The sequence below is a fragment of the Buttiauxella cochleicola genome (assembly GCF_021282405.1).
GTDB classification, from domain to species: Bacteria; Pseudomonadota; Gammaproteobacteria; order Enterobacterales; family Enterobacteriaceae; genus Buttiauxella; species Buttiauxella massiliensis.
Window position 1 is genome coordinate 398956 of sequence record NZ_JAJSOU010000002.1, and the last position, 51496, is coordinate 450451.

Here is a 51496-nt window from a genome sequence, read left to right on the forward strand (position 1 = left end):
AACAACGATGTGGCAGCGATTGGTTATAAATCTTCGCCGCAACTGGTTCAGCCAGGTCAGACCGCTAAACTGGGTAGCACCCTGTGGGTCGGCCCGGAAATTCAGGACAAAATGGCAGCCGTTGCGCCGCATCTTGACCTGACAGTGGATTATGGTTGGTTGTGGTTTATTTCTCAGCCGCTGTTCAAGCTGTTGAAATTCCTGCACAGCTTCATCGGTAACTGGGGCTTCTCCATTATCGTTATCACCTTTATCGTTCGTGGCATCATGTACCCGCTGACTAAAGCGCAGTACACCTCCATGGCGAAAATGCGTATGTTGCAGCCAAAACTGGCGGCCATGCGTGAGCGTATTGGTGACGATAAGCAGCGCCAGAGCCAGGAAATGATGGCGTTGTATAAAGCTGAGAAGGTTAACCCGTTGGGTGGTTGTCTCCCGCTGGTTATCCAGATGCCAATCTTCCTGGCGTTGTACTACATGCTGATGGGTTCTGTGGAACTGCGCCATGCGCCGTTCGCACTGTGGATTCATGACCTGTCTGCACAAGACCCGTACTACATCCTGCCGATCCTGATGGGCTTGACGATGTTCTTCATTCAGAAGATGTCGCCGACCACTGTGACCGACCCGATGCAGCAGAAGATCATGACCTTTATGCCGGTCATCTTCACGGTGTTCTTCCTGTGGTTCCCGTCAGGCCTGGTACTGTACTATATCGTCAGTAACACAGTGACCATCATCCAGCAGCAGCTGATTTATCGCGGTCTTGAGAAACGTGGCTTACACAGCCGCGATAAGAAAAAGACCTGATAAAAATTAGCGAGTAGCTTACGAAAGGCGGTCAATTGACCGCCTTTTTTATTTCGTAGGGTGGATAAGCGAAGCGCTATCCACCTTCAATCTCGAAAGGGAAAATCATGAGCCATAACGAGACAATCGTTGCCCAGGCGACACCGCCGGGACGTGGTGGGGTCGGTATTCTGCGCGTCTCCGGCCTTCAGGCGCGTGAAGTCGCGCAAGCGATTCTGGGTAAACTCCCCAAGCCACGCTATGCCGATTACTTGCCATTCCGTGATGCGGACGGCAGCGTGCTCGATCAAGGCATCGCGCTGTGGTTCCCTGGGCCAAATTCCTTCACAGGTGAAGACGTGTTGGAATTTCAGGGGCACGGTGGTCCGGTTATCCTCGATTTGCTGTTAAAACGCATTCTGGCGCTCCCAGGGCTGCGTATCGCAAGGCCAGGTGAGTTCTCCGAGCGTGCATTCCTGAATGACAAGCTGGATTTGGCTCAAGCTGAAGCGATTGCTGACCTGATTGATGCCAGCTCAGAACAAGCTGCTCGCTCAGCCTTAAACTCTTTGCAGGGCGCATTCTCGGCTCGCGTAAACCATCTGGTTGAAGCGTTGACCCATCTGCGAATTTACGTAGAAGCGGCGATTGATTTCCCGGATGAAGAAATTGATTTTCTCTCTGACGGCAAAATTGAAGCGCAGCTAAACCAGGTGATCGGCGATCTGGACGCGGTTCGCGCCGAAGCCCGTCAGGGAAGTCTGCTGCGCGAAGGGATGAAGGTGGTAATTGCCGGTCGTCCAAACGCCGGGAAATCGAGCCTGCTGAACGCCCTTGCTGGCCGCGAAGCAGCGATTGTGACGGATATTGCCGGCACCACGCGCGACGTATTACGCGAACATATCCACATCGACGGTATGCCGCTGCATATCATCGATACCGCAGGTCTTCGCGAAGCAAGTGACGAAGTTGAGCGTATCGGCATCGAACGTGCATGGAATGAGATCGAACAGGCCGACCGCGTGCTGTTTATGGTTGACGGCACAACGACCGACGCCACCGATCCGGCAGACATTTGGCCTGATTTTATTGCCCGCTTACCGGCACGTTTGCCGATTACCGTGGTGCGAAACAAAGCTGATGTCACAGGCGAAACGCTGGGTTTGAGCGATGTGAATGGTCACTCACTTGTACGCCTGTCTGCGCGTACCGGTGAAGGTGTAGATGTGCTGCGCGATCATCTAAAACAGAGCATGGGCTTTGAAACCAATATGGAAGGCGGCTTCCTGGCGCGTCGTCGCCACTTGCAGGCGCTCGAACAGGCGGCAACGCACCTGGAGCAAGGCAAAGCGCAGCTTCTGGGCGCATGGGCCGGGGAATTGCTCGCTGAAGAGCTGCGTCTTTCTCAGCAGAGCCTGAGCGAAATCACCGGGGAATTTACTTCGGATGATTTGCTCGGACGTATCTTCTCGAGCTTCTGTATCGGCAAATAAGTGAAAAAGTAAGCAGGTGCTCACTTTTCATTCATCCCGCAATATATCCAGTATTGCGGGATTTTTTTGCCCTTTTGTCTGGTGCATTAAAAGCTAAATATTCATAGAGTTGATCTATTGACGATTTTTTACACACACCTGTCCGTGCGTTTCCGCTTTAAAAAACCTACAATCGATCGCTAAGTACAGTGCCCATTATCAAGGAGAGACAAATGGCAACGCACTTCGCAAGATGGACGATCAACCAGAAATACCCCTTTTCGAGCCGACTGAATAAAGAGTGCCAGGCTGAAGCTCTGCAAATGCCCGAGCATCGCCGAACACGGTATTTAGCCTCTCGTAGCCTGCTAGCTGAATTGCTACATATGCTTTATGGCATTCAACAACTACCGAGAATAATCGCCACGGCAGCTGGACGCCCGCACTTTGCCGATCCTTCATTGATGGACTTCAGCATTGCCTATGCCGGAAACAATGTCGCCGTTTTGATAACAACAGAAGGCCGGTGTGGATTAGATATTGAGATTAATCAGTCTTTTGGCCATCTCCCCTCTGTCGCTTCAGGCTCCACTTTTCGCAGCAATGAATCCATCTGGATAAACAATCAAAAAAACCCAGCTGAAGCCCGCGCACAGCTACGCACATTGCATCAAAGCACTTTTAAACTGACAGGCCGCGAAGAAAGTTTGCAACTTCTGCCAGGCGCTGGGCGAATACGCGCTAACGACCAATCAGAAATTGAAGCGATCAGCGATGTGGAAGGACTATTGATCTGGGGATGCGTGGTGTCACCAGCCATTGAAAAGCTCAGTTTGTGGGAATTTGAAGCTCCGCAGAACTGGCATAGTCTGGGGGATGTAAAATCTCGCTATCGGGATCCCAATGGCAGCATTATTCGCTTAACCAGCATGCCATCAGAAAAAGTGTTATATCAAAACTGATCGTTTCCGAACGTACTGACACCAAGGAGTACTCATGTCCGACACGTTAAAGATTGTGACGCTATTAGGTAGCCTGCGTCATGGCTCATTCAATGCCATGGTTGCTCGTACTTTGCCCGGAATCGCTCCTGCGGGAATGAGCATCGATGCGTTGCCGTCGATTAAAGACATTCCATTGTATGACGCGGATATGCAACAAGAAGAGGGTTTCCCGGCGACAGTTGAAGCCATTGCCGAGCAAATTCGCGCCGCTGACGGCGTGGTGATTGTCACCCCGGAATATAACTACTCGGTACCGGGCGGGCTGAAGAATGCCATCGACTGGCTATCTCGTTTGCCTGAGCAGCCTCTGGCGGGTAAGCCTGTGCTGATTCAAACCAGTTCAATGGGTGCCATTGGCGGCGCACGTTGTCAGTACCATCTACGCCAGATTCTGGTGTTCCTCGACGCGATGGTCATGAACAAGCCAGAATTTATGGGCGGCGTGATTCAGAATAAAGTCGATACGCAAACAGGTGAAGTGGTCGATCAAAGCACGCTCGACCATCTGGCTGGGCAGCTCACCGCATTTGGCGACTATATTCAGCGCGTTAAACGCTAGTTAGCCAAAGCGCGCCACATCGTTTCAAAACCAAGCGCTTTAAAATCGCCAGCTCGTTCCGGTTCGCGGCTGGCGAACTCCATCGTCGTTTCTGCCAGTGAAGAAAAAATAGCATCGCTAAACGCGCGATACGGCCCGCTGCTGAAGGCTTTTAAGATCGATTGCGAGCAAATTTCGTGTAATTCCGGGAACAACTCAGCCACTTTCTGCTTAGTTTCTTCATCAATTTTATCGCTCACTGCGAGCTGGCGAATCGCGCGATGCGCCTGCGGATTGGCAATCGCCCAGTCGATATAGCTGTTCCAGATATAGCGGGTGTATTCCTTGGGTTCCTTCAACGTGCGGTCGAGATTCGCCTGCATCGCAAGCAGCAAACCCTGCTTCAAATGGAGATAAAGCTCGTTGAGCAAATCATCCTTAGTGGCGAAATAGCGAAACAGCGTGCCTTCTGCAACCCCTGCGGCACGGGCAATCTGCGCCGTGGACGCAACGATACCCGACTGACCAATAGCGATGGTCGCCGCTTCCAGTAACGCTAGTTTTTTATCTTCACTCTTCGGACGAGCCACAACGTTTAACCCTCTAAATTTACGAAACCGAATTGAATCACGCGAGCTACGCCACTGCAACGCTGAATGTCAGCGTTTGAAAAGCATCTTGACGCAAGTCACTTGCCACCTATAATGAGTGCTTACTCACTCATTATCAAGTTTTGTTCGCAACGTTCCAAAGGATGGGGCGTACATGCAGGCCAGGATATGAAACGTCTCTCCTTATGCGCGGTTATTATTATGTTGATTGCTACAGCAGCCAGTTTGCCTTTTGTCCTGAATGCCGGATTTGGTCAGGCTCCGCAGGGAGAAGGTTTAAGTTTAGTAGAACGTTCAGCCCATTATGTTGACGGCCAATTCCGCAACCAGGTGCCAACCCAAAGTTATACCGGGAAGAAAAGTATCCTCGCGGCATCGTGGGAATTTTTAACCACGCGCACTGAAAACGCGCGCCCGCAGCAGCCGTTGCCGTTAGTGAAAACCGATCTGGCCAGCTTGCCGCTGGAACAAGACACCATGGTTTGGCTCGGCCACTCTTCATGGTATCTGCAACTGGCGGGAAAACGCATTCTTATCGATCCAGTGTTCAGTCATTACGCCGCGCCCTTTCCGTTTCTGAATAAAGCCTTCCCAGGGGATTACCCGTGGACGGCGGAGTCGATGCCTGAAATCGACCTGCTGATTATTTCCCACGACCATTACGATCATCTGGATTACGCCACCATCAAAGCGCTGAAACCTAAAATCCGCCAGGTGATCACGCCGCTCGGTGTCGGTTCGCACCTGCGTTACTGGGGAATAAATAGCGACATCATTCATGAAAAAGACTGGAATCAGGCCGTAAAACTCTCGAACGCACTGACCGTTCACGTTTTGCCTGCGCGTCATTTTTCAGGCCGTGGCCTGAAAAGAAACCAGACGCTTTGGGCGAGTTTTATGTTCGTGACTAATGATCACAAAATCTATTACAGCGGCGATACCGGCTACGGGCCGCATTTCAAAGCTATCGGCGAGCAATTTGGATCAGTGGATTTGGCGATTATGGAAAACGGCCAGTACGACGATGACTGGAACAATATTCATATGATGCCGAAAGAAACCGCGCAGGCTGCCGTAGATTTGAACGCGCGCGCTATTTTGCCGGGCCATGCAGGCCGTTTTGTGCTGGCAAAACATACCTGGGATGCACCCTATAAAAGCCTGACCGAAGCAAGTTCCGGCGAACCATTCCGCCTGTTAACACCAAAGCAGGGCGAACCCGTACTGGTGAATGACAACGCACAACAATTTAGCGCCTGGTGGGAATCTGCCAGTGCCATGTAAGCGAACCGCGCAGGGGGACGTATGACGATTTCCGCTCAAGTTATCGACACCATCGTTGAATGGATTGACGACAATTTGCACCAGCCATTACGCATTGACGATATCGCCGGTCATGCGGGTTATTCGAAGTGGCACTTGCAGCGTTTGTTTATGCAGTACAAAGGCGAGAGTCTTGGGAAGTACATTCGCGACCGCAAATTGCTGCTGGCGGCACGTGATTTACGCGATACCGATAACAAGGTTTACGATATTAGTTTGAAGTATGGTTTTGATTCGCAGCAGACGTTTACGCGGATATTTACCCGCACATTCCACCAGCCGCCGGGCAGGTATCGCAGAGAGAATCATAGCCAGTCGCAATAACTGGCTATTTTATAGTACATCCAATACCCAAAATAATTCGAGCTGCAGGAAGGCGGCCAGGCCGTAAGTCCCCAGGAACATAGATAACTATGTGACTGGGGCGCGCGGCCGCAGCCAACGCACCTGCAACTTGAAGTATGACGGGTATTAGTGTGCGTCGATAAACACGATCTTCAGAACAAACATCAGCGCCACAACAATCACGCATGGGCTGATTTCACGCCAGCGACCGGTGCCGAGCTTCATCACGCAGTAAGAGATAAAGCCGAGCGCGATGCCTTCGGTGATTGAGAAGCTAAATGGCATCATTACCGCAGTAATAAACGCCGGAACCGCTTCTGTCAGGTCATCCCATTTCACGCGCGACAGGCTGGATGTCATCAACACGCCAACGTAAATCAGAGCGCCTGCTGCTGCATACGCAGGAACCATACCCGCTAATGGTGACAGGAAGATTACCAGCAGGAACAGCAGACCAACGATCACCGCCGTCAGACCAGTACGCCCGCCAACCGACACGCCAGAAGAACTTTCGATATACGCGGTAACGGAAGATGTCCCGATAAACGCACCCGCAACAGATGAAACGCTATCAACGTACAGCGCCTGCTTCATGCGTGGGAATTTCCCTTTTTCGTCGGCAAGCCCTGCTTTATCTGTCACGCCAATCAGCGTGCCGGATGAGTCAAACAGGTTAACCAGCATAAAGGAGAAGATAACGCCCGCCAGACCGATGTTCAGCGAACCGGCTAAATCAACCTGACCAACAACCGAAAGCACGCTTGGTGGTGCAGAAACAATGCCGTTATATTGAACATCGCCCAACATCCAACCCAGCAGAGTAGTCACAACGATTGAGACCAGCACAGCTGCATGAATGTTACGTGATGCCAGAATAGCGATGATAAAGAAGCCCAGCGCGCCCAGCAGTACGCTGTGCGAAGTCAGGTTACCAATGGTCACCAGGGTGTCTTTGTTCGCCACGATAATACCGGCGTTTTTCAGGCCCATCATCCCGATGAATAGCCCAATACCGCTGGTGATACCAACGCGCAGGCTCATTGGGATATTGGCAATCATCCAGTAGCGCACGCGGAAAATGGTCAGCAACAGCAGGCCTACAGCACCCCAGAAAATGGCGCCCATCCCAATTTGCCAGGAGATCCCCATCGCGCCAACCACCACGAAGGCGAAGAACGCGTTCAGGCCCATTGCCGGAGCCAGTGCCACTGGCAGGTTGGCGAAAATACCCATCAGGATGCTACCTAATGCGGCAATCAAACAGGTGGTGACAAAAACGGCCTGGGTATCCATACCAGCGGCGCCAAGGATCTGCGGGTTGACGAAAACGATATACACCATCGTCAGGAAGGTCGTAAGACCGGCGATCACTTCAGTGCGTGCCGTGGTGCCGTGTTCGCGCAGTTTAAACACGCGCTCGAGCAGCCCCGGATTTGCGGCCGGAGTAGATTGTGGTTGGCTCATTAGTCTTAATTCCGAACATTGAGAGGGAAAATCCGTCGCTATCCTATACCAAAAATGACAAAACATGATGTCCAACGCAGATTTTTTTCATTGAATTTTCTTATACGGCAACGATTGCGTGCCGCAAAAATTGCGCAAATTGGGTAAGATGGCCCTTCACTTTAATAAAAGGAAGAAGTATGTCCCGGATAGATGCGGTGTTCTTCGACTGCGATGGCACGCTAGTTGATAGTGAAGTGATTTGCTCCCAGGCCTACGTGCATATGTTTGCGCAATACGGCATCGAACTTGCGCTCGAAGAGGTTCATAAAACCTTTAAGGGTATCAAGCTCTACGAGATCATCGACACGATCAATGCCCGATATGGAGTGAACCTGGCGAAAGAGGAACTTGAGCCGATTTATCGCGCCGAAGTTTCACGCTTGTTTGACAGCGAACTGGTGGAGATTGAAGGAGCAACCGAGCTGATTGCGCAAATCAACGTGCCGATGTGTATTGTTTCCAACGGCCCGGTCAGCAAAATGCAGCACTCGCTGGGCAAAACCGGCATGCTCCATCACTTCCCGGACAAACTGTTTAGCGGCTACGATATCCAGTTGTGGAAACCGGACCCGGCGCTGATGTTCCACGCAGCCGATGCCATGCGTGTTGATGTGAAAAACTGCGTGCTGGTGGATGATTCGATGGCTGGTGCACATTCAGGCATTGCTGCAGGTATGGAAGTTTTCTATTTCTGTGCCGACCCGCATAACAAGCCGATTAACCACCCGAAAGTGACAACCTTTACCGATTTAGCGCAGTTGCCGGAGTTATGGCGCGCGCGAGGCTGGAATATTATGGGTTAGCGAAGATGGCGGATAGCGATTACGCTTATCCGCCCAATGACTCAGGTACTTTGGCGTAATTCAATCTGATAACTGAATAGTTCAACGCGCGCTTCATCTAACTCGTCGTCATCATCGTTATTGAGCAACTCAATCAGCATCTTACCCGCCTCTTTGCCCATTTTTTTATAATCTATACGTATGGAAGTCAGCGTAGGGTGCGTTTGATCGCAACTGTCTGAGCCATCGAGACAAGCGACAGCAATGTTACCTGGAATTTTTAGCAAGCGGCGCTGGCACTCAAACATAATCCCAAGGGCAATGTCTTCATGGCTGCAAATAACAGCATCGAGTTCCGGCTGGCGTTGCAGTATTTCGGTCAACGCATAACGCCCGAACTGTAGGCTTGCGGCTTCCGGAGTGGTAATCACCTGATCAGAGTTCTGGTAGCGGCTGAGCATCGCTTTATGCCAGCCATTCAGCTGCTGGCGTTGCAGGCGATTGTCCATGTGCGCACCAATAAAACCGATATTTTTGTAACCCTGATCCAGCAGGTGTTCGGTCAGCTTATGCGCCGCCTCAAAAAATGCCGTTTCGAGGGAAATCTTCGCCTGGCTAAACGGGGAACCCACAACGTTTATCGTCGGAATGTTTGTTCTTTCGAGAATCTGATAGGTTTTTTCCGCCAGCTGCGAGCCAAAAATCACCAACGCGGCCGGGTTGCTTTGCAGCAATGTCATTAGTATTTCAGCTTCTTTATGCTGATTATGTTCGTGGCAACCTAGCAGGAGCTGGAATTCATTTTTATTTAGCACCTGCTGTAGCGACTGCATAAAGCGCGAACTGGCTTTGTCGGTTAAAGAAGGAATCAGAACGGCGACCGTATCGCTATGGCCGGAAGCCAGTGCTCCCGCAGCCCGATTGGGGATATAACCCAACTCCTCCACTGCCTGCTCAATCTTCTCTCGCAGTTTGTCAGAGACCTGCTCCGGGGTTCTTAACGCGCGGGAAACGGTCATGGTTCCGACACCCGCATAATTGGCAACTTCTTGCAGTGTGACTCGCCCGGTACCTCGGCGCTTACGCGGCTTTTCCATTCTGGCTCCCCGAGCTAATACAACCAACTGTTTTCATTATTCTTATTTCACCGTCTGTTCTTCAGACCATTGATCACGTTAGCAAAAACTCTCACGCATTGTATATGCAGGAACTCGATATAGCCAAAGTCGGACCCACGAGAAATGATAGCGCTATCACAATCCTTGATAGCGCTATCAGGTAGCGCTATCAAATGGGATATTCATCACATTAATGTCTGCGCAAAAAATCTACCCTCCTGTTAATTATCATCGGGAGTTATCAGTCGCATGTTAAAGAATCTACTAACCACAGAGGTCATTCAGGTCGTCACGCAGGCTAAAGACTGGCGCGATGCCGTGGCTATTTCATGTTGTCCGCTGATTGAAAATGGTTCAATCGAGCCTCGTTATGTCGATGCTATATACCGCTCGCATGAAGCCATCGGCCCGTACTATGTAGTCGGCCCCGGCATTGCGATGCCACACGCACGACCAGAAGAAGGTGCAAATAAACTGGCACTGGCGCTAACGCTGATTACTTCTGGTGTGAATTTTGATGCCGATGAAAATGATCCGGTGAAGTTATTGATCGTGTTGGCCGCACCCGACAGCACCAGCCACATTGAAGCGATTTCTCAACTCGCCCAATTATTCGATAACGAACAAGACATTCAGGCCATTTTGACGGCCAAAACAACGCAGGACATTTTGTCCGTCATTGCGCGCTATTAGAGCCTGGCCCAGTAGGCGTAATTGTTGCAGACCGTTTGGGATCGGACTGCGCGGAAAAACCGTAGCGTACACGTAGTACGTGAGGATTTTGAGCACAGCCCAAGACCAAACGAACAAATAAAATAGCCTAATGGGATAGGCTCTTAATCCAGGGGAAAATTATGAAAATCACAGTGGTTTGCGGTAACGGTTTAGGCACCAGCCTGATGATGGAAATGAGCATTAAAACCATCGTGAAAGATCTGGGTGTCAGTGCGGATGTTGACCATGTTGATCTTGGTTCAGCCAAAGGTACGCCGAGCGATATTTTTGTAGGTACCAAAGACATCGCTGAGCAGTTAGTCGCCCAGTCCGTCGGTGGAAAAATCGTCGCACTGGATAACATGATCGATAAGAAAGCCATGAAAGAACGTTTGTCCGTGGCATTAACCGAGTTAGGCGCACTGTAAGCAGGGGTCGATATGGATTTCTTTCGTTTTTTGATGAGCGATGTGCTTTCCGAACCAGCGGTGCTGGTCGGTTTAATCGCTTTGATTGGCTTGATTGCACAGAAAAAACCAGTCACCGAATGTATTAAAGGCACCGTCAAAACCATTATGGGTTTTGTGATTTTAGGTGCGGGTGCAGGTCTGGTAGTGTCATCGTTAGGTGACTTTGCGAACATCTTCCAGCACGCCTTTGGTATTCAGGGCGTGGTGCCGAACAACGAAGCGATTGTTTCCGTGGCGCAGAAGAGCTTCGGTAAAGAAATGGCGATGATCATGTTCTTCGCGATGGTTATCAACATTCTGATTGCCCGTTTTACGCCGTGGAAATTCATCTTCCTGACCGGTCATCACACGTTATTTATGTCGATGATGGTAGCGGTGATTCTGGCAACAGCTGGTATGAGCGGTGTTACATTAATCGCTGTAGGCTCTCTGGTTGTAGGTGTGGCGATGGTGTTCTTCCCGGCCATTGCGCACCCTTACATGAAAAAAGTTACCGGTTCTGACGACGTGGCAATCGGCCACTTCTCAACATTGTCTTACGTGCTGGCCGGGTTTATCGGCAGCAAATTTGGTAATAAAGAACACTCGACTGAAGACATGAATGTGCCGAAAAGTCTGCTGTTCTTGCGCGATACGCCGGTAGCCATCTCCTTTACCATGAGCATTATCTTCCTGGTGACGTGCCTGTTTGCGGGCGCAGATGTGGTGAAAGAACTGAGCGGTGGTAAGAACTGGTTCATGTTCTCCATCATGCAATCCATTACCTTTGCGGCGGGTGTGTACATCATTCTGCAAGGTGTGCGCATGGTGATCGCGGAGATCGTTCCAGCGTTCAAAGGTATTTCCGACAAGCTGGTGCCGAACGCGAAGCCTGCACTCGATTGCCCGGTCGTCTTCCCTTATGCGCCTAACGCCGTACTGGTTGGTTTCCTGAGCAGCTTTGCCGCAGGGTTAATCGGTATGTTCGCGCTCTACCTGCTGAACATGACCGTGATTATCCCAGGCGTGGTGCCACACTTCTTCGTAGGTGCAGCCGCTGGCGTATTCGGTAATGCAACGGGTGGACGTCGTGGAGCAATTCTGGGTGCTTTTGCGCAGGGCTTGCTGATTACCTTCCTGCCAGTGTTCCTGCTGCCAGTACTGGGCGATATAGGCTTTGCTAACACCACGTTTAGTGATGCTGACTTTGGTGCGCTGGGTATTCTGTTAGGCATTATCGTTCGCTAATCGTTGAACGATGCACCAATAAAAACGCCAGCGATTCGCTGGCGTTTTATTGACGTTTTTTTGATCACTCTTTCGGATCTTTACCCGCCAGCAGCTTATCCAGCTCATCGCCGCCGACATGACGGAAGTCCTGCCCTTTAACGAAGTAGAAGATGAACTCGCAGATATTCTGGCAACGGTCACCGATACGCTCGATAGAACGCGCACAGAAGAGTGCGGTCAGCACGCTTGGAATGGTGCGTGAGTCTTCCATCATATAAGTCATCAGTTGGCGCACGATGCCTTCATATTCCTGGTCAACTTTCTTATCTTCGCGATAGATACGCACCGCTTCGTCGAGATCCATACGCGCAAATGCATCCAGAACGTCATGCAGCATTTGCACGGTGTGGCGGCCCAATGATTCCAGGCTAACCAGTAACGGCTGGTGTTGCTGAGAGAATTTCTCCAGCGCCGTGCGGCAGATTTTGTCTGCGACGTCGCCGATACGTTCCAGCTCAGATATCGTTTTGATGATGGCCATCACCAGGCGTAAGTCACTGGCTGTTGGCTGGCGCTTAGCGATGATGCGCACACAGGCTTCATCGATTGCCACTTCCATCATATTAACTTTCTGGTCGCCTTCGATAACGCGCTTTGCCAGCTCGCCATCTTGATTGTGCATGGCGGTGATCGCATCAGAAAGCTGTTGCTCCACCAGCCCACCCATGGTCATCACCTGAGTGCGGATATATTCCAGCTCGGCGTTAAACTGGCCGGAAATGTGTTTGTTGAGGTTGAGGCTATCCATTTTGTTCTCCCGGATCAGCCGTAGCGGCCAGTAATGTAATCTTCGGTTTGCTTTTTAGCTGGTGTGGTAAACAGCGTGTCGGTTTCGCTAAATTCAATCAGCTCACCCAGATACATAAACGCGGTGTGGTCGGAACAACGCGCCGCTTGCTGCATGTTGTGGGTCACGATTACCACGGTGTAATCTTCTTTCAGCTCAGTGATCAGCTCTTCGATGCGACCAGTAGAAATTGGGTCAAGCGCTGAACACGGCTCATCAAGCAGCAACACTTCCGGGCGAATCGCAATACCACGCGCAATGCACAGACGCTGCTGTTGGCCACCGGAGAGACTGTATCCGCTCTGATGTAATTTATCTTTGGTTTCATTCCACAATGCGGCTTTGGTCAAAGCCCACTGCACACGCTCGTCCATGTCGCTGCGTGACAGCTTTTCAAACAGACGCACGCCGAACGCGATGTTGTCATAAATCGACATCGGGAATGGCGTCGGCTTCTGGAACACCATGCCGACTTTGGCACGCAGCAGGGCGATATCCTGGCTCTGGGTGAGGATATTTTCCCCATCCAGCAGAATCTCACCTTCGGCACGCTGCTCTGGATAGAGCGAGTACATTTTGTTGAATGTACGCAGCAGGGTGGATTTCCCACAGCCTGACGGGCCAATGAATGCGGTAACCTGGTTCTTAGCGATATCCAGATTGATGTTTTTCAGGGCATGGAACTTACCGTAATAGAAGTTCAAATCACGAACCTGAATTTTGTCTGGGGTAGTATCGACCATACTCATCTGTTTCTTAATCTCCATCCGACGCCGCCTTTGCCGCGTCGCAAAATTTAACCGTGTTTACTCTTTGAGAAAATCACGCGCGCCAGAATATTTAGCAGCAGCACACAAAGGGTAATAATCAGAACACCAGCCCAGGCTAACTGTTGCCATTCGGCAAACGGGCTCATCGCAAATTTGAATATCGTCACTGGCAAGTTGGCAATCGGCTGCATCATGTCAGTGCTCCAGAACTGGTTGGAGAGCGACGTGAACAGCAGCGGGGCCGTTTCACCCGCGATACGAGCAATCGCCAGCAACACCCCGGTAATAATCCCGGAAACAGACGCTTTGAGCGTAATCGCAGAAATCATTTTCCATTTTGGCGTGCCCAGTGCGTAAGCCGCTTCGCGCAGGCTGTCTGGCACCAGTTTCAGCATGTTTTCAGTGGTACGAATAACGATTGGCACCTGCAACAGCGCCAGCGCAATCACCCCAGCCCAGCCGGAAAAGTGCTGCATTTTCGCAACCACAATGGTGTAAACAAACAGGCCGACAACAATGGATGGCGCAGAAAGCAGGATGTCGTTGATAAAACGAATCACCTCAGCCAGCGCTGATTTGCGGCCATACTCCGCCAGGTAGATACCCGCCATGATGCCCAGCGGCGTACCAAACACGGTCGCCCACAGGATTAACAGGCCGCTACCTGCAAGGGCGTTGGCTAAACCACCACCTTCGGTGTTTGGCGGTGGCGTCATTTCGGTAAACAGCGCAATCGACATACCGTCGATACCGCGAGTCACCGTAGAGAATAGGATCCACACCAACCAGAACAGGCCAAACGCCATGGTTCCCATTGAAAGTGTCAGAGCAATGCGGTTTTTAAACCGACGACGAGCCTGCATTTTGCGGCGAGATTCTGCGAGCGCCGCGCGGCTTTGCATTTCCATTGTCGTCATGAACGCGCTCCTTCATTCTTCGCCAGACGCATAACCATGAACTTAGAGATAGCCAGTACGATAAAGGTGATCACAAACAGAATCAGTCCAAGCTCCATCAGCGCTGCGGTGTGTAGGCCAGATTCCGCTTCAGCAAATTCGTTCGCCAGTGCAGAAGTAATACTGTTGCCCGGCATATACAGCGAGGCGTTATCGAGCTGGTAGGTGTTACCGATAATAAAGGTTACCGCCATGGTTTCACCCAGAGCACGGCCCAGACCCAACATCACACCACCAATCACACCGTTTTTGGTAAACGGCAAAACGATACGCCAGATAACTTCCCATGTGGTGCAGCCAATGCCATAGGCTGACTCTTTCATCATCACTGGGGTTTGTTCGAATACATCACGCATAACAGCGGCAATGTACGGAATGATCATGATGGCCAGTATTACGCCTGCGGCGAGAATACCGATACCGAACGCCGGGCCTGAGAACAGCTCACCAACAATCGGCACCGAAGAGAGCACGTTACCGACAGGTTCCTGGAAGTATTTCGCAAACAGCGGAGCAAAGATAAACAGGCCCCACATGCCGTATACGATACTTGGGATCGCAGCCAATAGTTCGATGGCGATACCCAGCGGGCGGCGCAGCCAGTTTGGCGCCAGCTCCGTAAGGAACAGAGCAATACCAAAACTCACAGGCACAGCAATCAACAGGGCAATAAACGAAGTCACCAGCGTGCCGTAAATCGGAACCAGTGCACCGTAAATATCGTTAGGAGCATCCCACTCTTTGGTCCATAAGAACGAGAAGCCAAACTTCTGAATACTCGGCCAGGAGGAGATGATCAGGGAGATGATGATGCCGCCTAGCAGAAATAGCACAATCAGCGCAGCCAGTTTTACCAGCGCACTGAAAATGACATCACCTTGTTTACCAGGGGACTTGAACGTCGGCTTACTTACCGCCATAGCTTACTCTTTAAGTTAAATATATTTCTTACAACATGTCGGATGTCGCTAACACTAATCCGACCTATGAAATCAGTTGTAGGGCGGATAAGCATAAGTGCCATCCGCCTTTTTCGTTAATTAATAAAGCGCCTTACCGGAGCTGTCTTTCACGTTGGTCTTCCATGCCGCACGAACCTGCTCAACCACAGCGTCTGGCAGGGCGGCGTAATCCAGGTCACTCGCCTGTTTTGCACCGTCTTTATAAGCCCAGTCGAAGAACTTCAGTACTTCAGCACCTTGCTCTGGGTTTTTCTGCTCTTTGTGAACCAGGATGAAGGTTGTGGACGTGATTGGCCACGCAGCGTCACCTTTCTGGTTAGTCAGATCCTGAGCAAATGATTTGCTCCAGTCTGCACCCTTCGCCGCATTGGCAAAGTTCTCTTCAGAAGGCGCTACTGGTTTACCATCAGCAGATACCAGTTTGGTATAAGCGAGGTTGTTTTGCTTAGCGTAAGCGTATTCAACATAGCCAATTGAACCAGGCAGACGTTGAACGAAGGCTGCGATACCGTCGTTACCTTTACCGCCCAGACCCGTTGGCCAGTTTACCGTTGAGCCCGCACCGATTTTGGTTTTCCACTCTTCGTTTACTTTCGCCAGGTAGCTGGTGAAGACGAAGGAAGTACCGGAACCATCAGCACGACGCACAACTGCGATATTCTGCTGTGGCAGTTTCATGCCTGGGTTGAGTTTAGCAATTGCTTCGTCATCCCATTTTTTGATTTTGCCCAGGTAGATGTCACCCAGAGTTTTACCATCGAGCACCAGCTCACCAGATTTCACGCCCGGCAGGTTAACTGCCAGAACGACACCGCCGATAACAGTTGGGAACTGAAACAGCCCTTCTTGTTGCAGTTTATCGTCAGACAGCGGAGCATCAGATGCGCCGAAATCTACAGTGTTAGCAATGATTTGTTTAACGCCACCGGAGGAGCCGATACCCTGGTAATTTACTTTGTTACCAGTTGATTTATTGTAGGTATCTGCCCATTTGGCATACACCGGCGCAGGGAATGTTGCACCGGCACCAGTCAGGCTTGCAGCGGCGTTTGCGCCAAAAGCAGTCAGGGATAAGGTCGCGGCGACAACAGTTGCGACAGTGGTACGCATAGCTTTCATAGTGTCTCCTGCAGAGGTGATATACCCCTCATACTTCAAATTGCAGATGCGTTGGCTGCACTCTCTCACCCGAATCACTTAGTTCACTAAGCTCATCGGGATTCGTTCTTTTGCCGCCTTCCTGCAACTCGAATTATTTGGGTATTAACGTAATTCATTGTTTAGTGGATGCAGGATAGAAAATAGGACAGTTTGGTGACAGTTAAATGTACGAATTATGACAGTTTTATGACAGGCGATTTTGCAACCAAGTTACGCCTGTCACATTGCAGATTCTGAGCCCTCAATCCGTCTCAATAATTCGCGTTTTTCCTCGCAGCTCAAATGGCGTGATTCCCCTAATGCCAGGCCTTGCAGGTGGATATTCATGATGCGGACACGTTCAAGCCGGGTCACTTCATAACCGAAATATTTACACATCCGGCGGATCTGGCGGTTCAGCCCTTGCACCAAAATAACACGAAATATCAGCTCAGATTCTTTCGTCACATTACAGTGTTTGGTTACCGTGCCAAGTATCGGAACGCCCGCGCCCATTCCAATAATAAACTCGTCAGTTATCGGCTTATCGACGGTGACCACATACTCTTTTTCATGATTGTTACCGGCACGCAGAATTTTATTAACTACATCACCGTGGTTGGTCAGTAAAATGAGCCCCTGCGAATCTTTATCCAGACGCCCGATAGGGGAAACGCGTTTGTCGCTATGAATGAGACCGCTGATGTTATCGCGCACACTCTTTTCCATTGTAGTGATGATGCCCACAGGCTTATTCAAAACCATCAGCACGAGATCGTTGTCATCACGCGGCACAATAAGCTGACCGTTTACCTTCACCACATCACCGGAAAATACCTGAGCGCCAAAACTAGCCAGGCTGTCGTTAATAAACACTTCGCCCTGCTCAACGTAACGATCGGCCTCACGGCGGGAGCAGATACCGCAATCGCTAATGTATTTATTAATTCGTATGGGTGAATCAGTGGGCATTTTGCGATGCGTTTTATTCAAATTTTGCATAATTACCATTAACCCATCACTTAAAAAAATGTGACACACGTCACATACGCTACCCGTTAGGGGTAGATTACCCACAAAAAATTGAGATTAATCACAAATAAAAGTGAAACACAGGTTCATTATCAACACATAGTGTGATCTGCATAACAAAAACAAGTCCAGGATGGGCCAAACCAGAATCCTCGACGTCTTCTGAAGCGCCGCTGATTTTTATCTCCTCTGAATTATTTATTTGCCTGCTGCCTTGCAGCGGTCAGGCCACTTATTGCTTGAAAAACGGGGATTCATTATGCGCAAAACAGGCCACAAGCGCTGGTTTATGCTGTCACTGGTGACATTAGGCACCATTCTTTGCTATTTAACCCGAAATACTATTTCTGCCGCAGCGCCAACATTACAGAGCGATCTGCACATTACCACCCAGCAATATTCTTACATTATTGCGACATTCTCAGCGTGCTACACCATTGCACAACCTATTGCCGGTTATCTGCTTGATACATTGGGTACAAAAGTGGGTTACACCATTTTCGGCCTGATGTGGGGCGTGTTCTGCATTGGTGCGTCATTCGCGACTGGCTGGAAAGGCCTGGCAATGTTCCGCGGCCTCGGCGGTTTCGCCGAAAGTGCGATGATACCTGCTGGTTTGAAATCAGTAACTGAATGGTTCCCGGATACTGAACGTTCAGTCGCCGTCGGCTATTTCAACGTTGGTTCCTCTATTGGCGCGGTGATTGCCCCTCCACTGGTCGCATGGGCAATCTATATCAGGGACTGGAGACTGGCGTTTATTATCGTCGGTGTTTTCAGCGTGCTGTGGGCCGCTGGCTGGTATTTCACTTATAACCGCCCGTCAAAAACCAAATCACTATCGAAAGAAGAATATCTGTATATCACTGGCGGCCAACCTGAAAAACCAAAGGTTGAAAAGGTTCGCATTGGCCACCTGCTGAAACAGCGCAAGTTTTGGGGTATCGCTCTGCCGCGTTTCCTGGCTGAACCTGCATGGGGGACGTTTAACGCGTGGATCCCACTGTTTATGGTGCACACCTACGGCTTTAACCTCAAAGATATCGCTATGTTTGCCTGGATCCCGATGCTGTTCGCCGATTTTGGCTGCATTATTGGTGGTTATTTGCCTGGTATGTTCCAGAAAGTCTTCGGCGTGAATATTGTGGTTTCCCGCAAACTAGTGGTCACAATGGGTGCCGCGCTGATGATTCTGCCAGGCATGGTCGGTTTGTTTGGCAGCCCAATGGTGGCAATTGCATTGCTATGCGTTGGTGGCTTCGCTCACCAGTCACTGTCTGGTGCGTTGATTACACTGTCTTCCGACATGTTTGATTCAAACGAAGTTGCCACCGCCAACGGTTTTACCGGCATGGCAGCCTGGACCGCCAGCACCATGTTTGCACTGGTTGTGGGGGCTCTGGCCGACACGGTTGGCTTCAGCCCGCTGTTCGCTGTGCTTTCGGTGTTTGATGTAATCGGGGCGATTGTCTTGTGGGTTCTGCTGAAATCCCCTGAAGAACCAAAACTGGTGACGCAGGAAGAGAATTGATTTAGCAGTAAAAAGGCCGGTTGTGCTTAGCGCAACCGGCCTTTTTTATTTTGTATTACCGATCAGAGCAATTACTCAACCGTAACTGATTTTGCCAGGTTACGTGGCTGGTCAACGTCGGTGCCTTTAATTAGCGCAACGTGATAAGACAGCAACTGCAACGGTACGGTGTAGAAGATAGGTGCGATAACTTCTTCTACATGCGGCATCTCAATGATGTGCATGTTATCGCTGCTGGCAAAACCTGCATCTTTATCTGCAAATACATACAGATGGCCGCCACGCGCGCGCACTTCTTCGATATTCGATTTCAGCTTTTCAAGCAGTTCGTTGTTTGGAGCCACAACGATAACCGGCATATCTGCATCAATCAGCGCCAGCGGGCCGTGTTTCAGCTCGCCTGCCGCATACGCTTCAGCGTGAATGTAAGAGATTTCTTTAAGCTTCAGCGCGCCTTCCATTGCGATTGGGTATTGATCGCCACGGCCTAAGAACAGCGCATGATGCTTGTCTGAGAAATCTTCAGCCAGCGCTTCAATGCGTTTGTCCTGAGACAGCATCTGCTCAATACGGCTTGGCAGCGCCTGCAGGCCATGAACGATGTCTTGCTCAATCGCAGCATCCCCGCCTTTCAGGCGGCTCAGTTTCGCCACCAGCATCAGCAGAACGGTAAGCTGAGTGGTAAACGCTTTGGTGGATGCCACGCCGATTTCAGTGCCCGCGTTGGTCATCAGCGCGAGGTCGGATTCACGCACCAGGGAAGAACCCGGAACATTACAAATCGCCAGCGAACCCAGATAGCCCAACTCTTTAGACAAACGCAGCGCCGCAAGTGTATCTGCCGTTTCGCCAGACTGGGAAAGGGTGATCATCAGGCTGTTACGACGCACCGCTGATTTACGGTAGCGGAACTCAGAAGCGATTTCGACATCGCACGGCACGCCTGCCAGTGATTCAAACCAATAGCGCGACACCATGCCTGAATTATAGGAAGTGCCACACGCGACAATTTGAATGTGCTCAACCTGAGACAGCATTTCGTTGGCTTGCGGGCCAAGCTCAGAAAGATCGATAGCGCCATGACTGATGCGGCCAGTCAGGGTATTTTTAATCGCGTTCGGCTGTTCGTAGATCTCTTTCTGCATATAGTGGCGATAAATGCCTTTGTCGCCCGCGTCATATTGCAGACTGGATTCGATATCCGGGCGTTTAACCTGCTCACCTTTGGTATCGAATACGGTTACGGAGCGACGAGTCACTTCCGCGATATCGCCTTCTTCAAGGAAGATGAAACGACGCGTTACCGGCAGCAATGCCAGTTGGTCGGATGCGATAAAGTTTTCACCCATGCCAAGGCCGATAACCATCGGGCTACCTGAACGAGCTGCCAGCAGCACGTCTGGGTTACGGGTGTCCATGATAACGGTGCCGTAAGCGCCACGCAGTTGTGGGATGGTACGCAGCACAGCTTCACGCAGACTACCGCCTTGCTCCAGTTCCCAGTGAACCAGGTGAGCAATAACTTCGGTATCGGTTTGTGAAACGAAGATGTAACCGCGACCCTGTAGGGCTTCGCGCAGCGGTTCATAGTTTTCGATAATGCCGTTATGAACCACCACAATATGTTCGGAAACATGTGGGTGAGCGTTAACTTCTGATGGTTCGCCGTGAGTCGCCCAGCGAGTGTGTGCAATACCGGTACCGCCATGCAGCGCAGTTTCTGCGGCAGCTTCGGCCAGTTTGTTCACTTTACCCAGACGGCGCAGACGGGTCATTTGACCTTTTTCGTCTACTACAGCCAGGCCCGCAGAGTCATAACCACGGTATTCCAGACGACGTAGTCCTTCGAGAAGGATTTCAGCGATATCACGTTGCGCGACCGCGCCAACAATTCCACACATAAGATTAGATTCCTGATAATGGCATTACGCCATGTGTTGTCGCTGACCTGTTTTACCCGTTGTCTTTCGCACTGCAGATGCGTTGGCTGCACTTGCTCAACCAAGTCACTTACTGATGTAAGCTCCCTGGGTTTCTCAAGTTTGCCACCTTTCTGCCGCACGAAATTCTTTGGGTAAATATCCCGTATTCCGGGGCCCCGAGCCTTGTAGAGAGTGGGGTTATAGTTTTAGTACTGCTACGGAGCGGGTTATTTTCGAGAACAACCTTCACTCCAACCCTCTCCCTTGGGAGAGGGTTAAAAATTATTTTTTCTTAACCGGACGCTGCCAACCCTGGATATGAGTCTGCTTTACGCGACTAATAACCAGTTCATCTTCACCAACATTACGTGTGACCGTCGTGCCTGCGCCAATCGTCGCACCGCGTGCAACGGTGACCGGTGCCACCAGTTGGCTATCAGAACCGACAAAAACATCATCGCCGATGATAGTTTTGAATTTGTTCGCGCCGTCGTAATTACAGGTGATGGTGCCAGCGCCAATATTCACGTTGTCGCCAATTTCAGCATCACCCAGGTAACTCAGATGCCCAGCTTTTGAGCCTTTGCCCAGGCGCGCTTTCTTCATTTCCACGAAGTTGCCAACGTGTGCGCCTTCCGCCAGTTCCGCACCAGGGCGCAAACGAGTGAATGGCCCAATGGTGCAAGCTGCCGCAAGGGTCGAATCATCTACAACGGTGTATGGACTGATTTCACAATCATCGCCAATCACGCTGTTTTTGATAACGCAGCCGGTGCCAATTTTGACGCGATGACCCAGGGTCACCGAACCTTCAATAATGACATTAGTATCAATTTCTACATCACGCCCGTGCGTCAGTTCACCCCGCAGGTCGAAACGCGCCGGATCGCGCAGCATCACACCTGCCAGCAGTAGTTTCTCAGCTTGCTCACTTTGGTAGACGCGCTCAAGACGTGACAGTTGCAGACGGTTGTTCACGCCTTCCACTTCACTTAAACGGTCCGGGTGAACGGCGGTGATTTCATGACCTTCGTGGTGAGCCAGCGCGATAATGTCAGTGATATAGAACTCACCCTGAGCATTGTTGTTATCGAGCTTCGCTAGCCAGCGTTTCAGATCCGCGCCATTCGCCACCAGAATCCCGGTGTTGATTTCGTCAATTTTGCGTTGTTCTTCAGTCGCGTCTTTATGCTCAACAATACCAACGACCTTGCCATTCTCACGAGCGATACGGCCATAACCGGTTGGATCGTCGAGTTTTACCGTCAGCAAACCAATGCCGCCCTGTGGTTTGGCATCACGCAGGCGCTGTAGAGATTCGACGGAAATAAGCGGCACATCGCCGTAAAGCATCAGAATGTCTTCGTCGTCAGCAAAGAAAGGTGCGGCCTGCTGCATGGCGTGGCCGGTACCAAGCTGTTCAGCCTGCAATACCCAATTAAGAGAGCTATCACTGAGTGTATTTTTGAGTAGATCGCCGCCATGGCCGTAAACCAGATGTACACGCTGCGCGCCTAAATTATTAGCCGCATCAATAACATGTTGAACCATCGGTTTCCCAGCAAGAGTATGTAATACCTTCGGGAGGTCTGAATACATGCGGGTTCCTTTGCCTGCGGCTAGGATAACCACGCTCATCGCATTGTTTGACATACGCGTCCTGACTTTAATTTGAGAGGGAAGTAAAACGATTTCACGTTGAAAATTCTACATATTTTGCAACAAAAAACGCGATGCCTAAAAAACAGGCTCTTGATGCGCTTTTGAGTTGCTCATGTGCTCAATTGTAGGTGGATAAGCTCGTAAAAAGTACTTCTGAAATAACAAAAGCCATAGATCTCTGTGGATTAAGACTTCTTTTCGGCCGGAAACAAAGCTACTCCACATATTTGAAATGTTAGTGTTTTAAAAATCACCCTTTGTGACAAGCATAAAAGAAACAACGTTTCATTTTTATAGATAATGGCTTGGACATTTATAAGGAGAATAATAATGGCGTCAAAAATACCTCTGGCTCTTACGCTTTGCGGCGCGGCTTTATCCCTGCCAGCAACCGCAGAGCAACAACCCATCTGGCACGCGATTGCTTTCGGGCAATCAACAGATGTTAACTTTTCATCTAACGTCTTACCTGAAAAAGTGGGTGTGAACAACGTAACGATCGATGGTAAAAAGCTGGCAACAGCGGATTCCGTCGACCTTTCGAAACCCATCACCATCGAAAGCCGTGGCGGTAAAATCGCTAACTCTCACGATGGATTAACGTTCTTCTATACCGCATTACCCGCCAGTGAGAATTTTGTCTTACAGGCAACAGTCACTGTCGATCAGTTTGGCCCTGAAAATGGTGCGAAACCGGCCGCGCAGGAAGGTGCCGGGATGCTGGTAAGGGATGTATTAGGCAATCCGCGCCAGGAGCCGCTGAAGGAAGGCTACGAAGAGTTCCCTGCGGCTTCCAATATGGTGATGAATGCCATCATGACGCAGGATAAAAAGGACGCATCACGCGTGAAAATGCAGGCCATTGCGCGTGATGGTATTACTCAGCCATGGGGAAATACCGGCTCAACTATTTCTCGTAAAAGCTATCAGGAAGCCATTGATCTGAGCAAAGCACCGACTTTCCGCATGAAGCTCGAGCGAACCAACGAGGGTTTTGTCACTTCATGGGCTCCAGCCGGAAGCGATGCATGGGTTTCTGAAAATGTTAAACGCGCTGATATCATCACCGTACAGGACAAAAGCCAGTACTACGTTGGTTTCTTTGCTTCACGTAATGCAAAAATCACCGTCAGTGATGCGTCATTAGAAACCAGCGCGGCAAATACTGTTGCTTCCACACCTTTCGTACCGAAAGCATGGCCTGTTGTGATGCAAATTGCCTCTCCAGCAAAAAGCACCACCAGCGAGTACGTGGTACAGGCTCGCGCTAACTATGACGGCAACTTCACCGTACGTCAGGATGAAGTTGTGATCGGTCAGGAAAAAGTGGCCAAGGCCGGAGAGATGTTCACTCTGCCAACCACACTTAAAGAGCAAGCACGTTTCACCGTGACGTTTACCCCGACCAGCGGTAAAGACAAAACCCCTGTCACCCAAAACTTCATGGTTGAGCAAGTCAAAAACATGGAGGGTAATACGCTTTACGTAGCGCCAGATGGTGCATCAAGTAACAATGGTTCTAAATCCGCACCGCTTGATTTGGCCAGTGCCATCTCTCTCGTCTCTCCTGGTGGGAAACTCATCTTAAGCAGCGGTGAGTACCCACTTACTACCATTTCGACAGCGGACAGTGGCTTAAAAGGCAAACTGAAAACCCTCGAGGCCGATGGTAAAGTCGTGATTCGCGGCCTGGCTTTGGATGGCAACTACTGGCATGTCAAAAGCATTGAAGTTACCGATAAGAGCTTGCGAGTTCAGGGCAGTCATAACCTTATCGAAAGTGTAGTCGCCTATAAAAATGACGACACAGGCATCCAGATTTCATCTCCTTCTGATGTAGGCCGCCCGTTGTGGGCAAGCTACAACAAGGTTGTTAACGCTGAATCCTTCAGTAATGAAGACCCAGGCAAAATCAATGCTGATGGCTTTGCGGTGAAGATGCGTGTGGGTGATGGCAACCGTCTTGAAGGATGCTATGCGCACGACAATATTGATGATGGCTATGACCTGTTCAACAAGATTGAAGACGGTGCCAATGGCGTTGTGGTGATAGAGAACTCTATTGCCCGCAACAACACCAGCAACGGTTTCAAATTGGGCGGGGAAGGGCAGCCTGTCGCGCATGAAATCCATAACAGCATTGCGATTGGTAACCACCTCGATGGCTTTACCGATAACTTCAACCCTGGTGCGCTGGTGGTGGCGAACAACGTCGCAGTGGATAACCAACGCTTTAACTACATCTTCCGCCCAAGCCCTTATGGGCGTGCAGAAACTCAGGGTAAATTCACCGATAACATTTCATTGCGTAGCGTTGAGGGGAAATATGATGACGCTATCTCCGGAAATGTTGATAACAGCAACTATTTCATTCGGGATGGTAAAACGGAAAACAGCGAAGGTAAGCAACTGAGCATAAAAGATTATCAGTCTTTGACGCTGCCAGTCCCGCTGCAACGCAATGCTGATGGTTCGTTCAAAACAGGTGAGTTTTTAACGAAGCAGTAAAAGGTTCAGACGAAAAAAATGCCAGTCAGGGAAACCTGGCTGGCATTTGTCTTTTCAAGCAGGTAGTTACATCGCTTTTCTGGTCAACTCGATAACGCGAAGTTTCGCGATCGCCTTAGCCAGTTCAGCAGAAGCCTGAGCGTAGTCCACATCACCGTGGGAACTATGGATGCGCTCTTCCGCTTTACGCTTCGCTTCCAGGGCTCGAGCTTCGTCGAGGTCCTGACCGCGAATTGCGGTATCGGCCAGCACGGTTACCGTGCCAGGCTGCACTTCCATCACACCACCAGACAAGTAGATATACTCTTCATGTCCGTGCTGTTTAACGATGCGGATCATACCAGGCTTAATGGCGGTGAGCAGCGGGGCGTGGCCAGGATAAATCCCCAGCTCACCTTCGCTACCCGTTACCTGGATCTTCTCAACCAGACCGGAGAACATTTGGCTCTCCGCGCTGACGACGTCCAGGTGATAAGTCATTGCCATGTCACCCTCCGATTAAGGCGTTAAAGTTTTTTAGCTTTCTCAACGGCTTCGTCGATAGTACCAACCATGTAGAACGCCTGCTCTGGCAGATGGTCATATTCGCCGTCCATGATGCCTTTAAAGCCACGGATAGTATCTTTCAGCGATACGAACTTGCCCGGAGAACCGGTAAAGACTTCTGCTACGAAGAATGGCTGAGACAGGAAGCGCTGAATCTTACGCGCACGTGCTACAACCAATTTATCTTCTTCAGAAAGTTCATCCATACCAAGAATGGCGATGATGTCTTTCAGTTCCTGGTAACGTTGCAGAATAGACTGCACGCCACGCGCGGTGTCGTAGTGTTCCTGGCCAACAACCAGTGGATCTAACTGACGGCTGGTGGAATCCAGTGGATCTACCGCAGGGTAGATACCCAGAGACGCGATGTTACGGCTCAGTACCACGGTTGCATCCAAGTGAGCAAAGGTGGTTGCTGGAGATGGGTCAGTCAAGTCATCCGCAGGTACGTATACCGCTTGAACAGAAGTGATTGAGCCAGTTTTGGTGGAGGTAATACGCTCCTGCAAAACACCCATCTCTTCTGCCAGAGTTGGCTGGTAACCTACCGCAGATGGCATACGACCCAGCAGTGCAGATACTTCTGTACCGGCCAGGGTATAACGGTAAATGTTATCAACGAACAGCAGAACGTCACGACCTTCGTCACGGAACTTCTCAGCCATGGTCAGACCGGTCAGCGCAACGCGCAGACGGTTACCTGGTGGCTCGTTCATCTGGCCATAAACCAGTGATACTTTGTCCAGAACGTTGGAGTCGGTCATTTCGTGGTAGAAGTCGTTACCCTCACGAGTACGCTCACCCACACCTGCAAACACAGAGTAACCGGAGTGCTCGATCGCGATGTTACGGATCAGCTCCATCATGTTTACAGTTTTACCAACACCCGCACCACCGAACAGACCAACTTTACCGCCCTTAGCGAACGGGCAAATCAGGTCCATTACTTTGATGCCGGTTTCCAGCAGATCCTGAGAGCTTGACAGCTCTTCGTAGCTTGGAGCAGAACGGTGAATAGCCCAACGCTCTTCTTCGCCGATATCGCCTTTCATGTCGATAGGCTCGCCCAGGACGTTCATGATACGACCCAGAGTTGCTTTACCTACCGGCACTTCAATTGGGTGATCGAGGTTAGAAACTTCCAGACCACGACGCAAACCATCAGAAGTACCCATGGCGATAGTACGAACTACGCCACCACCTAACTGTTGCTGAACTTCCAGCACCAGACGGTCTTTACCATTTGTAACCTCAAGAGCGTCGTACACTTTTGGTACGGCATCCTGAGGGAACTCGACGTCCACCACGGCGCCGATTACCTGGATAATCTTTCCAGTAGCCATCTCGAATCCTCTAAATACGTAAACCTGGTTATACCGCGGAAGCGCCACCGACGATTTCGGTGAGTTCCTGAGTAATGCTGGCCTGACGAGCTTTGTTGTAAACCAACTGCAGCTCTTTAATCAGGCTGCCGCCATTGTCGGTAGCGGCTTTCATCGCCACCATACGTGCGGCCTGCTCGCTGGCCAGGTTTTCTACGACGCCCTGATAAACCTGAGATTCCACATAACGGCGCAACAAGGTGTCCAGCAGCGCTTTAGGATCAGGTTCATACAGATAATCCCAGGATTTCTTCTTCAACTCGCCGTCTTCTGCTGGCGGTAACGGCAGCAGTTGGGTAAGGGTAGGAACCTGAGACATTGTGTTAATAAATTTGTTGCTGACAACATACAGCTTGTCCAGACGGCCTTCATCGTAGGCCTGCAACATCACTTTCACCGGGCCAATCAACTCGGACAGGGAAGGGTTATCACCCATACCAGTCACCTGAGCAACAATATTGCCGCCTACAGAGTTGAAGAAAGAGACGCCTTTAGAGCCGATCATTGCGATTTCGCTTTGAACGCCTTTATCGGACCACTCTTTCATGTCAGCCAGCAGCTTTTTGAACAGGTTAGTGTTCAAGCCACCACACAGACCACGGTCAGTGGACACCACCAGGTAGCCCACGCGTTTGACTTCGCGTTCATCCAGGTAAGGGTGTTTGTATTCAAGATTACCCAAAGCCAGGTGGCCGATCACTTTACGCATAGTTTCTGCGTAAGGACGGCTGGCAGCCATGCGTTCCTGCGTTTTACGCATTTTGGACGCGGCGACCATTTCCATTGCTTTGGTGATCTTCTGCGTGTTCTGGACGCTTGCGATCTTACTACGTATCTCTTTTGCGCCGGCCATGAGCTTCTCCTCAATGCCTTGCGGCTTGCCCTAAGACAAGCCGCCAGACTTTACCAGGACTGAGTTGCTTTGAAGGAATCGAGGATGCCTTTCAGCTTGCCTTCGATTTCGTCGTTATAGCCACCAGATTGGTTGATTTCTTGCATCAGTGGAGCATGGTCACGGTCAACGTAAGCCAGCAGAGCGGCTTCGAAGCTACCGATTTTAGCCAGTTCCACATCTTCGAGGTAACCACGTTCAGCAGCGAACAGAACCAGAGACTGCTGCGCAACAGACATCGGCGCATATTGTTTCTGTTTCAGGAGCTCGGTCACTTTCTGACCATGGCTCAACTGCTTACGGGTCGCATCGTCAAGGTCTGATGCAAACTGAGAGAACGCAGCCAGTTCACGATACTGTGCCAGAGCGGTACGGATACCACCGGACAGTTTTTTCATGATCTTGGTCTGAGCAGCACCACCAACACGAGATACGGAGATACCCGGGTTAACCGCAGGACGAATACCGGCGTTAAACAGTGTTGATTCCAGGAAGATCTGACCATCGGTAATAGAAATTACGTTGGTCGGAACGAACGCGGAAACGTCACCCGCTTGCGTTTCGATAATCGGAAGCGCAGTCAGGGAACCTGTTTTGCCTGTTACTTCACCCTTAGTGAATGCTTCAACGTATTCAGCGTTTACACGCGCAGCACGTTCCAGCAAACGGGAGTGGAGATAGAATACGTCGCCTGGGTAAGCTTCACGACCTGGTGGACGACGAAGCAGCAGGGAAATCTGACGATAAGCAACAGCCTGTTTAGACAGGTCATCATAAATAATCAGTGCATCTTCACCGCGGTCACGGAAGTATTCACCCATCGCGCAACCGGAGTACGGTGCCAGGTATTGCAGTGCAGCAGATTCTGATGCAGTTGCAACAACAACGATAGTGTTAGCCAGTGCGCCGTGCTCTTCCAGTTTACGAACCACGTTAGAGATAGTGGACGCTTTCTGGCCGATAGCAACGTAGATACATTTGATGCCGGAATCACGCTGGTTGATGATGGCATCGATTGCCAGAGCAGTTTTACCAGTCTGACGGTCACCGATGATAAGTTCACGCTGACCACGACCGATTGGGATCATGGCATCGACGGACTTATAACCAGTCTGTACAGGCTGGTCTACGGATTGACGTTCGATTACACCAGGTGCGATCGCTTCAACGGCAGCAAAACCGTCATGCTCAAGCGGACCTTTACCATCGATAGGTGCACCCAGGGTGTTCACCACACGACCCAGCAGGCCACGGCCTACCGGTACTTCAAGAATACGGCCAGTACACTTAACTTTCATGCCTTCGGCAAGGTCAGCGTACGGACCCATTACTACTGCACCTACAGAGTCGCGCTCGAGGTTCAGTGCAATGGCGTAACGGTTTCCCGGAAGGGAAATCATCTCACCCTGCATTACATCGGCCAGGCCGTGTACGCGGATGATACCGTCACTTACAGAAACGATTGTACCTTCGTTGTGAGCCTCGCTCACAACACTGAACTGAGCAATGCGCTGCTTGATCAGTTCGCTGATTTCGGTGGAATTCAGTTGCATGCTCCAGTCCCCTTAAGACTGCAAGACGTCTGTCAGGCGATCAAGACGGCCGCGTACGCTACCATCAATAACCATATCACCTGCGCGGATAATGACACCCGCCATTACAGACTTGTCAATTTTGCAATTCAGCTTAACTTTGCGTGACAGACGTTTTTCCATCGCGGCGCTGATTTTCGAAAGCTGGTCTTCGTTTAATGCGCTGGCAGAAGTCACTTCGACTTCAACGGTAGCCTCTTGGGCTGCACGCAGTTGAACGAATTGCTCAAGAACATCAGGAAGAACTTTCAGACGCCCATTTTCAGCCATCACCTTAATCAGGTTCTGGCCATTGGCGTCTAGCTGGTCACCACAGATGGAGATAAACGACGCAGAGAGCGTATCCGGAGCTAATGCGCCGGAAAGAAGCTCTGCTATTTGTTCGTTTTTAGACACCTCAGCGGCGAAACCCAGCATATGCTGCCAGTTATCAACGCTTTGGTGCTCGACGGCAAAGTCAAAAGCTGCTTTGGCGTAGGGGCGAGCTACAGTTACAAATTCAGACATCAGCCCCTCCCTCCTTACAGTTCAGCGACCAGTTTATCAACGATGTCGCTGTTAGCAGCTTCATCCACGGAACGTTCAATGATCTTCTCGGCACCGGCGATAGCCAGCAGAGCCACTTGCTTACGCAGTTCTTCACGAGCGCGTTTACGCTCTGCGTCGATTTCTGCCTGAGCCTGTGCAACGATTTTGTCACGTTCCTGCTCTGCCTCGGTTTTAGCTTCTTCAAGGATCTGAGCACGGCGTTTGTTCGCCTGCTCAATAATCACCTGAGCTTCACCTTTGGCTTTTTTCAGCTGGTCGGTCGCGTTGGCCTGTGCAAGGTCAAGGTCCTTTTTGGCACGTTCTGCAGAAGAGAGACCGTCAGCAATTTCTTGTTGACGCTTCTCGATGGCAGCCATGATTGGCGGCCATACGTACTTCATGCAGAACAGAACAAACAGGACAAACGCGATGGCCTGGCCGAGGATTGTTGCGTTAAGATTCACAGCACAATGCCTCTTTGTTAGTTAACGTTCTGATATTGCTTGGTGTATTAAGCAATGCTTACTACGCGACGGCGAACATCACGTACAGACCCAGACCAACAGCGATCATCGGGATAGCATCCACCAGACCCATAACGATAAAGAACTGAGTACGCAGCAGAGGAATCAAATCAGGTTGACGCGCTGCGCCTTCCAGGAATTTTCCACCGAGGATGCCGATACCGATCGCCGCACCGATTGCCGCAAGGCCCATCATAATTGCGGCAGCCATGTACAGCAGATCCATATTCAGGTTTTCCATGACAGTCTCCAGTTTGTTTCAGTTAAAACGCAGTAGTGGTAAGTAAAATCAATGCTCTTCAGATGCCATCGACAGATAGACGATCGTCAGAACCATGAAAATGAAGGCTTGCAGCGTAATGATCAGGATGTGGAAAATGGCCCAAGGCACACTCAGAATCCACTGTGACCACCACGGCAACAGACCAGCAATCAGAATGAAAATCAATTCACCGGCATACATGTTGCCGAACAGTCGCAGACCAAGAGAAATAGGTTTGGAAAGCAGGCTCACACCTTCAAGGATTAAGTTGAACGGTATAAATGCCCAGTGATTGAACGGCTGCAGCGTCAGCTCTTTCGTGAAGCCGCCAATGCCTTTCATTTTGATGCTGTAGAAAAGAATCAGGATAAACACGCCAAGCGCCATAGACAGGGTGATGTTCACGTCCGCAGACGGCACCACACGCAGGGCTGGCAGGCCAAAGATATGCTCGCCGATGAACGGCAGGAAATCGATTGGCAGCAGGTCCATCAGGTTCATCAGGAATACCCAGACAAAGACCGTCAGAGCAAGCGGTGCAATGACCTTACTCTTGCCATGGTACATGTCTTTGACACTGCTATTAACAAAACCGATGACCAACTCAACTGCTGTCTGGAATTTCCCTGGGACACCACTAGTAGCGTTTTTTGCTACTTTGCGGAATAACACCAGGAACAAGAAACCCAGAACCACGGAGAAGAACATGGAGTCAATATTGAGTGTCCAGAAGGTAGCTGGGGGGTGATACGGATCAACCAGCGAGAAAGTACGCAGGTCCAACTGAAGGTTATTCAGATGGTGGCCTATATACTCCTGCGGTGTAGAGATTTCTCCTGCAGACATGATGCCTCTTACCCTTTGTTGTTAATTACAGCTGGTGCGAGTATCTGCACAACCAGCACCGAAACCCACGTCACAATAAGCGGCAACAATACCGCCTTAAAACCAGCTAACGCCACCACCAGTATGGTAAAGCTCGCTATCACCTTTAATACTTCGCCGATAGCGAAGGTCCAGGCCAAACGGCCCTTTGACGGTGTATGCACTTGGTGACGCCAGGCAAAATTCATAAATACAGCATTTGGCAACCAGGCTGCCAGGCCTCCGCCAAAAGCAGAAGCACCCCACGCGGGGTCTTTGAGGCAAAACAGCAATCCAATTGCTATCACTGCAAGAAGCTGAAGGAACAGAAGCTTACGAGCAACGTTTCTACTCAATAGCGACACAGACATGGCGTATCCTAACTCCTGCTCCCTTCGGGGTATGTCGCGCTGGTATAAAACTGCCTTTACGTCTTTGAGTCAAGCCTCAAAAAGCGAGCAAATTATACGGTGCGGCCCCGTGATTTCAAACAATAAGTAGCAAAAAGGTGAACAAATGTTTAAATATTTTCCAACGCAGTTATTTTTCAACTTTTTCTAAATACTGGTTATTTTCCCTAAAAGGGCAAACAACCGAAATAGTCGCCTAATAAAGCGTGCACAAGATCACAAATCAAACATGTCACAGCCATTATGCATTTGTCTGTCTCATTAAGTGCGAAACACAGATGTCTGATAAATAAGCTGATTACTGTCTACTCTATTTAAAATAGCCTGAAACATCATTAAAACATTTCATTGACATTTTTATTTATATTTTAACAATTATCCACATTTGATACTTACGTAATATTTAGCAGGGTTATATTTTCATGCTTAACTACTTTTAAACCTAACTCTGCATTTCGAGTTAAAAAAGCGATAATGGGAAGTTAAACTTACGTTAAATGTAACCAGAGGTTTCAGGCCTTTTCTCTTGATTTTTTAACCAAAAAGAAACAATCCTTTTTCGCCTTTTTTTGATAAATATTAATTTTTGTTTGGCTTAATCATCACCAGATGACGTTCACCATCAAGCTCTGGCACCTGCAAACGAATCACTTCTTCAACCGTGAAGCTTGCGGGTAAGGCTGCAATTTCATCATCCGGGCGCAATCCTTTGAGAGCATAGAAGCGACCATGCTCAGCAGGCAGATGTTTACACCAGGTCACCATGTCAGTCATTGAGGCAAAAGCACGACTGATAACCCCATCAAAAGGTGGCTCGGCCGGGAACTCTTCTACACGGCTTTGTACTGGCGTGATGTTATCAAGGTGAAGCTCATGCTGGACCTGGCGCAGGAAGCGTACGCGCTTACCGAGGCTGTCGAGCAGCGTAAAATGCGAGTCCGGGCGCACAATGGCCAGCGGGATCCCTGGTAAACCAGGACCTGTTCCCACATCGATAAAACGTGAGCCCTGCAAGTACGGCTCTACAACGATACTATCCAGAATATGGCGTACCAACATGTCTTCAGGAAGACGAACAGAGGTTAGGTTATACGCTTTGTTCCACTTGTGGAGCAGTTCAACATAACCCACCAGCTGTTGTTTCTGGTTTTCTGGCAGCGTAATGCCTGCGCTTTCCAGCAGGCGATTCAGTTTGTTAAGCACTGTGGTCAATACCCATCAAAAAAACGGGCCAGGAATTCCTGGCCCTGAAAATTTATAAATCAGGCGCTACGGCGTAGCAGGCCTTGTTTTTTTAGCCAGACAAGCAAAATGGAGATCGCCGCCGGGGTTACCCCTGAAATGCGTGATGCCTGGCCTATTGAGACTGGTTTGTGATCGTTAAGCTTAGCGATCACTTCGTTAGAAAGACCACTCACCTGCCGGTAGTCCAGCGTTGCAGGAAGCAACGTATTTTCGTTACGTTGTTGTTTTTCAATCTCTTCTTGCTGACGCACGATATAGCCTTCGTATTTGACCTGAATTTCTACCTGTTCAGCAGACTGTGGATCTTGAAGGCCTGGCGCAAATACTGACAGTTGCATCATCTCAGCATAGGTCATTTCTGGACGACGCAGCAGATCTTCGCCATTTGCTTCACGCGATAGTGGAGCACTTAGCTTGGCGTTCACTTCTTCAACACTTTCAGAGTGAGGATGCAGCCAGATGTCTTTCAGACGCTGACGCTCAAGCTCAATGCTTTCCAGCTTTTCGTTAAAGCGTGCCCAACGTTCGTCATCCACCAGACCCATTTCACGGCCAACGGCGGTTAAACGCAGATCGGCGTTATCTTCGCGCAGCATCAGGCGGTATTCAGCACGTGAGGTAAACATGCGGTACGGTTCTTTCGTGCCAAGGGTGCAAAGGTCGTCTACCAGTACGCCGAGGTATGCCTGTGAGCGAGCTGGTGCCCAACCCTCTTTCTCTGCAGAGAAGCGTGCTGCGTTCAAACCAGCCAATAAGCCTTGTGCCGCAGCTTCTTCGTAACCGGTAGTGCCGTTGATTTGGCCAGCAAAGAACAGACCCTGAATGTATTTACTTTCCAGCGTTGGTTTCAGATCGCGAGGATCGAAGAAGTCGTATTCGATAGCATAGCCAGGTCGCACGATCTTCGCATTTTCCATGCCTTCCATCGAACGGACGATCTGCATCTGAACATCAAACGGCAGGCTGGTGGAGATGCCGTTCGGGTAGATTTCGTTGCTGGTTAGCCCTTCAGGCTCGAGGAAGATTTGGTGCTGGTTGCGGTCAGCAAAACGCATCACTTTGTCTTCGATTGACGGGCAGTAACGCGGGCCAATCCCTTCGATAACACCTGCATACATCGGGCTGCGATCGAGGTTATTACGAATAACGTCATGCGTTTTTTCGTTCGTATGCGTGATGTAACACGGTACTTGCGCAGGATGCTGGTTCACATTTCCCATGAACGAGAACACCGGCATTGGGGTATCGCCATGCTGCTTTGCAAGTACGCTGAAATCGATGGTGCGTGCGTCGATACGTGGTGGTGTGCCTGTTTTCAGGCGACTGACACGAAGTGGCAGTTCACGCAGACGACGTGAAAGCGAAATGGATGGCGGATCGCCTGCACGGCCACCGCTGTAGTTATCCAGTCCGATATGAATTTTGCCGTCCAGGAACGTACCGACAGTCAGTACCACGGATTTAGCGCGGAACTTCAGACCCATTTGTGTGACAGCACCGACAACGCGATCGTTCTCAACAATCAGATCTTCAACAGCTTGTTGGAAGATCATCAGGTTCGGCTGGTTTTCCAGTGCAGTGCGTACCGCCTGGCGATACAGCACTCGGTCTGCCTGAGCACGAGTAGCCCGTACTGCAGGGCCTTTACTCGCGTTTAGTATCCTAAACTGGATACCGGCATGGTCGATAGCTTTTGCCATCAAACCGCCTAAAGCATCCACTTCTTTAACCAGATGTCCCTTGCCAATACCACCGATTGCTGGGTTACAAGACATCTGTCCCAGAGTGTCGATATTGTGAGTCAAAAGAAGGGTTTGTTGGCCCATCCGTGCAGCGGCCATTGCAGCCTCAGTGCCTGCATGACCCCCGCCAATGATGATGACGTCAAAAGGATCTGGATAAAACATGGTACTGCCTCACGGTTTTGCAAATGGGGGATGACTGATTCCCGAGGTTGGCGATTCTACTTAACTTTAGCCTTTCGAGAAAGTATTGGGATCGTAGGTAATTAAAAGAAGATCTTTTTTATTTAAAGATCTCTTTATTATGATCTCTTATTAGGATCGGCATGTTCTGTGGATAACCGTTTTTATGCTAAAGAGATCAAGTGATTAAGAAGGATCATTAGCTGTGAATGATCGGTGATCCCAGAACGTATAAGCTGGGATCAAAATCACTAGTTATGCACAACTCAAAAAGTGAACAGGAGTTGTTATTGGGATAACTACTGCTTAACCCAAGGTTTTAAGCATACTTATACACAGATAAAAGTTAGATCTTTACAAATCCAGGAGTAATTTCTTCCATGATCCGACCCAAATCTCTGCCGGATCCTCAGGAATATCGTGATCAAGGATGTTCACTTTGAGTAAAGAGCCCACTCTTTTAGCTCCGCACTCCGTCAGAAGGGTGTCCAATTTTTCAATTGCGCCGCAAAAAGTGTCGTATTCACGACTACCAATTCCGATTGCACCATAATGAAGAGAACTCAGATCCGGACGTTCTTCATTTATAGCATCGAACAACGGTTGCAGATTGTCAGGAAGATCACCTGCTCCATGAGTAGAAGAGACAATCAGCCATATCCCACTGGTTTGTAGATCTTCAAACAGTGGCCCATGCAGCGTTTGGGTCGTAAAACCCGCCTCATCTAGCTTCTGCGCTAAATGTTCAGCCACATATTCAGCACTGCCCAGGGTACTGCCGCTAATCAGAGTAACTTCTGTCATTGCGATCCCACCTTTTCGAAACGATGGGCATTGTACGCTGTGTAAGGCCTGCGATCTACCTGTGGATAATATGGGTATTAAAAATAGCTGTCAGGGCTTGATGGTGCGCATGATCGGGTTCTGGAGGGAGATCAGTGTTTCGGTGGACTGAATTTCATCAATTGTTTGGATCTTGTTGATAAGTACCTGTTGCAGCGCATCGATAGATCGACACATCACCTTAATAAAGATGCTGTAGTGCCCGGTGGTGTAATACGCCTCGGTGACTTCTTCGAGGCTTTCCAGTTTTGCCAGTGCCGAAGGGTAGTCCTTCGCACTCTTTAAAATGATGCCGATAAAGCAGCAAACGTCGTAACCCAGTTGTTTAGGGCTGATATCGATGCGTGCGCCGGTAATGATCCCGGCCTGCTTCATCTTCTCTACGCGTACGTGAATAGTGCCAGGGCTAACACCAAATTGTTTAGCCAGTTCTGCATAAGCAGTACGAGCATTTGCCATTAAAGCGTCGAGGATGCCGCGATCGAGATTGTCGATCTGATAATTATCCATCACTTTTTCCTATGATTAGTAACGATAGTTCAGATTTTATAGCCTTAAATTAGTCGATTGAAAACCAGTAAGGCTTTTTTATTGTTGATTATTGAATGTTATGCCGAGTTTGTTGCTTAATCATCGTCAGTAAAACAACACAATAAAGAGAAAACCATGAAAACTGCCTACATCGCTAAACAACGCCAGATTAGTTTTGTTAAGTCCCACTTCTCTCGTCAACTGGAAGAAAAGCTTGGTCTGATGGAAGTCCAGGCTCCGATTCTCAGCCGCGTGGGTGATGGTACTCAAGACAATCTGTCTGGTTGTGAAAAGGCGGTGCAGGTGAAGGTGAAAACCTTGCCTGACGCGCAGTTTGAAGTGGTGCATTCGCTGGCTAAATGGAAAAGAAAAACACTCGGCCAGCACGACTTCAGCGCGGGCGAAGGGCTTTACACGCACATGAAAGCTCTTCGCCCCGATGAAGACCGTTTGACCCCTATTCACTCTGTGTACGTTGATCAGTGGGATTGGGAACGAGTTATGGGTGAAGGAGAACGTCATCTCGGTACGCTCAAGCAAACTGTAGAAAGCATCTGGGCGGCAATGAAAGCCACGGAAGCCGCAGTGAGCGAGCAATACGGTTTGACGCCTTTCCTGCCTGAACAAATCCACTTTGTTCATAGCGAAGAGCTACAACAGCGTTTCCCCGACCTTGATGCAAAAGGGCGTGAGCGTGCGATTGCCAAAGAGCTGGGCGCGGTGTTCCTGATTGGTATTGGTGGCAAACTGGCAGATGGAAAACGCCATGATGTTCGTGCACCGGATTACGATGACTGGTCAACCGCCTGTCAGGGCGATTTCAAAGGGTTGAACGGTGACATTATGGTGTGGAACCCGATCCTCGAAGATGCGTTTGAGCTCTCGTCTATGGGGATCCGAGTCGACGCTGAAACTTTAAAACGCCAGTTGGCCGTAACGGGTGATGACGATCGTCTGCAACTTGAGTGGCACCAGTCACTGCTCAAAGGTGAAATGCCGCAAACTATTGGTGGTGGTATTGGCCAGTCTCGCTTGGTGATGCTGATGCTGCAACAGCCGCACATTGGTCAGGTACAGTGCGGCGTGTGGCCTGCTGAAGTCCATACGAAGGTAGCATCACTGTTGTAAGAATTAACGCCGCCAGCGACGCAGCAGGCGGCTACGCATCCCGGTATCGAAGCGCCAGATATGATCGAATATGCGCATGATGCCGGGCTTACCATGCCCCGACATCGCGACTGCATGAAAACGATGTAAATGTTTACGCTGCAGATCCTTCACTTGTGTGACGACATCATCTGGCAAGCGTTGAGCAATAAAGTCAGAAATCACAACCGCATCGGCATCAAACCATTCACTTCCCTGCATTTTTTCTGCGATTGCCCTAAAGCAACTGGCGAGATCGGTACCACCGCGAAAACGCTGGCTCAGAAAACGGATCGCTTGCTCAATACCATCTGCACCACACACCTCGTAGCGCACCACTTCACTGGAAAACAGCATGATGAAACAGCGACGGTTATCGGCCAGCGCCACGCGCATCAGTGCGAGGCAAAACGCTTTGGCACATTGTTCGTTAAAACCACCCATTGAACCTGAAGTATCCACGCAAACAATGAAAGGCCCGCGTGGCTGCTCGTCAAAATTCTGGTGAACGACAGGGCGCTCGACAACTTTCTCGCGCCAGGAATCACCATGTAACCGATAAGTCAGCAACTGCTTTTCCACCAGCCGACGATAGAACTCAAATTCCAGCTCACTAATGCCAAGTGTTGCCAACTCTGGGGGTAATAACCGCAAAATGTCATCGCTACGCTGAAGCCCGTCAACCTGTTCTGGCACCGTTGCGGGCTCACGCACCAACATGCGCCAGGTTTCGGTTGGAGCATCTTTTCTCGGCACCGCTTTTGCTTCTTTAGAGCGACCAAGCTGTTCGGCCAGTTTGAGCAATTCAGGCTGGCTGGCAAGAAAATCACCGTACTGAACGATGAGCTGATAATCCCCACGTTTAAGCGAACCGGCACTCATATCCCACAGACGCCCTGCGGCGTTATCGCTATCGACTAAAACTGGTTCTAGCTGGCCGCTTAATGCCAGACGCTGCTGCACTTCAGCGAGCAACAGGTCACGCTCGTCTTCCAGTAATTGTTGGTTAAGTGATGTGGTCTGAACCACCAGACTCAGACGCCAGCGTTGCAGAAACAGCGTTTGTTGGGCGGGTGTCAGTCGAGGTGTTTCGGCCACCAGCTTCTGGGCTTGCTCAAAAAAGGGTGAATCGACGCTTTTCAGTAACTGTAAAATTTCCGACAGTTTTGCAGAAAGCTGGCTGGTGGTAAGCAACTGGCTTTCCTGATAACACTGCACTTCCCGGGCTAATTCTTGAGGGATGTTGGTGTCATGCAAGCGGGCTTTCAGCAATTCGCGCCAACGGGGGATGTCTTTGGTCACCGCCTTTTTCATGCGCGGGAATTTCTCAAAGAATATAGCCAGCTGCGGGGCTGCCAGCAGCGCGATAATCACTCCTTCTATTAATTCACCCTCGCTAATCGCGAGGATGACATCAAGAGCCTCAACGCTGAGCATTAATGCCGCGCCTGTTTAATCTGTTCGGCCACATCTTGCAGACTGGCTTCGATCTTTCCAAGCCAATCGTTGTGGATAAACAGGCATTTTTGCTGATCGTTAAATCGTTCATGTTGCTGGTGGAGAGTCTCTTCGAGAGAGTCAAATTGCTGCTTGATCTCCTCTGGCATGCCTTCCTGCTGTTTGCCCGGCATCATCAGCCGCGTGCCTTGCAAACTGATATCGCGCAAAACCAGATGCTGGCTGCTGTCGACTTCCATATTCAGAACCTGGGCAAAACCAATACCGTTGAGTTTACCGCGTAATTCGCCACCTTTTATTAGCCATTGAGCGCAGGCTTCACGGGGAATGGATACATGGAGAACTTCGATATCATGCAGTTTTAGCGGTTGCTGGAGCAGCAATGTCAGCGTTTCGCCCATCAGATTGTCAGGCAACTGATACTGAGGGCGACGGGCAAACATGCCGCCCTGTTTGGCCACCGTGATGGCTTCGCGGTCGCTATGCTGCTGTTGTAACTGAATCCGGCGCTGCACGATGGCTGCTAATTTACTGAGCATGGCATGTTGTTGCCACGCGTGCCCTGTCATCAATATTTCCAGCTGTTGTTGCATCAAATTCATCGCTGCGGTGTCGTGCCACAGGCAATCTTTCAGCAGGATTAAATCAATTGGCGCGACGGAATTTCGGCCATTAAAGAAGGCGCTGGCTTGCAGCAGACGAATGGCTTTCTTCCAGCGGCGGTCTGATACATAAGGTGCTCCCGACACATTCTCTAGCTGCTGGCGCAAAGTGAAGATCAGCTCAAATACATTATCCGGTAACGAAACCGTGCCAATATCTTTCTGCCACTGGAAATACTCATCGTCAGTGACTTGCAGGCTTTCGGGAACCGGGTTGTCGTTCTCATCATGTTGGCTGACCAGCATTGAGCGGAAATTGCCTTTATCCTGCACTTTGTCGAGCCACAGGCGAATCAGCATACGGTCGTATAAGGCTTCCAGGCTGCTGTCTGCTTCCGGGAGTTCATTGGAGGCGGCCACCAGCAAACGCATTGGGATTTTTTCTTCACTTGCCCCATTACGGAAACGGCGTTCATTTATTGCGGTCAGCAGAGTATTCAGAATTGCTGGGCCTGCCTTCCAGATTTCATCGAGAAAGACGATTTCAGCTTCTGGCAAATAGCCCGCAGTCAGACGTTCATAGCGGCCTTCATCTTTTAAAGCCTGAATGGAAAGCGGACCAAACACCTCTTCTGGGGTCGAGAAACGCGTCATCAGGTATTCAAAAGCGCGCGCATGCTGGAATGCAAACTTCAGTCGGCGGGCAATCAAACTCTTGGCTATACCTGGAGGGCCAAGCAAGAAAACACTTTCTCCGCTTAGCGCTGCCAGCAGGCAAAGACGCACCGCGTGTTGGCGTTCAAACAATCCTTTTTCCAGTGCCTGGCTAAGCCGTGAAATTCTTTCAGCCAATAAATGTGATTGAGCCATAATTAGCATTGCATCCTTACGCGGTATAAAACTCATTGGGTACAGCGAGTATATCGTTCATCTATATTATCGTTAATGGATTGATGAACGGCTCTTTTTTCCCTGACATAAGTTAAGCCTGTTGTATTTAGGGGTACGATTTACTTCATTATCGTGCATACTGTGCGCCTTTTTGTGGGCCAAGGGACTAAGCACACGCTTTCAGGATTCCAACAAAAGATTAGTCTATGAGCGCTGATAATAAACAATCATTGCCTGCGATAACGCTGGCTGCAATTGGGGTGGTATACGGTGATATCGGTACTAGCCCGCTTTATACCCTTCGTGAATGTCTGTCTGGTCAATTTGGGTTTGGCGTAGAACGTGACGCCGTATTTGGCTTTTTATCTTTAATTTTCTGGTTATTGATCTTAGTCGTCTCTGTTAAATATCTCACTTTTGTCATGCGTGCTGATAACGCCGGTGAAGGCGGTATTTTGACGCTAATGTCTTTGGCTGGGCGTAATACTTCGGCAAGAATGACGTCGGTGCTGGTGATCATGGGATTGATCGGCGGCAGCTTCTTCTATGGCGAGGTAGTCATCACCCCGGCAATATCGGTTATGTCGGCCATCGAAGGGCTTGAGATAGCCGCGCCGCAGCTTGACGCCTATATCGTTCCGTTGTCGATAGCAGTACTGACTCTGCTGTTTATGATTCAGAAACACGGTACTGGGCTGGTGGGTAAACTGTTTGCTCCTGTCATGATGCTATGGTTCCTGGTTCTGGCAGTGTTAGGTGCGCGCAGTATTATCGACAACCCGGAAGTGCTTCATGCGCTGAATCCTGCGTGGGCGGTGCACTTCTTCATCGAATACAAAACAGTTTCATTCTTTGCTCTCGGCGCTGTAGTGCTTTCTATTACCGGGGTTGAAGCGTTGTATGCGGATATGGGCCACTTTGGTAAGTTGCCGATTCGTATTGCGTGGTTCTCGGTGGTATTGCCGTCACTGGTGCTTAACTATTTCGGCCAGGGCGCACTGCTGCTCAAAACCCCGGAAGCTATAAAGAACCCATTCTTCTTGTTAGCTCCTGACTGGGCACTGATCCCGCTGATGATTCTGGCAACACTGGCAACGGTTATCGCTTCTCAGGCGGTTATATCCGGCGTGTTCTCGTTGACTCGCCAGGCTGTGCGCCTGGGTTACCTGTCGCCAATGCGCATCATCCACACCTCGGAAATGGAATCCGGGCAGATTTATGTGCCAGCAATTAACTGGCTCCTTTATATCTCCGTGGTGATTGTGATTGTGAGTTTCGAGCACTCCAGCAACCTGGCAGCAGCTTACGGTATCGCGGTAACGGGTACGATGGTGCTGACGTCCATCCTTTGTTGTACCGTCGCCACCAAAAACTGGCACTGGAACAAAATTGCTGTGCTGCTGATGGGCTTTGCTTTCCTGTGTATCGATATCCCGTTGTTCTCAGCAAACGTGGTCAAAATCTTCTCCGGTGGTTGGCTGCCGCTGTGCCTGGCGCTAGTGATGTTTATCATTATGACGACCTGGAAAAGCGAGCGTTTCCGTCTGCTGCGCCGTATGCATGAGCACGGAAATTCACTGGAAGCGATGATTGCCTCCCTGGAAAAATCACCGCCGGTACGCGTGCCGGGTACAGCAGTTTATATGTCCCGTGCGCTGAACGTGATTCCTTTTGCCATGCTTCACAACCTCAAGCACAACAAAGTGCTGCATGAGCGGGTGGTACTCCTGACGCTGCGAACAGAAGATGCACCGTACGTTCATAATGTACGTCGTGTTTCTATAGAACAGCTTTCGCCTACCTTCTGGCGAGTGGTCGCAAGCTACGGCTGGCGCGAAACGCCAAACGTGGAAGAGGTGTTCCATCGCTGTGGCCTGGAAGGGTTGAGCTGCCGAATGATGGAGACGTCGTTCTTTATGTCCCATGAATCGCTGATCATCGGTAAACGCCCGTGGTATTTGCGACTGCGCGGCAAGCTATTCTTAGCCTTGCAACGAAACGCTCTGCGAGCGCCTGACCAGTTCGAAATCCCGCCAAACCGGGTTATCGAGTTAGGTACCCAGGTCGAGATTTAACGCCAACGCCTCTTCAATCGAAGGGGCGTTTTTCTTTGCCTCTTGACTGAACGCGCTCTCATTTCCTTCTTAATGAAACAATGCAGCGAAACGTTTCGATGGCGATCACATTTCCGCAATGTGCTGGTTGTTTTACCATCACTATATTTCCTACACTTTACTCCAGCGAAACGTTTCGCTAGTGGAGTAAGAAAATGAAGAAAGGCACAGTTCTCAACGCTGATATCTCGTCTGTTATTTCCCGTCTTGGCCACACCGACACGCTGGTGATTGGCGATGCAGGATTGCCGATCCCGCGCAATACACCGCGTATAGATTTGGCTCTGACTCACGGCGTACCGGGTTTTATGCAGGTCGTTGAAGTCGTAACGCAAGAGATGCAGGTTGAAGCGGCGATCTTAGCTTCGGAAATTAAACAACATAATCCCCAACTCCATGAAACGTTGCTTAGCCATATCGAGCAACTGCAACAACACCAGGGAAACACCATTTCTATTCGTTACATTAGTCATGAGCAGTTCAAGCAACACACCGCTGATAGCCAGGCGGTTATTCGCAGCGGGGAGTGTTCCCCGTATGCGAATATCATTCTCTGTGCTGGCGTAACTTTCTGAGGCCGGCATGGAACCGTTACTGCAATTAAAAGGGATCGATAAAGCGTTCCCGGGCGTAAAAGCCCTGTCAGGAGCCGCGCTGAATGTTTATCCGGGGCGCGTGATGGCGCTGGTAGGTGAAAACGGCGCAGGCAAATCCACCATGATGAAAGTGCTGACCGGCATTTATCAGCGTGATGCGGGTTCGCTGTTGTGGCTTGGCAAAGAAACCATCTTTACCGGCCCAAAATCCTCACAGGAAGCGGGCATCGGGATTATTCATCAGGAACTCAACCTGATTCCGCAGCTCAGTATTGCGGAAAACATCTTCCTCGGTCGTGAATTTGTTGGCCGTTTCGGCAAGATTGACTGGACGAAAATGTACGCCGAAGCAGACAAACTGCTGGCGAAACTGAACCTGCGCTTTACTAGCCAGAAGCTGGTGGGCGATTTGTCGATTGGCGATCAGCAGATGGTCGAAATCGCCAAGGTTCTGAGCTTCGAGTCGAAAGTCATTGTGATGGACGAACCAACCGATGCTTTGACCGATACCGAAACCGATTCTTTATTCCGCGTTATCCGCGAGCTGAAAGCTCAGGGGCGTGGCATCGTCTATATCTCCCACCGCATGAAAGAGATCTTCGAGATTTGCGACGACGTGACCGTGTTCCGCGACGGGCAGTTTATTGCCGAACGTGAAGTGGTGACGCTGACCGAAGATACGCTTATCGAAATGATGGTCGGCCGCAAACTTGAAGACCAATACCCTCGTCTGGATAAGCAACCCGGCGAAATCCTTTTGCGCGTCGACAACCTTTCCGGACCAGGCGTACATGACGTGAGTTTCACTCTGCGCAAAGGTGAAATTCTTGGCGTTGCCGGTTTGATGGGCGCGGGCCGTACCGAATTAATGAAAGTGCTGTACGGCGCACTGCCGCGCACGGGCGGTTATGTGGCGCTGGACGGTCGTGAAGTGGTGACGCGCTCACCGCAAGATGGCCTGGCAAACGGCATTGTTTATATCTCGGAAGACCGTAAGCGTGATGGGCTGGTGCTCGGCATGTCGGTGAAAGAGAACATGTCGCTGACCGCACTGCGCTACTTCAGCCATAACGCGGGCCGCCTGAAACATAAAGATGAACAGCAAGCGGTGCAGGACTTTATCCGTTTGTTCAACGTGAAAACCCCATCAATGGAACAGCCGATTGGGCTGCTTTCAGGGGGGAATCAGCAAAAAGTGGCGATTGCCCGTGGCCTGATGACGCGCCCGAAAGTGTTGATTCTTGATGAACCAACGCGCGGAGTTGATGTTGGGGCGAAAAAAGAAATTTATCAATTAATCAATCAGTTCAAAGCCGATGGGTTAAGCATCATTCTCGTTTCGTCCGAAATGCCGGAAGTCCTAGGTATGAGCGACCGAATTATGGTGATGCATGAAGGCCGTTTGGGCGGGGAATTTACCCGTGAAGAGGCTACCCAGGAAATACTCATGGCGGCGGCCGTCGGCAAGTTAAATCGCGTGAATCAGGAGTCTGTAAAATGAGTACCCAGTCTATTTCGACACGTCGCTGGTTCACTAAAGCGTGGCTATTGGAGCAAAAATCACTGATCGCACTATTGGTGTTGATTGCTGTTGTCTCGAGCCTTAGCCCTAACTTCTTCACTGTAAATAACCTGTTCAATATCCTGCAACAAACCTCCGTGAACGCCATTATGGCGGTTGGGATGACGCTGGTCATTTTGACTTCCGGGATCGACCTTTCCGTCGGTTCTTTACTGGCGCTGACCGGAGCTGTGGCCGCCTCGATTGTTGGTTTAGAAGTGAATGCTCTGGTGGCTATTGCCGGTGCACTGGCGTTGGGTGCTGCAATCGGGGCTGTAACAGGGGTGATTGTTGCTAAAGGGCGAGTCCAGGCATTTATTGCCACGCTGGTGATGATGCTTTTGTTGCGTGGTGTGACGATGGTGTACACCAACGGCAGCCCGGTAAACACTGGGTTCTCTGATAACGCGGATCTGTTTGGCTGGTTTGGTATTGGCCGCCCACTGGGGATCCCAACGCCTGTGTGGATCATGGGTATCGTTTTCCTGGCTGCATGGTACATGCTGCACCACACTCGCCTGGGTCGTTATATCTACGCGCTGGGCGGTAATGAAGCTGCGACGCGTTTGTCCGGTATCAGCGTTAACAAAGTCAAAATTATTGTTTACTCACTTTGCGGTCTGTTGGCGTCTTTGGCCGGGATCATCGAAGTGGCGCGTCTTTCCTCTGCACAACCAACGGCGGGTACCGGCTATGAGCTGGATGCTATCGCTGCGGTGGTTCTGGGTGGAACAAGCCTGGCGGGCGGGAAAGGGCGAATTGTTGGGACGCTGATCGGTGCGCTGATCCTGGGCTTCCTTAACAACGGGCTGAATTTATTAGGTGTTTCTTCTTATTACCAGATGATCGTCAAAGCAGTGGTTATTTTACTGGCGGTGCTGGTGGACAATAAAAAGCAGTAACAATCATAACCCTACAGGACATCTGACTATGAATATGAAAAAACTAGCTACCCTGGTTTCCGCTGTTGCACTGAGCGCCACGGTTAGCGCTAACGCGATGGCGAAAGATACTATCGCGCTGGTTGTTTCCACGTTGAATAACCCGTTCTTCGTTTCACTGAAAGACGGCGCGCAGAAAGAAGCCGACAAACTGGGCTACAACCTGATTGTTCTGGACTCGCAAAATAACCCGGCAAAAGAGCTGGCCAACGTGCAGGACCTCACGGTTCGCGGCACTAAATTGATGCTTATCAACCCAACGGACTCCGATGCCGTAGGTAATGCGGTGAAAATGGCCAACCAGGCTAAAATCCCTGTGATTACCCTCGACCGTATGGCGAATCAGGGCACCGTAGTGAGCCACATTGCTTCTGATAACGTTGCTGGCGGCAAGATGGCTGGTGACTTCATCGCTAAGAAATTGGGTGAAGGCGCGAAAGTTATCGAACTGCAAGGTATTGCGGGTGCATCTGCTGCCCGTGAACGTGGCGAAGGCTTCAAACAAGCAACGGCTGCGCACAAATTTACCGTTCTTGCGAGCCAGCCTGCTGACTTCGACCGTACTAAGGGCCTGAACGTCATGCAAAACTTGCTGACTGCGCATCCAGATGTGCAGGCGGTGTTTGCTCAGAACGATGAAATGGCGCTGGGCGCGTTGCGTGCACTGCAAACCGCTGGTAAATCCGACGTGCTGGTGGTTGGTTTTGACGGTACTGCTGACGGCGTGAAAGCTGTTGAAGGAGGCAAGCTGGGCGCAACCGTGGCACAGATGGCCGACCAGATTGGTGTTATCGGCGTAGAAACCGCAGACAAAGTATTGAAAGGCGAAAAAGTCGACTCCAAAATCCCGGTCGACCTGAAGCTGGTTACTAAATAAGACAACAATAGAAAAGCAGGGCACCGTGCCACTCCAGAAATGGGGGTGGCACACTTAACTGGACGGATAAAAATGAAAACTAAAGGCAATCTCGTCGTCCTGGGCAGCATCAACGCTGACCATATCCTGAACCTCGAACATTTCCCAACGCCGGGTGAAACCGTTACCGGGCAAGAGTATCAGGTCGCGTTCGGTGGGAAAGGGGCAAACCAGGCAGTTGCTGCCGGGCGCAGCGGCGCAGACATTGCCTTTATTGCCTGTGTGGGCGATGACGACACCGGAAGCCGTGTTTGCAAGCAACTGGCAAGCGACAAAATCGATACTTCCCCAGTCAGCACTATTAAAGAAGCCTCTACAGGTGTGGCACTGATCTTCGTGAATGGCGCCGGGGAAAATGTAATTGGCATTCACGCCGGGGCGAACGCGGCATTAACGCCAGCGCTTGTGGCTGAACAGAACCAAAAAATTGCAGAAGCTTCTGCACTTTTAATGCAGCTTGAGTCACCGCTGGAAAGCGTGTTGGCGGCGGCTAAAATTGCTCATCAGAACAAAACTAAAGTCGTGCTCAATCCTGCACCGGCCTGTGAATTATCAGACGAGCTGCTTGGGCTGGTGGATATGATCACGCCAAATGAAACCGAAGCGGAAAAGCTGACGGGCGTGCGCGTTGAAAACGATGACGACGCAGCAGTTGCGGCCAAAGCTCTGCATGCGAAAGGCATTCAAACCGTGATTATTACGCTTGGCAGTCGCGGCGTTTGGCTTAGTGAAAACGGCAAAGGTCAGCGCGTACCAGGTTTTAAAGTTAAAGCCGTGGATACCATCGCCGCTGGCGACACCTTTAATGGTGCGTTGGTGACGGCCTTGCTGGAAGAAAAACCAATGAATGAAGCGATTCGTTTTGCACATGCGGCTGCCGCTATTGCCGTGACTCGTAAAGGTGCGCAACCTTCCGTGCCATGGCGTCATGAAATCGACGAGTTTTTGCAACAGCAAGGATAATCATGGCCACCATGAAAGACGTCGCGAAGCTGGCGGGAGTTTCGACTTCTACCGTTTCGCACGTCATTAATAACGACCGTTTTGTGAGTGATGCCGTTCGTGCAAAGGTTGATGCGGCAATCAAGACTCTTAACTATGCGCCATCCGCTCTGGCGCGTAGCCTCAAACTCAATCAAACGCACACTATCGGGATGCTAATCACCGCTAGTAGCAACCCATTTTATTCGGAACTGGTACGCGGTGTGGAACGGAGTTGCTTTGAGCGCGGCTACAGCCTGGTTCTCTGCAACACCGAAGGCGACGAACAGCGGATGAATCGCAACCTGGAAACGCTGCTGCAAAAGCGCGTCGACGGTCTTCTTCTTTTATGTACTGAAACCCATCTCCCTTCGCCTGACATCATGAGTCGCTATCCTTCTATTCCAACCGTGATGATGGACTGGTCGCCTTTCGAGGGCGAAAGCGATGTGATTCAGGACAACTCGCTGCTCGGCGGCGAGACTGCAACGCAACATCTTATTGATAATGGCTATACCCACATCGCTTGTATTACCGGCCCGCAGGATAAAACGCCAGCGCGTTTGCGCCTCGAAGGTTATCGCAAGGCGATGAACCGCGCAGGGCTTGAGATTCGTGAAGGGTATGAAATTATTGGCGACTTTGAGTTTCAGGGTGGTTTCACAGCGATGAATTCCCTGCTTGCACTGGAACAACCGCCGCACGCCGTATTTACTGGCAATGATGCGATGGCGGTTGGCGCATATCAGGCTTTGTATCAGGCGGGATTGACGGTTCCACAGAATATGGCGGTTGTTGGTTACGATGATATAGAACTGGCGCGTTATATGACGCCACCGCTCACAACTATTCATCAGCCTAAAGATGAATTGGGTGAGTTGGCCGTTGATGTGCTGATACACCGAATGGCACAACCCTCCCTGGAGCAACAGCGCCTGTTTCTGACGCCTGAACTGGTGGTGCGTGGTTCGGCCTAGCGTTTAATCATGTTGCGCCCATCTTTCGGGCGTAACAGTAAGAACACGAGAGCCGAAACGAGCGTCACCCCACCCATCGTCAGGAATGTATAGTGGAACTGCTCGACAGTGTTAATACTCTCGACGCCCTCATATAGACGAAGTACAGCTGCACTTACCGCGACGCCAAGGCTAATTGCCAGTTGTTGCGTCACCGCCAATACACTATTTCCGCTACTGGCATTTTCATCGGTGAGGTCCGCAAGCGTAATAGTATTCATAGCCGTGAACTGCGTGGACATCGCCATCCCAAGAATAAATAGCGGCAGAATCAGTAGCCACACTTCCATCCCCGGCGACTGCAATGAAAATTGTCCAATCAGCAAACCGATGATCACAGTCACACAGACTAACGTTTTCCTGTAACCCAGTCGGCGTAATACCTGAGTCACGGTGGATTTAGCCAGCAGAGAACCAATTGCAGTCGGTGCCATCATGCAGCCAGCGATCAGCGCCGAATAGCCAAAACCAACCTGTAGCATTAAAGGCATAAGGAAGGGGACGCAACCGGTGCCGAGGCGCGATGCGAGATTCCCGATAATACCGACAGAGAAGGTTCTGGTACGAAACATCGGCAGCGCGATCAGTGGCGTAGGATGTCGGCGTGCATGCCATATATAAGTGGCTAACAGAACCAGACCGCCAATAATGGTCAAAATGCCGATATAACTTGAAACAATTCGCTCGCCGAATAATTCCACTCCGCTTGAGAAAAGCACAAGGCTTAGGCCAAACAGAAGAAAACCTGTCATATCAAAGCCACGACGTGAAGTCGTAAAGTTTGGCATGTACTTACGTGCGTAAATCAGCCCAAGGATACCAATAGGTATATTAATGAGGAAAATCCAGTGCCAGCTCGCCCATGTAACCAAAACACCGCCGAGTAGTGGGCCGAGGATGGGGCCGACCAATCCGGGCATGGTGACAAAGTTTAAAACCGGTAAGAGTTCACTGCGCGGATAGGCTCGTAGTAATGCTAAGCGGGCGACCGGCATCATCATCGCCCCGCCGATACCCTGTATCACACGGAAGACAACCAACTCACCGAGCGAGTTTGACATCGCGCAGGCAAACGAACCGAGAGTAAAGAGGGAAACCGCAAACATAAACACGCGCCGAGTACCAAAGCGGTCGGCAAGCCAACCACTGACGGGGATCAGCATCGCAACGGTTAAGGTATAACTGATAATCGCGGATTGCATTGCCAGTGGAGAGCGCCCAAGACTATGAGCAATTGCGGGTAAGGCTGTGTTGAGAATTGTGGCATCCAGCGCCTGCATAAAGAAAGCCATTGCCGCTATCCACGGTAACCCGGCCATACTGCGAGCTGTTTTGGTCATTTTTATCCTGATGTTTTAAACGCATCCAGGAGAAGGCGAGTCTTTACCCTTGAGCGGAGGGTTCTTTTAACAGTGTCTGGCCGGCGATTAACGCGGCCTGGCTGTCGCCCTGGGTAATGGCATCAACGATTGCCTGGTGCAAGTCGAGCTTAATAACGTCGTTATTAGTTATTGCGGTAAAGTAATTGTAATAAATAGAGCGGAATAAGTTAGCGAAAGAACAAAGGAAAGGGTTACCACTCATTGCATAGATTTGTTCATGGTAAGCCATATCGATTTCTATCCAGCGTTGGCGGTCAAACGAGCCTTTCAGCTTTACCATTTCTACCATCATCTCGTTGAGAAATGTTTTCTGCTCTTGAGTGCCATTAATAGCGGCCATGGCACAGGCTTGTGGTTCCAGGCTATTACGCATAACAAGGAAGTAATCCACCACATCATTAAAGTTCTCCTCTGTCATCCACCACGTGAGCAACTCCTTATCAAGGAAGTTCCAGTGACTGCGAGGCATAACTCGAGTACCAATACGCGGGCGAGGTAGAACCATTCCTTTTGCTGTTAATGTCTTTACTGCTTCTCGTACCGCTGTGCGACTAACTCCGAAGATCTCACCCAATTCGATTTCACCAGGCAATATACTGCCCGCTTCGTACTCACCTCGAAGAATGCGTTGCGCTAGTTTTTCCGCAAGAACATAGGAAAGGTTCTTTTGTGCCGCGAGTTGTTGTGCAGATAGAGACATAAATGCAATTCCTTTAGCGTTGTTTCTATTTGTAGTATGCCACCAGGTGTCTTTTACTGGTGCTTAAAACAGCAAATATCCCGTGTAACAGCTGTTTTGTAGTGCTTTTGGCGAAAAAAAAGACGCTTGGTAATCTATTTGCAATAAACACTTGTCAGCCCCCAGAAAATCCCTATACTGCGCCTCCACTGACACGGCACAACGGCTTACAAACCGGCTTGTCAGCCAGATGAAAAGCGAAAATAAACGCTTGACTCTGAAAGAGGAAAGCGTAATATACGCCACCTCGAGTTAGCAAGCGAAAGCGCGCAACTCACTGCTCTTTAACAATTTATCAGACAATCTGTGTGGGCACTCGCAGGATTGATATCTCAGATACCTTCGGGTATCAAAAAAATATCAAGTCTTGAAGAGTGACCAAGCAGTAATTCATTTAG

The 51496-nt window shown here is 50.2% G+C and carries 47 protein-coding genes and 1 pseudogene (1 of these 48 cut by a window edge); 20 read left to right on the plus strand and 28 right to left on the minus strand.

Annotation, left to right across the window (positions count from 1 at the left end; all coding sequences use genetic code 11):
• The 4 genes from yidC to LVQ79_RS04150 all read left to right on the plus strand — a co-directional run.
• Window positions 1–810: the final stretch of a membrane protein insertase YidC gene (yidC, locus tag LVQ79_RS04135; RefSeq protein WP_064514830.1), read on the plus strand. It extends 837 nt beyond the left edge of the window; 810 of the gene's 1647 nt are visible here — the last part of the coding sequence; the start codon falls outside the window, past its left edge; its stop codon occupies window positions 808–810.
• Window positions 811–917: 107 nt separating this feature from the next.
• Window positions 918–2282 (plus strand): tRNA uridine-5-carboxymethylaminomethyl(34) synthesis GTPase MnmE, encoded by a 1365-nt coding sequence (mnmE, locus tag LVQ79_RS04140; protein ID WP_232863991.1) that lies wholly within the window; start codon window positions 918–920, stop codon window positions 2280–2282.
• 212 nt (window positions 2283–2494) lie between these two features.
• Window positions 2495–3223 (plus strand): 4'-phosphopantetheinyl transferase family protein, encoded by a 729-nt coding sequence (locus LVQ79_RS04145; RefSeq protein ID WP_232863992.1) that lies wholly within the window; start codon window positions 2495–2497, stop codon window positions 3221–3223.
• A 34-nt stretch (window positions 3224–3257) separates the two neighbouring features.
• Window positions 3258–3824 carry an NADPH-dependent FMN reductase gene (locus LVQ79_RS04150; protein ID WP_232863993.1) on the plus strand — a complete coding sequence of 189 codons (567 nt, stop codon included), beginning with the start codon at window positions 3258–3260 and terminating at the stop codon, window positions 3822–3824.
• On the opposite strand, the gene LVQ79_RS04155 is transcribed toward LVQ79_RS04150, so the two are convergent.
• The gene (locus LVQ79_RS04155; RefSeq protein WP_232863994.1) at window positions 3821–4393 is read right to left on the minus strand and encodes a TetR/AcrR family transcriptional regulator; all 573 of its coding nucleotides are present in this window, start codon (window positions 4391–4393) and stop codon (window positions 3821–3823) included. The two genes, LVQ79_RS04150 and LVQ79_RS04155, sit on opposite strands and share 4 nt — an antisense overlap.
• Window positions 4394–4582: 189 nt before the next feature.
• On the opposite strand from LVQ79_RS04155, the gene LVQ79_RS04160 reads away from it, so the two are divergent.
• Together LVQ79_RS04160 and LVQ79_RS04165 are read left to right on the plus strand one after the other, a co-directional pair.
• Window positions 4583–5698, plus strand: coding sequence for an MBL fold metallo-hydrolase (locus tag LVQ79_RS04160; protein ID WP_232863995.1), 1116 nt, complete (start codon window positions 4583–4585; stop codon window positions 5696–5698).
• 21 nt (window positions 5699–5719) lie between these two features.
• Window positions 5720–6061, plus strand: coding sequence for a RamA family antibiotic efflux transcriptional regulator (locus tag LVQ79_RS04165; protein ID WP_232863996.1), 342 nt, complete (start codon window positions 5720–5722; stop codon window positions 6059–6061).
• A 147-nt stretch (window positions 6062–6208) separates the two neighbouring features.
• Here the strand turns inward: LVQ79_RS04165 and LVQ79_RS04170 are convergent, their stop codons facing one another.
• Entirely contained in the window at window positions 6209–7546 is a 1338-nt protein-coding gene (locus LVQ79_RS04170) for an NCS2 family permease (protein WP_232863997.1), read from the minus strand.
• A gap of 179 nt (window positions 7547–7725) precedes the next feature.
• Here LVQ79_RS04170 and yieH point away from each other — a divergent pair, with 179 nt between their 5' ends.
• Window positions 7726–8391, plus strand: a complete 666-nt coding sequence (gene yieH / locus LVQ79_RS04175; protein WP_232863998.1) for a 6-phosphogluconate phosphatase — start codon at window positions 7726–7728, stop codon at window positions 8389–8391.
• A gap of 41 nt (window positions 8392–8432) precedes the next feature.
• Here the strand turns inward: yieH and LVQ79_RS04180 are convergent, their stop codons facing one another.
• The gene (locus tag LVQ79_RS04180; RefSeq protein ID WP_232863999.1) at window positions 8433–9467 is read right to left on the minus strand and encodes a LacI family DNA-binding transcriptional regulator; all 1035 of its coding nucleotides are present in this window, start codon (window positions 9465–9467) and stop codon (window positions 8433–8435) included.
• Window positions 9468–9737: 270 nt separating this feature from the next.
• On the opposite strand from LVQ79_RS04180, the gene LVQ79_RS04185 reads away from it, so the two are divergent.
• The 3 genes from LVQ79_RS04185 to ulaA all read left to right on the plus strand — a co-directional run bounded on the left by LVQ79_RS04185 (window position 9738) and on the right by ulaA (window position 11899).
• Window positions 9738–10181 carry a PTS sugar transporter subunit IIA gene (locus LVQ79_RS04185; RefSeq protein WP_232864000.1) on the plus strand — a complete coding sequence of 148 codons (444 nt, stop codon included), beginning with the start codon at window positions 9738–9740 and terminating at the stop codon, window positions 10179–10181.
• A gap of 161 nt (window positions 10182–10342) precedes the next feature.
• The gene (locus LVQ79_RS04190) at window positions 10343–10630 is read left to right on the plus strand and encodes a PTS sugar transporter subunit IIB (protein WP_232864001.1); all 288 of its coding nucleotides are present in this window, start codon (window positions 10343–10345) and stop codon (window positions 10628–10630) included.
• A gap of 12 nt (window positions 10631–10642) precedes the next feature.
• The gene (ulaA, locus tag LVQ79_RS04195) at window positions 10643–11899 is read left to right on the plus strand and encodes a PTS ascorbate transporter subunit IIC (protein ID WP_064514855.1); all 1257 of its coding nucleotides are present in this window, start codon (window positions 10643–10645) and stop codon (window positions 11897–11899) included.
• A 64-nt stretch (window positions 11900–11963) separates the two neighbouring features.
• Here ulaA and phoU read toward each other — a convergent pair whose 3' ends face one another.
• The 6 genes and pseudogenes from phoU to rluF all read right to left on the minus strand — a co-directional run.
• Window positions 11964–12689, minus strand: coding sequence for a phosphate signaling complex protein PhoU (gene phoU / locus LVQ79_RS04200; RefSeq protein ID WP_034460681.1), 726 nt, complete (start codon window positions 12687–12689; stop codon window positions 11964–11966).
• Window positions 12690–12703: 14 nt separating this feature from the next.
• The gene (gene pstB / locus LVQ79_RS04205) at window positions 12704–13477 is read right to left on the minus strand and encodes a phosphate ABC transporter ATP-binding protein PstB (protein WP_064514930.1); all 774 of its coding nucleotides are present in this window, start codon (window positions 13475–13477) and stop codon (window positions 12704–12706) included.
• Window positions 13478–13524: 47 nt separating this feature from the next.
• The gene (gene pstA, locus LVQ79_RS04210; RefSeq protein WP_151993912.1) at window positions 13525–14415 is read right to left on the minus strand and encodes a phosphate ABC transporter permease PstA; all 891 of its coding nucleotides are present in this window, start codon (window positions 14413–14415) and stop codon (window positions 13525–13527) included.
• Window positions 14412–15374 (minus strand): phosphate ABC transporter permease PstC, encoded by a 963-nt coding sequence (gene pstC / locus LVQ79_RS04215; protein ID WP_034460683.1) that lies wholly within the window; start codon window positions 15372–15374, stop codon window positions 14412–14414. Before pstC ends, pstA begins: the two co-directional genes overlap by 4 nt.
• Before the next feature lie 120 nt (window positions 15375–15494).
• On the minus strand, window positions 15495–16535 hold the full coding sequence (pstS, locus tag LVQ79_RS04220; protein WP_232864002.1) for a phosphate ABC transporter substrate-binding protein PstS: 1041 nt from the start codon (window positions 16533–16535) through the stop codon (window positions 15495–15497).
• Between the two features lie 270 nt (window positions 16536–16805).
• Window positions 16806–17528, minus strand: a pseudogene (rluF, locus tag LVQ79_RS04225) (23S rRNA pseudouridine(2604) synthase RluF); the annotation flags it as partial.
• 319 nt (window positions 17529–17847) lie between these two features.
• On the opposite strand from rluF, the gene LVQ79_RS04230 reads away from it, so the two are divergent.
• Entirely contained in the window at window positions 17848–19119 is a 1272-nt protein-coding gene (locus LVQ79_RS04230) for an MFS transporter (protein ID WP_232864003.1), read from the plus strand.
• Window positions 19120–19190: 71 nt separating this feature from the next.
• Here LVQ79_RS04230 and glmS read toward each other — a convergent pair whose 3' ends face one another.
• Both glmS and glmU read right to left on the minus strand, forming a co-directional pair.
• Window positions 19191–21020 carry a glutamine--fructose-6-phosphate transaminase (isomerizing) gene (gene glmS / locus LVQ79_RS04235; RefSeq protein WP_232864004.1) on the minus strand — a complete coding sequence of 610 codons (1830 nt, stop codon included), beginning with the start codon at window positions 21018–21020 and terminating at the stop codon, window positions 19191–19193.
• Window positions 21021–21323: 303 nt separating this feature from the next.
• The gene (gene glmU, locus LVQ79_RS04240) at window positions 21324–22694 is read right to left on the minus strand and encodes a bifunctional UDP-N-acetylglucosamine diphosphorylase/glucosamine-1-phosphate N-acetyltransferase GlmU (protein ID WP_232864005.1); all 1371 of its coding nucleotides are present in this window, start codon (window positions 22692–22694) and stop codon (window positions 21324–21326) included.
• Window positions 22695–23033: 339 nt separating this feature from the next.
• On the opposite strand from glmU, the gene LVQ79_RS04245 reads away from it, so the two are divergent.
• Window positions 23034–25211 carry a right-handed parallel beta-helix repeat-containing protein gene (locus LVQ79_RS04245; protein ID WP_232864006.1) on the plus strand — a complete coding sequence of 726 codons (2178 nt, stop codon included), beginning with the start codon at window positions 23034–23036 and terminating at the stop codon, window positions 25209–25211.
• Window positions 25212–25277: 66 nt separating this feature from the next.
• On the opposite strand, the gene LVQ79_RS04250 is transcribed toward LVQ79_RS04245, so the two are convergent.
• From LVQ79_RS04250 to asnC, 13 genes are all read right to left on the minus strand, one after another.
• On the minus strand, window positions 25278–25697 hold the full coding sequence (locus LVQ79_RS04250; protein ID WP_124025055.1) for a F0F1 ATP synthase subunit epsilon: 420 nt from the start codon (window positions 25695–25697) through the stop codon (window positions 25278–25280).
• Window positions 25698–25717: 20 nt separating this feature from the next.
• Window positions 25718–27100 (minus strand): F0F1 ATP synthase subunit beta, encoded by a 1383-nt coding sequence (atpD, locus tag LVQ79_RS04255; RefSeq protein WP_064514874.1) that lies wholly within the window; start codon window positions 27098–27100, stop codon window positions 25718–25720.
• A 28-nt stretch (window positions 27101–27128) separates the two neighbouring features.
• On the minus strand, window positions 27129–27992 hold the full coding sequence (gene atpG / locus LVQ79_RS04260) for a F0F1 ATP synthase subunit gamma (protein ID WP_115631717.1): 864 nt from the start codon (window positions 27990–27992) through the stop codon (window positions 27129–27131).
• Between the two features lie 50 nt (window positions 27993–28042).
• On the minus strand, window positions 28043–29584 hold the full coding sequence (gene atpA / locus LVQ79_RS04265; protein WP_124025053.1) for a F0F1 ATP synthase subunit alpha: 1542 nt from the start codon (window positions 29582–29584) through the stop codon (window positions 28043–28045).
• Between the two features lie 12 nt (window positions 29585–29596).
• On the minus strand, window positions 29597–30130 hold the full coding sequence (atpH, locus tag LVQ79_RS04270; protein WP_064514880.1) for a F0F1 ATP synthase subunit delta: 534 nt from the start codon (window positions 30128–30130) through the stop codon (window positions 29597–29599).
• A gap of 14 nt (window positions 30131–30144) precedes the next feature.
• Window positions 30145–30615: a F0F1 ATP synthase subunit B gene (atpF, locus tag LVQ79_RS04275; protein ID WP_034460698.1), complete on the minus strand. Its 471-nt coding sequence runs from the start codon at window positions 30613–30615 to the stop codon at window positions 30145–30147.
• Between the two features lie 61 nt (window positions 30616–30676).
• Window positions 30677–30916: a F0F1 ATP synthase subunit C gene (gene atpE / locus LVQ79_RS04280; protein WP_004393045.1), complete on the minus strand. Its 240-nt coding sequence runs from the start codon at window positions 30914–30916 to the stop codon at window positions 30677–30679.
• A 48-nt stretch (window positions 30917–30964) separates the two neighbouring features.
• Window positions 30965–31783, minus strand: coding sequence for a F0F1 ATP synthase subunit A (gene atpB / locus LVQ79_RS04285; RefSeq protein WP_034460700.1), 819 nt, complete (start codon window positions 31781–31783; stop codon window positions 30965–30967).
• Between the two features lie 8 nt (window positions 31784–31791).
• On the minus strand, window positions 31792–32172 hold the full coding sequence (atpI, locus tag LVQ79_RS04290; protein WP_064541969.1) for a F0F1 ATP synthase subunit I: 381 nt from the start codon (window positions 32170–32172) through the stop codon (window positions 31792–31794).
• Between the two features lie 618 nt (window positions 32173–32790).
• Window positions 32791–33414, minus strand: coding sequence for a 16S rRNA (guanine(527)-N(7))-methyltransferase RsmG (gene rsmG / locus LVQ79_RS04295; RefSeq protein ID WP_151993918.1), 624 nt, complete (start codon window positions 33412–33414; stop codon window positions 32791–32793).
• Between the two features lie 59 nt (window positions 33415–33473).
• Window positions 33474–35363 carry a tRNA uridine-5-carboxymethylaminomethyl(34) synthesis enzyme MnmG gene (mnmG, locus tag LVQ79_RS04300; RefSeq protein ID WP_232864007.1) on the minus strand — a complete coding sequence of 630 codons (1890 nt, stop codon included), beginning with the start codon at window positions 35361–35363 and terminating at the stop codon, window positions 33474–33476.
• Window positions 35364–35735: 372 nt separating this feature from the next.
• Window positions 35736–36185, minus strand: a complete 450-nt coding sequence (mioC, locus tag LVQ79_RS04305; RefSeq protein WP_232864008.1) for an FMN-binding protein MioC — start codon at window positions 36183–36185, stop codon at window positions 35736–35738.
• 90 nt (window positions 36186–36275) lie between these two features.
• Window positions 36276–36734, minus strand: a complete 459-nt coding sequence (gene asnC / locus LVQ79_RS04310) for a transcriptional regulator AsnC (protein ID WP_034499887.1) — start codon at window positions 36732–36734, stop codon at window positions 36276–36278.
• A gap of 156 nt (window positions 36735–36890) precedes the next feature.
• Between asnC and asnA the strand changes: the two genes are divergently transcribed.
• Window positions 36891–37883: an aspartate--ammonia ligase gene (gene asnA, locus LVQ79_RS04315; protein ID WP_232864009.1), complete on the plus strand. Its 993-nt coding sequence runs from the start codon at window positions 36891–36893 to the stop codon at window positions 37881–37883.
• Window positions 37884–37886: 3 nt separating this feature from the next.
• Here asnA and viaA read toward each other — a convergent pair whose 3' ends face one another.
• The gene (viaA, locus tag LVQ79_RS04320) at window positions 37887–39338 is read right to left on the minus strand and encodes an ATPase RavA stimulator ViaA (RefSeq protein WP_232864010.1); all 1452 of its coding nucleotides are present in this window, start codon (window positions 39336–39338) and stop codon (window positions 37887–37889) included.
• Window positions 39338–40831, minus strand: a complete 1494-nt coding sequence (gene ravA, locus LVQ79_RS04325) for an ATPase RavA (RefSeq protein WP_232864011.1) — start codon at window positions 40829–40831, stop codon at window positions 39338–39340. The genes viaA and ravA overlap by 1 nt, the downstream gene beginning before the upstream one ends.
• Window positions 40832–41058: 227 nt before the next feature.
• Between ravA and kup the strand changes: the two genes are divergently transcribed.
• The 7 genes from kup to rbsR all read left to right on the plus strand — a co-directional run bounded on the left by kup (window position 41059) and on the right by rbsR (window position 48938).
• Window positions 41059–42927 (plus strand): low affinity potassium transporter Kup, encoded by a 1869-nt coding sequence (gene kup / locus LVQ79_RS04330; protein WP_151993923.1) that lies wholly within the window; start codon window positions 41059–41061, stop codon window positions 42925–42927.
• 194 nt (window positions 42928–43121) lie between these two features.
• The gene (gene rbsD, locus LVQ79_RS04335; protein WP_232864012.1) at window positions 43122–43541 is read left to right on the plus strand and encodes a D-ribose pyranase; all 420 of its coding nucleotides are present in this window, start codon (window positions 43122–43124) and stop codon (window positions 43539–43541) included.
• A 7-nt stretch (window positions 43542–43548) separates the two neighbouring features.
• A complete protein-coding gene (rbsA, locus tag LVQ79_RS04340) occupies window positions 43549–45063 on the plus strand; it encodes a ribose ABC transporter ATP-binding protein RbsA (protein WP_232864013.1) in 1515 nt (504 codons plus the stop codon).
• Window positions 45060–46025: a ribose ABC transporter permease gene (gene rbsC / locus LVQ79_RS04345; RefSeq protein ID WP_232864014.1), complete on the plus strand. Its 966-nt coding sequence runs from the start codon at window positions 45060–45062 to the stop codon at window positions 46023–46025. Before rbsA ends, rbsC begins: the two co-directional genes overlap by 4 nt.
• A gap of 28 nt (window positions 46026–46053) precedes the next feature.
• The gene (gene rbsB, locus LVQ79_RS04350; RefSeq protein WP_151993927.1) at window positions 46054–46941 is read left to right on the plus strand and encodes a ribose ABC transporter substrate-binding protein RbsB; all 888 of its coding nucleotides are present in this window, start codon (window positions 46054–46056) and stop codon (window positions 46939–46941) included.
• A gap of 72 nt (window positions 46942–47013) precedes the next feature.
• Entirely contained in the window at window positions 47014–47943 is a 930-nt protein-coding gene (rbsK, locus tag LVQ79_RS04355) for a ribokinase (protein WP_232864015.1), read from the plus strand.
• Window positions 47944–47945: 2 nt separating this feature from the next.
• Complete coding sequence (gene rbsR / locus LVQ79_RS04360; protein ID WP_232864016.1) at window positions 47946–48938, plus strand: ribose operon transcriptional repressor RbsR; 993 nt, start codon at window positions 47946–47948, stop codon at window positions 48936–48938.
• On the opposite strand, the gene mdtD is transcribed toward rbsR, so the two are convergent.
• The gene (gene mdtD, locus LVQ79_RS04365) at window positions 48935–50317 is read right to left on the minus strand and encodes a multidrug transporter subunit MdtD (RefSeq protein ID WP_151993930.1); all 1383 of its coding nucleotides are present in this window, start codon (window positions 50315–50317) and stop codon (window positions 48935–48937) included. The two genes, rbsR and mdtD, sit on opposite strands and share 4 nt — an antisense overlap.
• 43 nt (window positions 50318–50360) lie before the next feature.
• Window positions 50361–51059: a FadR/GntR family transcriptional regulator gene (locus LVQ79_RS04370; protein WP_232864017.1), complete on the minus strand. Its 699-nt coding sequence runs from the start codon at window positions 51057–51059 to the stop codon at window positions 50361–50363.
• Window positions 51060–51496: the final 437 nt, after the last annotated feature.

What these genes read in the sequence shown, in the direction of transcription:
- LVQ79_RS04185 (WP_232864000.1), top strand. Translation starts at nt 9,738, where the DNA reads ATGTTAAAGAATCTACTAACCACAGAGGTCATTCAGGTCGTCACGCAG.
- LVQ79_RS04160 (WP_232863995.1), top strand. Translation starts at nt 4,583, where the DNA reads ATGAAACGTCTCTCCTTATGCGCGGTTATTATTATGTTGATTGCTACA.
- mnmE (WP_232863991.1), top strand. Translation starts at nt 918, where the DNA reads ATGAGCCATAACGAGACAATCGTTGCCCAGGCGACACCGCCGGGACGT.
- rbsK (WP_232864015.1), top strand. Translation starts at nt 47,014, where the DNA reads ATGAAAACTAAAGGCAATCTCGTCGTCCTGGGCAGCATCAACGCTGAC.
- LVQ79_RS04230 (WP_232864003.1), top strand. Translation starts at nt 17,848, where the DNA reads ATGCGCAAAACAGGCCACAAGCGCTGGTTTATGCTGTCACTGGTGACA.
- LVQ79_RS04245 (WP_232864006.1), top strand. Translation starts at nt 23,034, where the DNA reads ATGGCGTCAAAAATACCTCTGGCTCTTACGCTTTGCGGCGCGGCTTTA.
- LVQ79_RS04370 (WP_232864017.1), bottom strand. Translation starts at nt 51,059, where the DNA reads ATGTCTCTATCTGCACAACAACTCGCGGCACAAAAGAACCTTTCCTAT.
- LVQ79_RS04165 (WP_232863996.1), top strand. Translation starts at nt 5,720, where the DNA reads ATGACGATTTCCGCTCAAGTTATCGACACCATCGTTGAATGGATTGAC.
- atpD (WP_064514874.1), bottom strand. Translation starts at nt 27,100, where the DNA reads ATGGCTACTGGAAAGATTATCCAGGTAATCGGCGCCGTGGTGGACGTC.
- LVQ79_RS04180 (WP_232863999.1), bottom strand. Translation starts at nt 9,467, where the DNA reads ATGGAAAAGCCGCGTAAGCGCCGAGGTACCGGGCGAGTCACACTGCAA.
- mdtD (WP_151993930.1), bottom strand. Translation starts at nt 50,317, where the DNA reads ATGACCAAAACAGCTCGCAGTATGGCCGGGTTACCGTGGATAGCGGCA.
- LVQ79_RS04150 (WP_232863993.1), top strand. Translation starts at nt 3,258, where the DNA reads ATGTCCGACACGTTAAAGATTGTGACGCTATTAGGTAGCCTGCGTCAT.
- LVQ79_RS04145 (WP_232863992.1), top strand. Translation starts at nt 2,495, where the DNA reads ATGGCAACGCACTTCGCAAGATGGACGATCAACCAGAAATACCCCTTT.
- rbsB (WP_151993927.1), top strand. Translation starts at nt 46,054, where the DNA reads ATGAATATGAAAAAACTAGCTACCCTGGTTTCCGCTGTTGCACTGAGC.
- phoU (WP_034460681.1), bottom strand. Translation starts at nt 12,689, where the DNA reads ATGGATAGCCTCAACCTCAACAAACACATTTCCGGCCAGTTTAACGCC.
- ravA (WP_232864011.1), bottom strand. Translation starts at nt 40,831, where the DNA reads ATGGCTCAATCACATTTATTGGCTGAAAGAATTTCACGGCTTAGCCAG.
- atpA (WP_124025053.1), bottom strand. Translation starts at nt 29,584, where the DNA reads ATGCAACTGAATTCCACCGAAATCAGCGAACTGATCAAGCAGCGCATT.
- LVQ79_RS04190 (WP_232864001.1), top strand. Translation starts at nt 10,343, where the DNA reads ATGAAAATCACAGTGGTTTGCGGTAACGGTTTAGGCACCAGCCTGATG.
- asnC (WP_034499887.1), bottom strand. Translation starts at nt 36,734, where the DNA reads ATGGATAATTATCAGATCGACAATCTCGATCGCGGCATCCTCGACGCT.
- mnmG (WP_232864007.1), bottom strand. Translation starts at nt 35,363, where the DNA reads ATGTTTTATCCAGATCCTTTTGACGTCATCATCATTGGCGGGGGTCAT.
- LVQ79_RS04250 (WP_124025055.1), bottom strand. Translation starts at nt 25,697, where the DNA reads ATGGCAATGACTTATCACCTGGACGTCGTCAGCGCGGAGAGCCAAATG.
- atpH (WP_064514880.1), bottom strand. Translation starts at nt 30,130, where the DNA reads ATGTCTGAATTTGTAACTGTAGCTCGCCCCTACGCCAAAGCAGCTTTT.
- pstS (WP_232864002.1), bottom strand. Translation starts at nt 16,535, where the DNA reads ATGAAAGCTATGCGTACCACTGTCGCAACTGTTGTCGCCGCGACCTTA.
- glmS (WP_232864004.1), bottom strand. Translation starts at nt 21,020, where the DNA reads ATGTGTGGAATTGTTGGCGCGGTCGCGCAACGTGATATCGCTGAAATC.
- pstA (WP_151993912.1), bottom strand. Translation starts at nt 14,415, where the DNA reads ATGACGACAATGGAAATGCAAAGCCGCGCGGCGCTCGCAGAATCTCGC.
- rbsC (WP_232864014.1), top strand. Translation starts at nt 45,060, where the DNA reads ATGAGTACCCAGTCTATTTCGACACGTCGCTGGTTCACTAAAGCGTGG.
- asnA (WP_232864009.1), top strand. Translation starts at nt 36,891, where the DNA reads ATGAAAACTGCCTACATCGCTAAACAACGCCAGATTAGTTTTGTTAAG.
- atpG (WP_115631717.1), bottom strand. Translation starts at nt 27,992, where the DNA reads ATGGCCGGCGCAAAAGAGATACGTAGTAAGATCGCAAGCGTCCAGAAC.
- viaA (WP_232864010.1), bottom strand. Translation starts at nt 39,338, where the DNA reads ATGCTCAGCGTTGAGGCTCTTGATGTCATCCTCGCGATTAGCGAGGGT.
- yieH (WP_232863998.1), top strand. Translation starts at nt 7,726, where the DNA reads ATGTCCCGGATAGATGCGGTGTTCTTCGACTGCGATGGCACGCTAGTT.
- rbsD (WP_232864012.1), top strand. Translation starts at nt 43,122, where the DNA reads ATGAAGAAAGGCACAGTTCTCAACGCTGATATCTCGTCTGTTATTTCC.
- atpE (WP_004393045.1), bottom strand. Translation starts at nt 30,916, where the DNA reads ATGGAAAACCTGAATATGGATCTGCTGTACATGGCTGCCGCAATTATG.
- pstC (WP_034460683.1), bottom strand. Translation starts at nt 15,374, where the DNA reads ATGGCGGTAAGTAAGCCGACGTTCAAGTCCCCTGGTAAACAAGGTGAT.
- rbsR (WP_232864016.1), top strand. Translation starts at nt 47,946, where the DNA reads ATGGCCACCATGAAAGACGTCGCGAAGCTGGCGGGAGTTTCGACTTCT.
- kup (WP_151993923.1), top strand. Translation starts at nt 41,059, where the DNA reads ATGAGCGCTGATAATAAACAATCATTGCCTGCGATAACGCTGGCTGCA.
- ulaA (WP_064514855.1), top strand. Translation starts at nt 10,643, where the DNA reads ATGGATTTCTTTCGTTTTTTGATGAGCGATGTGCTTTCCGAACCAGCG.
- atpB (WP_034460700.1), bottom strand. Translation starts at nt 31,783, where the DNA reads ATGTCTGCAGGAGAAATCTCTACACCGCAGGAGTATATAGGCCACCAT.
- atpI (WP_064541969.1), bottom strand. Translation starts at nt 32,172, where the DNA reads ATGTCTGTGTCGCTATTGAGTAGAAACGTTGCTCGTAAGCTTCTGTTC.
- rbsA (WP_232864013.1), top strand. Translation starts at nt 43,549, where the DNA reads ATGGAACCGTTACTGCAATTAAAAGGGATCGATAAAGCGTTCCCGGGC.
- glmU (WP_232864005.1), bottom strand. Translation starts at nt 22,694, where the DNA reads ATGTCAAACAATGCGATGAGCGTGGTTATCCTAGCCGCAGGCAAAGGA.
- mioC (WP_232864008.1), bottom strand. Translation starts at nt 36,185, where the DNA reads ATGACAGAAGTTACTCTGATTAGCGGCAGTACCCTGGGCAGTGCTGAA.
- LVQ79_RS04170 (WP_232863997.1), bottom strand. Translation starts at nt 7,546, where the DNA reads ATGAGCCAACCACAATCTACTCCGGCCGCAAATCCGGGGCTGCTCGAG.
- pstB (WP_064514930.1), bottom strand. Translation starts at nt 13,477, where the DNA reads ATGAGTATGGTCGATACTACCCCAGACAAAATTCAGGTTCGTGATTTG.